The organism is Chloroflexota bacterium, assembly GCA_016219275.1.
In the GTDB taxonomy this organism is placed as follows: domain Bacteria; phylum Chloroflexota; class Anaerolineae; order UBA4142; family UBA4142; genus JACRBM01.
In genome coordinates, this window is sequence record JACRBM010000056.1 from 1 (window position 1) to 57289 (window position 57289).

Annotated in this window: 55 protein-coding genes, 2 tRNA genes and 1 pseudogene (1 of these 58 cut by a window edge); 29 read left to right on the plus strand and 29 right to left on the minus strand. The window is 57.6% G+C overall.

Going from position 1 to position 57289, the window contains the following annotated elements:
• Positions 1-492: 492 nt before the first annotated feature.
• A pseudogene (locus HY868_14710) lies at positions 493-728 on the minus strand (toxin-antitoxin system HicB family antitoxin).
• Positions 729-1261: 533 nt separating this feature from the next.
• Here HY868_14710 and HY868_14715 point away from each other — a divergent pair.
• Both HY868_14715 and HY868_14720 read left to right on the plus strand, forming a co-directional pair.
• Positions 1262-1507: a DUF493 domain-containing protein gene (locus tag HY868_14715; protein ID MBI5303384.1), complete on the plus strand. Its 246-nt coding sequence runs from the start codon at positions 1262-1264 to the stop codon at positions 1505-1507.
• 73 nt (positions 1508-1580) lie between these two features.
• On the plus strand, positions 1581-2210 hold the full coding sequence (locus HY868_14720) for a tetratricopeptide repeat protein (protein ID MBI5303385.1): 630 nt from the start codon (positions 1581-1583) through the stop codon (positions 2208-2210).
• Positions 2211-2339: 129 nt separating this feature from the next.
• Here HY868_14720 and HY868_14725 read toward each other — a convergent pair whose 3' ends face one another.
• Positions 2340-3239, minus strand: coding sequence for an amino acid ABC transporter substrate-binding protein (locus HY868_14725; protein MBI5303386.1), 900 nt, complete (start codon positions 3237-3239; stop codon positions 2340-2342).
• A complete protein-coding gene (locus HY868_14730; GenBank protein ID MBI5303387.1) occupies positions 3223-4335 on the minus strand; it encodes a beta-galactosidase in 1113 nt (370 codons plus the stop codon). Before HY868_14730 ends, HY868_14725 begins: the two co-directional genes overlap by 17 nt.
• Positions 4336-4455: 120 nt before the next feature.
• Between HY868_14730 and HY868_14735 the strand changes: the two genes are divergently transcribed.
• The gene (locus HY868_14735; GenBank protein MBI5303388.1) at positions 4456-5307 is read left to right on the plus strand and encodes an NYN domain-containing protein; all 852 of its coding nucleotides are present in this window, start codon (positions 4456-4458) and stop codon (positions 5305-5307) included.
• Positions 5308-5413: 106 nt separating this feature from the next.
• Here HY868_14735 and HY868_14740 read toward each other — a convergent pair whose 3' ends face one another.
• The 4 genes from HY868_14740 to HY868_14755 all read right to left on the minus strand — a co-directional run bounded on the left by HY868_14740 (position 5414) and on the right by HY868_14755 (position 8081).
• Positions 5414-5659 (minus strand): UPF0175 family protein, encoded by a 246-nt coding sequence (locus HY868_14740; protein ID MBI5303389.1) that lies wholly within the window; start codon positions 5657-5659, stop codon positions 5414-5416.
• A gap of 9 nt (positions 5660-5668) precedes the next feature.
• A complete protein-coding gene (locus tag HY868_14745; GenBank protein MBI5303390.1) occupies positions 5669-5986 on the minus strand; it encodes a hypothetical protein in 318 nt (105 codons plus the stop codon).
• Positions 5983-6285, minus strand: a complete 303-nt coding sequence (locus tag HY868_14750) for a hypothetical protein (protein MBI5303391.1) — start codon at positions 6283-6285, stop codon at positions 5983-5985. The genes HY868_14745 and HY868_14750 overlap by 4 nt, the downstream gene beginning before the upstream one ends.
• A gap of 110 nt (positions 6286-6395) precedes the next feature.
• Positions 6396-8081 carry a HEAT repeat domain-containing protein gene (locus HY868_14755; protein ID MBI5303392.1) on the minus strand — a complete coding sequence of 562 codons (1686 nt, stop codon included), beginning with the start codon at positions 8079-8081 and terminating at the stop codon, positions 6396-6398.
• Positions 8082-8167: 86 nt separating this feature from the next.
• Here HY868_14755 and HY868_14760 point away from each other — a divergent pair, with 86 nt between their 5' ends.
• Complete coding sequence (locus tag HY868_14760; GenBank protein MBI5303393.1) at positions 8168-8938, plus strand: ParA family protein; 771 nt, start codon at positions 8168-8170, stop codon at positions 8936-8938.
• Positions 8919-9992, plus strand: a complete 1074-nt coding sequence (locus HY868_14765) for a hypothetical protein (protein MBI5303394.1) — start codon at positions 8919-8921, stop codon at positions 9990-9992. The genes HY868_14760 and HY868_14765 overlap by 20 nt, the downstream gene beginning before the upstream one ends.
• Before the next feature lie 93 nt (positions 9993-10085).
• On the opposite strand, the gene HY868_14770 is transcribed toward HY868_14765, so the two are convergent.
• From HY868_14770 to HY868_14810, 9 genes are all read right to left on the minus strand, one after another.
• On the minus strand, positions 10086-12212 hold the full coding sequence (locus HY868_14770) for an NAD(P)/FAD-dependent oxidoreductase (GenBank protein ID MBI5303395.1): 2127 nt from the start codon (positions 12210-12212) through the stop codon (positions 10086-10088).
• A gap of 174 nt (positions 12213-12386) precedes the next feature.
• Entirely contained in the window at positions 12387-13055 is a 669-nt protein-coding gene (locus HY868_14775) for a response regulator transcription factor (protein MBI5303396.1), read from the minus strand.
• A 79-nt stretch (positions 13056-13134) separates the two neighbouring features.
• Positions 13135-14340 carry a sensor histidine kinase gene (locus HY868_14780; GenBank protein MBI5303397.1) on the minus strand — a complete coding sequence of 402 codons (1206 nt, stop codon included), beginning with the start codon at positions 14338-14340 and terminating at the stop codon, positions 13135-13137.
• A 131-nt stretch (positions 14341-14471) separates the two neighbouring features.
• On the minus strand, positions 14472-15167 hold the full coding sequence (locus tag HY868_14785) for an MBL fold metallo-hydrolase (protein ID MBI5303398.1): 696 nt from the start codon (positions 15165-15167) through the stop codon (positions 14472-14474).
• Positions 15168-15224: 57 nt separating this feature from the next.
• Positions 15225-15833 (minus strand): hypothetical protein, encoded by a 609-nt coding sequence (locus tag HY868_14790; protein ID MBI5303399.1) that lies wholly within the window; start codon positions 15831-15833, stop codon positions 15225-15227.
• A gap of 68 nt (positions 15834-15901) precedes the next feature.
• Positions 15902-17140, minus strand: coding sequence for an ABC transporter permease (locus tag HY868_14795; protein MBI5303400.1), 1239 nt, complete (start codon positions 17138-17140; stop codon positions 15902-15904).
• Between the two features lie 8 nt (positions 17141-17148).
• Entirely contained in the window at positions 17149-17730 is a 582-nt protein-coding gene (locus HY868_14800) for a class I SAM-dependent methyltransferase (GenBank protein MBI5303401.1), read from the minus strand.
• Positions 17727-19112 carry an efflux RND transporter periplasmic adaptor subunit gene (locus tag HY868_14805; protein MBI5303402.1) on the minus strand — a complete coding sequence of 462 codons (1386 nt, stop codon included), beginning with the start codon at positions 19110-19112 and terminating at the stop codon, positions 17727-17729. The genes HY868_14800 and HY868_14805 overlap by 4 nt, the downstream gene beginning before the upstream one ends.
• Before the next feature lie 41 nt (positions 19113-19153).
• Positions 19154-19927 (minus strand): alpha/beta hydrolase, encoded by a 774-nt coding sequence (locus HY868_14810; GenBank protein MBI5303403.1) that lies wholly within the window; start codon positions 19925-19927, stop codon positions 19154-19156.
• Between the two features lie 236 nt (positions 19928-20163).
• On the opposite strand from HY868_14810, the gene HY868_14815 reads away from it, so the two are divergent.
• From HY868_14815 to HY868_14840, 6 genes are all read left to right on the plus strand, one after another.
• On the plus strand, positions 20164-22239 hold the full coding sequence (locus HY868_14815) for an APC family permease (GenBank protein MBI5303404.1): 2076 nt from the start codon (positions 20164-20166) through the stop codon (positions 22237-22239).
• Positions 22240-22380: 141 nt separating this feature from the next.
• A complete protein-coding gene (locus HY868_14820; protein ID MBI5303405.1) occupies positions 22381-23310 on the plus strand; it encodes a proline dehydrogenase family protein in 930 nt (309 codons plus the stop codon).
• Between the two features lie 42 nt (positions 23311-23352).
• Positions 23353-24537 carry a CinA family nicotinamide mononucleotide deamidase-related protein gene (locus HY868_14825; protein ID MBI5303406.1) on the plus strand — a complete coding sequence of 395 codons (1185 nt, stop codon included), beginning with the start codon at positions 23353-23355 and terminating at the stop codon, positions 24535-24537.
• 256 nt (positions 24538-24793) lie between these two features.
• Positions 24794-25711, plus strand: coding sequence for a branched-chain amino acid transaminase (locus tag HY868_14830; GenBank protein ID MBI5303407.1), 918 nt, complete (start codon positions 24794-24796; stop codon positions 25709-25711).
• A 146-nt stretch (positions 25712-25857) separates the two neighbouring features.
• Complete coding sequence (locus tag HY868_14835; protein MBI5303408.1) at positions 25858-27093, plus strand: LysM peptidoglycan-binding domain-containing M23 family metallopeptidase; 1236 nt, start codon at positions 25858-25860, stop codon at positions 27091-27093.
• A 54-nt stretch (positions 27094-27147) separates the two neighbouring features.
• Complete coding sequence (locus HY868_14840) at positions 27148-27633, plus strand: adenosine-specific kinase (protein ID MBI5303409.1); 486 nt, start codon at positions 27148-27150, stop codon at positions 27631-27633.
• A 60-nt stretch (positions 27634-27693) separates the two neighbouring features.
• On the opposite strand, the gene ssb is transcribed toward HY868_14840, so the two are convergent.
• From ssb to HY868_14855, 3 genes are all read right to left on the minus strand, one after another.
• Entirely contained in the window at positions 27694-28119 is a 426-nt protein-coding gene (gene ssb, locus HY868_14845; protein MBI5303410.1) for a single-stranded DNA-binding protein, read from the minus strand.
• A 106-nt stretch (positions 28120-28225) separates the two neighbouring features.
• Positions 28226-29377, minus strand: a complete 1152-nt coding sequence (locus HY868_14850) for a M20 family metallopeptidase (protein ID MBI5303411.1) — start codon at positions 29375-29377, stop codon at positions 28226-28228.
• 38 nt (positions 29378-29415) lie between these two features.
• Complete coding sequence (locus HY868_14855; GenBank protein ID MBI5303412.1) at positions 29416-29655, minus strand: helix-turn-helix transcriptional regulator; 240 nt, start codon at positions 29653-29655, stop codon at positions 29416-29418.
• Between the two features lie 70 nt (positions 29656-29725).
• Between HY868_14855 and HY868_14860 the strand changes: the two genes are divergently transcribed.
• Positions 29726-30202, plus strand: a complete 477-nt coding sequence (locus HY868_14860) for an HNH endonuclease (protein ID MBI5303413.1) — start codon at positions 29726-29728, stop codon at positions 30200-30202.
• Between the two features lie 392 nt (positions 30203-30594).
• Here the strand turns inward: HY868_14860 and HY868_14865 are convergent.
• Positions 30595-30666, minus strand: a tRNA-Gly gene (locus tag HY868_14865).
• A gap of 8 nt (positions 30667-30674) precedes the next feature.
• Positions 30675-30747 (minus strand) — tRNA-Pro (locus HY868_14870).
• A gap of 362 nt (positions 30748-31109) precedes the next feature.
• Here HY868_14870 and HY868_14875 point away from each other — a divergent pair.
• The 12 genes from HY868_14875 (at position 31110) to HY868_14930 (ending at position 43917) form a co-directional block, all read left to right on the plus strand.
• Positions 31110-31457 carry a TraR/DksA C4-type zinc finger protein gene (locus tag HY868_14875; protein ID MBI5303414.1) on the plus strand — a complete coding sequence of 116 codons (348 nt, stop codon included), beginning with the start codon at positions 31110-31112 and terminating at the stop codon, positions 31455-31457.
• Positions 31458-31604: 147 nt separating this feature from the next.
• Entirely contained in the window at positions 31605-32696 is a 1092-nt protein-coding gene (locus HY868_14880; GenBank protein MBI5303415.1) for an ATP-binding protein, read from the plus strand.
• 239 nt (positions 32697-32935) lie between these two features.
• A complete protein-coding gene (locus HY868_14885) occupies positions 32936-33646 on the plus strand; it encodes a VWA domain-containing protein (GenBank protein MBI5303416.1) in 711 nt (236 codons plus the stop codon).
• Between the two features lie 9 nt (positions 33647-33655).
• Positions 33656-33898 carry a carboxymuconolactone decarboxylase family protein gene (locus HY868_14890; GenBank protein ID MBI5303417.1) on the plus strand — a complete coding sequence of 81 codons (243 nt, stop codon included), beginning with the start codon at positions 33656-33658 and terminating at the stop codon, positions 33896-33898.
• A 3-nt stretch (positions 33899-33901) separates the two neighbouring features.
• A complete protein-coding gene (locus HY868_14895) occupies positions 33902-34231 on the plus strand; it encodes a peroxidase-related enzyme (protein MBI5303418.1) in 330 nt (109 codons plus the stop codon).
• Complete coding sequence (locus tag HY868_14900) at positions 34209-35036, plus strand: DUF3473 domain-containing protein (GenBank protein ID MBI5303419.1); 828 nt, start codon at positions 34209-34211, stop codon at positions 35034-35036. Before HY868_14895 ends, HY868_14900 begins: the two co-directional genes overlap by 23 nt.
• 60 nt (positions 35037-35096) lie before the next feature.
• On the plus strand, positions 35097-35759 hold the full coding sequence (locus HY868_14905; GenBank protein MBI5303420.1) for a class I SAM-dependent methyltransferase: 663 nt from the start codon (positions 35097-35099) through the stop codon (positions 35757-35759).
• A 93-nt stretch (positions 35760-35852) separates the two neighbouring features.
• Entirely contained in the window at positions 35853-37517 is a 1665-nt protein-coding gene (locus HY868_14910; protein MBI5303421.1) for a tetratricopeptide repeat protein, read from the plus strand.
• Positions 37514-38404, plus strand: coding sequence for a methyltransferase domain-containing protein (locus HY868_14915; protein MBI5303422.1), 891 nt, complete (start codon positions 37514-37516; stop codon positions 38402-38404). Before HY868_14910 ends, HY868_14915 begins: the two co-directional genes overlap by 4 nt.
• A gap of 130 nt (positions 38405-38534) precedes the next feature.
• Positions 38535-40967: a DNA translocase FtsK 4TM domain-containing protein gene (locus HY868_14920; protein ID MBI5303423.1), complete on the plus strand. Its 2433-nt coding sequence runs from the start codon at positions 38535-38537 to the stop codon at positions 40965-40967.
• A gap of 182 nt (positions 40968-41149) precedes the next feature.
• The gene (locus tag HY868_14925; protein MBI5303424.1) at positions 41150-42721 is read left to right on the plus strand and encodes a PD40 domain-containing protein; all 1572 of its coding nucleotides are present in this window, start codon (positions 41150-41152) and stop codon (positions 42719-42721) included.
• Positions 42722-42795: 74 nt separating this feature from the next.
• The gene (locus tag HY868_14930; protein MBI5303425.1) at positions 42796-43917 is read left to right on the plus strand and encodes a PD40 domain-containing protein; all 1122 of its coding nucleotides are present in this window, start codon (positions 42796-42798) and stop codon (positions 43915-43917) included.
• A 57-nt stretch (positions 43918-43974) separates the two neighbouring features.
• Here HY868_14930 and HY868_14935 read toward each other — a convergent pair whose 3' ends face one another.
• A complete protein-coding gene (locus HY868_14935) occupies positions 43975-46986 on the minus strand; it encodes a tetratricopeptide repeat protein (GenBank protein MBI5303426.1) in 3012 nt (1003 codons plus the stop codon).
• A 161-nt stretch (positions 46987-47147) separates the two neighbouring features.
• Between HY868_14935 and HY868_14940 the strand changes: the two genes are divergently transcribed.
• From HY868_14940 to HY868_14960, 5 genes are all read left to right on the plus strand, one after another.
• Positions 47148-47357, plus strand: coding sequence for a hypothetical protein (locus tag HY868_14940; protein MBI5303427.1), 210 nt, complete (start codon positions 47148-47150; stop codon positions 47355-47357).
• A gap of 30 nt (positions 47358-47387) precedes the next feature.
• On the plus strand, positions 47388-47807 hold the full coding sequence (gene bphX / locus HY868_14945; protein ID MBI5303428.1) for a BphX family protein: 420 nt from the start codon (positions 47388-47390) through the stop codon (positions 47805-47807).
• Positions 47808-47843: 36 nt separating this feature from the next.
• A complete protein-coding gene (locus HY868_14950; GenBank protein MBI5303429.1) occupies positions 47844-48275 on the plus strand; it encodes an SRPBCC family protein in 432 nt (143 codons plus the stop codon).
• 64 nt (positions 48276-48339) lie between these two features.
• On the plus strand, positions 48340-49290 hold the full coding sequence (locus HY868_14955) for a c-type cytochrome (GenBank protein MBI5303430.1): 951 nt from the start codon (positions 48340-48342) through the stop codon (positions 49288-49290).
• A 1-nt stretch (position 49291) separates the two neighbouring features.
• Positions 49292-49879 carry a class I SAM-dependent methyltransferase gene (locus HY868_14960; GenBank protein MBI5303431.1) on the plus strand — a complete coding sequence of 196 codons (588 nt, stop codon included), beginning with the start codon at positions 49292-49294 and terminating at the stop codon, positions 49877-49879.
• Between the two features lies 1 nt (position 49880).
• On the opposite strand, the gene HY868_14965 is transcribed toward HY868_14960, so the two are convergent.
• The 7 genes from HY868_14965 to HY868_14995 form a co-directional block, all read right to left on the minus strand.
• Positions 49881-50759 (minus strand): DMT family transporter, encoded by an 879-nt coding sequence (locus tag HY868_14965; protein MBI5303432.1) that lies wholly within the window; start codon positions 50757-50759, stop codon positions 49881-49883.
• A 74-nt stretch (positions 50760-50833) separates the two neighbouring features.
• Positions 50834-51844, minus strand: a complete 1011-nt coding sequence (locus HY868_14970) for a GHMP kinase (protein ID MBI5303433.1) — start codon at positions 51842-51844, stop codon at positions 50834-50836.
• Between the two features lie 63 nt (positions 51845-51907).
• Positions 51908-52780 carry a UTP--glucose-1-phosphate uridylyltransferase gene (locus HY868_14975; protein ID MBI5303434.1) on the minus strand — a complete coding sequence of 291 codons (873 nt, stop codon included), beginning with the start codon at positions 52778-52780 and terminating at the stop codon, positions 51908-51910.
• Between the two features lie 31 nt (positions 52781-52811).
• Positions 52812-54161 (minus strand): M20/M25/M40 family metallo-hydrolase, encoded by a 1350-nt coding sequence (locus HY868_14980; GenBank protein ID MBI5303435.1) that lies wholly within the window; start codon positions 54159-54161, stop codon positions 52812-52814.
• A gap of 161 nt (positions 54162-54322) precedes the next feature.
• Complete coding sequence (locus HY868_14985) at positions 54323-55885, minus strand: 4Fe-4S dicluster domain-containing protein (GenBank protein MBI5303436.1); 1563 nt, start codon at positions 55883-55885, stop codon at positions 54323-54325.
• A gap of 54 nt (positions 55886-55939) precedes the next feature.
• A complete protein-coding gene (locus HY868_14990) occupies positions 55940-56983 on the minus strand; it encodes a DUF362 domain-containing protein (protein ID MBI5303437.1) in 1044 nt (347 codons plus the stop codon).
• 132 nt (positions 56984-57115) lie between these two features.
• On the minus strand, positions 57116-57289 hold the final stretch of the coding sequence (locus HY868_14995) for a divergent PAP2 family protein (protein MBI5303438.1). 366 nt of this gene lie beyond the right edge of the window; 174 of the gene's 540 nt are visible here — the last part of the coding sequence; the start codon falls outside the window, past its right edge — the gene reads right to left on this strand; it ends in the stop codon at positions 57116-57118.

The window sequence follows — 57289 nt, forward strand, 5'->3', positions numbered from 1 at the left end:
CACAACCGCATACCTGGGTATCGCCGGCGGAAAAGCGCAGTTTCGGTTCGGTTAGTTTGATGCGCCCTTCAAACGACATGCGCTTTCAAAACTCGTCTCAAATTGGTTCATTTGCCTCTTGACTTTTTACCGCAAGTCTTACAGACAAAGACAAAGTGTGTTGAATAGTTGCGGCTATAGATGTTAAGATAATGATTTAGAATCTCCAACTGCTGGAATGGCTTGTTTTAGGCATTTTCGCGGCGGGGGATTCTAAAAGCAAATGTTAACCTCTATAACTCGTGCTTATACGGAAAGATTCCGTATAATACCCCGTACAGGGATGTTATACCGAGAATTTCTGTATAATCACCTATGTGCGGATTATACAACAACTCGCAGGAAAGGTAAATTTCAGGATAAGAGTATCCCAGCATTATTTCCGCAGCGGTCGGCGGTTGCCATTCGGGAGTATTCCGTTGACCGCGTGGATGCCAGGTTTGGCAAGCCGCGTTACAATTTATCAAACTCTTCTGGCTCTACATCGGGGACGCGGCGTAGAAGTTCCAGGAATTTTTTTCGACTCCCGCGTTGGGCGCGTTTTTTTAGATATTCAATCGTGGAAATGGCGGCAACTTTTTCGGCAACGGCAAGCATGACAAACTGATTGACCGAAATGCCTTCTTCGTGTGCCAGTTCCCGCAGTTGTCGTGGAAAGATTTGGGTAATCGCAAACTTAGCGCGCTCATTCTTTCGCCTCGTGAATAACAAGTGGCGATATTGTATACGATGTCTTATATCAACACCTTCGCCAAAATCATAAATTCATCCGCGAATAACGCGAATAACGCGAATGAATTTAAAAATTAGCGGAGATTCGCGTTATTCGCGGATAAAAAAACAGGTGAAAACGATTTGGCGAAGATATTAGACTTTATCGGAAACAACTTTTGCCTCTCGCCAAGACGCAACGCACGCAAAGAATCATCTTGAAAAAACTTGGCGTTCTTGGCGGCTTGGCGAGAGATGTCTTATTCCCGATAATGTCTATTGTTATACGTTTGATGTGAAATGAATCGACCACACGCTCGGAACAGCCGTGCGATTGACACCGATTGGCTCAAATCAGACGAGAAAAACCGCCTAAAATCAATTCCACATCAAACGTGTTATATAATATCAATCAGAAAAAATTGTGGCATCTTTTCCGCGACGGTCGGCGGTCGTTTGTCGGCGGTCGTCTTTCAGGAGCAATTCGTTGAACCGATTTGATGAATCCGTGATGCAATTTCCAATGCACTTTCCAATCAAAGCCATCGGCAAACATACCGGCACGTTTGAGTTGATCGTCACCGAAATTGTGCGCCGGCACGCGCCGGATTTGCTCGATGCCGATGTCGTCAGCCGACCGAGCGCGAACGGGTCGTACCTCGCGGTCACCGCGACGTTTACCGCGCGCAGTCGCGAGCAACTCGACGCACTTTATCGCGAATTGACCGCGCACAAAAACGTGTTGTACGTGCTCTAGACATTTTACGGGCGCGTGCGTCTGGTGTAGAATAGGGAGGCAAGACCAGAGTGGGTCTTGAGGGAGGAACAACATGCTACGGTACTGGCTCTTGTGTTCCGTGGTTGTTCTGACCGCGTGCAGCATTTTCGAACCCAGCACGGCAGAAGGATACCTCGCGCGCGGACGCGCCGCGTTTGAACAAGGCGATACGACGCGTGCGATTGCCGATTATTCCCAGGCGCTCAAACTCAACCCAGGTTTGGCAGAGGCGTACTATCAGCGCGGTTTGGCGTATCGGCGCGCCGGGTCGCGCGGACGCGCCATCGCGGATTTCAGCGATGCGATCACACGCAAACCCGACTATGCCGAAGCGTACAATCAGCGCGGGGTACTGCTGGACGAGCAGGGCAAATACGAGGCGGCGCTAGACGACCTGGATCGCGCGCTCCAACTCAAGCCCAATTTGGCGGAGGCGTACTATAATCGCGGCATTCTCTACGGCGAGATGGGGAACCTCCTGCAAGCGATTGACGAGTATTCGCAGGCGCTCGAACTCGAGCCGACGATGGCGGCGGCGTGGCTTGCGCGTGGGAGCGCGCGCGCGGTGCGCCGCGATCGCGATAATGCGATTGCCGATCTAAGGCGCGTGCTCGAATTGAGCCAAGACCCAGGTTTGCGCCAACAAGCCGAAATACAATTACGCGAGCTGGGCGCGCGGTAATGGCGAACGTGTGCCCGTAACGTTATCTGAGACGAAATTTGTCATCCACGAAGGACACCAAGGTCACAAAGAAAAAATTTCGTGTCCTTCGTGTTCTTCGTGGATAAAAATGGGTCTTGCGGATAACGTCTATTTCACCAACCACTCGTTCTGCAAGCGTTCCAAACGCCCGTCCTGTTTCATCGCGATCAACACTGCGTTGATCTGCGCGAACAGGTCGGGCGTGTCTTTACGCACTGCCATCACCGTCAATTCGTTGACGAGCGGATCGCCGACGATTTTTACCTCGTTCGACGCGCGCGCGAAATCGGTGAACGCGATAATGTCCGTGAACACCGCGTCCACCTGACCTAGAGTCAGCGCGCGCAACGCGTCGTTCGGTGTATTGAACATGCTTACGTTGTACTTGAGTCGTCGTTGCCAACGCCGCGCGAAACTATCCCCGCTCGAACCTAGTTCCACGCCAATCCGTTTGCCTTCGAGGTCGGCGTACGTTTTTGTTGTCGCATCGCTCGCGCGCACGATGAGACGCGGACCCCCGTCAAAGTACGCCAGCGTGTATCGCACATCCTGGGTTTTTTTGGGATCGTACGGCAACGCGGAAATAATCACGTCGTACTGTCCGGCAAGCAGTGCATCGTACAATCCATCGAAACCGTTATAAACAAAGTGGACTTTAACCTCTGTGTTGTTTTGTTCCGACCAGACACGTGCCATTTCTTCCGCCAGCGCGATGTCGAGTCCGCGCAAATTCCCCATACCGTCCTCCGATTCGAACGGCGGAAACGAGGGATCAATACCCACACGGAATTCGCCTTCGTCGAGAATGCGCATCCAGGTCGCGTCCGGTTTCGCCGGCGGCTTGGGGAACCAGGCAAGGTACGCGAACGCGTTGAACGCGACAAGCGCGATGATGGTGAGCGGGAGAGTTCCGACGCGCCAAAACCTGAAACGCGAAACGTGATGCGTATTGAGTGACTGTTGACTGTTCGCGAAGCGTGTTGACTGTTGGCTATTTCGCCGTAGCATATTTCTGCACTTCGTAGTAAATCGGCTTGGGGTCAAAATCCGGCGTGACGAACGAAAAATAATCGAGGTACGTTTGCGTGGGCGCGGGATAACGAAATGCCCACAGCGCGCACGCGTCGAGCCAGTCCCACGCGCGGCATAGTTCGAACGCGCGCAACGTGTACTGAATGCGTTCCGCCGGATGCACGGCTTTGGTCCAACGCGGATGATCGTTCCAGCCGCCTTCGGTGATGAACACCCGTTTCGCCGCGTCGCCGTTTTGCGTCATAATCTCGCGTAACAATTCGGTGCGGCGAAAGTTCACGCGATTCGGCGCGGGGGCTTCGTCCGCCGGACTCGTCCAGCCATACGCGTGCGCGGCGAGCGCGTCAAAGTACTCGCGTGCGCCGGCATCGTACATCTGGCGCAAATAATCCAGGTCGTTCATCGCGTCTATCGAACCGGCCGGCGCGAGATTCGGCGCGAGCGCGCCGGCGAGAATTTGGATCTCGGGATCGGCTTGCTTGGCGAACGGATACACGGCTTGCAACATGCGCGTGTAGCCAGCCGGGTCCACCGGGCGATAACCCCATTCCAGGTTCACGTTTGGCTCGTTCCAAATAATGACGTAGCGAATGCGTCCTTTGAAATGCGCGACAAACTCGCGCGCGAAATTCGCAAAGTGGGGATAGCGCGATTCATCCAGGTAACTCGTGATCGGATTCTTGGGTCGCGCCCAGACCGGCGCAAAACCCAGGCGCGCGATCACAGTCAATCCTTGTCGCCGCGCGTGATCCACGACTTGATCCGCGTGCGACCAATCGTACTCGTTCTCGTTGTATTCGATATAGCCCCACGGAAAATACTCGACGATCCACGGCGCGCCCATCTCGCGCACCAGTTCCACATTCTTTTTGATTTTCCATTCTTCGACTTCATCGGTGAGACGCGTGTGAACGCCGATTTTTGGATTCGCCGTGCGCACGGTTTGCGGCGCGCCGAGCGTGACGAGAATCGGCGGCGGCGCGGACACCGCGTAGAGTATCGCGCTGAGAATCAATAGTTTGATCGCGTTGAATAGAATTGACGCGGCGAGAAATAGGTTCCGTGTCTGCATTACGCCCATTGACAAAACTCGCTCATTCAGATTAAAATGCGAGCCACTCGAACGTTACCAACTGAATCGCTTGCCCGCGTGAATCATCCCTGCCGACTTTGGTTTAGCAAAGGAGGTAGAATGGCAGAAAGTGGAGAAGTAGCGCTGTTCATTGACTTTGAGAACGTTCGCTACGGTTTGAAAAATAATTATGGACGTGAGCCGGACCCGCAACTGCTGATGGCAAAAGCGCGCAAATATGGTCCGGTTGCCCAAGCCGTGGCGTATGCGGATTTTACGGAACATCCGGATTTCTTCCGGCGCAAACTGGAGGTTGCCGGCATTACGCCGCGCGACATTCCGCGCCGCAGTCCGGATGTGGCTCACAAATCGTCGTCGGACATGGCGATGCTGATGGACATCATTGATTGCTTGCTCGACCGTCCGACGGTAAATACTCTGATCTTGATGACCGGTGACAGCGATTTCATCCGCGTGGTCGCGCGTGCGCGCCATCGCTTCAACAAACGCGTCATCATCGCCGGCGTCCCCGGCAGTGTGTCGAACGACCTCATCGCTTCGGCGGACGGCGCCGACCCGGTGGCGGAACCGGATTGGGCGCCCGTGACCCCGGTCGAATATTCGCCGGTGGTCCCATTACTTGAATCGTCTTTGACCCCGGAAAACGTAACTAGCGAGTCTGATGAAATATCCGACATCGAACGTCACTTGATCAAACTGATTGACTATTTGGATCGCACGCGACCGTATCTCACTTTTCTCTTTGTCAAAACCCATGCTCTCTCGCCGACGAGTCAAGTGAATCTTAGCCCGATGCAGGTGGATATGGTCATGACCAAGTTTAAAGAACGCGGCATCTTGCGTGACGAAGTACGTGATCTGGATGGGCGGACCTTGCGACTGTTGTTCTTTAATCGCGAACACCCGGTGGTGCAATTCGTGCTGGGTGTGCCCGCCAGCCCGCCCCAGTAAATATACCGGCAGAGATCGACGCGGCAAGACAGTTGGACAAACAAGGGAGACCTATTGGGGTCTCCCTTGGCTTTTTGGTTGGGACCAGAGGTGTCACTGACGATAATCACAAGCGCCCGATTTCCCGTAACGTTTTCAAATCAGCATCAAAATCAGCGACATCATAGTGTATGGGAATGCGCCGACTAGCGAGTAAGAATTGAAATTGCAATTGTGTCATCTGTGCGAGATGACTGGCTTGTCCCAGGGTGAGGCGCTCTTTTTGATACAGGAGTACCGCGAGTTCCTGTACCAGTTCCGAAGCAGACATGTGCGCGGTGTGTAGCATATCGTCCGAAATCACCACACTCATTTGCGCCTCCTAGCCCTTCTTGTGCTCCTTAACGAATGTTTGAACCTGCCGCGCCAAGGAGATGACGACCGTCGCCAGTTGCGCCAGGTCTTGAATCGAAAAACCTGGGTGTCCGTCTTTCGATGCGCGAGGCGCGGTGTCCGCCTTGGTTTCCGCTGGGTTGCGCGGCGCGACGCGGCTCGCGATGATCGCCGCCATCAACGCGCCGGCAATCCCGCCGGCGATACCCCCCACAATCGCGGGATACGCGTCGCTCTTGCGAAGTTCTTTGGCGACTTGCCCCACGCGCGCGAACACTTCTGCCGGATTCGTTTGGGGTTCTGTCATTCTTCACCTCGCACATAGTCCAGAATGCCGCGCAGCGTCACACGCGCGCGCGCCGCGTTGCTGTGCATTCGAATCGGAACTTCAGCGACCGAGTCGGAGGCGCGTTGCGCGCCGCGTTGAATTCGCAACGCCCAGATCTGTCCGTGCAACAATCCCAGGTGCACGTGCCGATTCAGCCAGCGCATTCCGCGCACGGCGTAAAAAAACGCGGCGCCTGGAATCAGCATAACGATGAACGTCCAGAAGACGAACCACACGATGGAAAGATCGCGCCACGGCGCGAGACCGGAATTGTCCATGATTGATTTTCGATTTCTGATTTTCGATTTTCGATTTCTGATTCTCGATTGCCGGTGATCGCGTCATCGAAGAAATCCAAAATCGAAAATCCAAAATCCAAAATGGGCAGCTAGCTCTTGCCGTTGACGATGGCTAAAATCTCGGACGCGTACCGTCGTGCCTCGGCATCGCCGCTTTGCGCGATGCCGCGCAACGGTTCGAGCATCAGCGGACTGGTGATGCGCTTGAGCGCCTCCGCCGCGACCGCGCGCACTTCCGGTTCGCCGACTTGCAAATCAACGATCAACGCCGGTGCGGCGCGATCCGACCCGATTTCGCCGAGCGCCTTCGCCGCCGCCACGCGCAAGCGCGTGTCAATCTGACCGACGCGCGGATCGCCGCGCAACGCGACGAGCAACGGCTCGATCACGCGATCGGTGCGCGCGCGACCCAACGCTTCCACGACCTTGTCGCGCACATCCGCGTTCACATCACGCAATTGTGGCAACAGATATTCGATACCGCGATCCAACTGCAACAGTCCCAACACTTGTGCGGCGCGCGTGCGAACGGCGGGGTCTTTGTCTTTGAGCTTCGCGGCGTAGCCGTCCACGGCGACCTCGCTGTTCATTTCCGAGAGACTCGCAATCGCGCGTGGGTCGCCCTGCCAGGCAAGGCGCGTCAGTTCGTCCGTCACCGCGTCGCGCAGGTCGGCGCGCGCCGCGCGCGCGTGCGCGAGAATTCTGCCAGTGAAATAAAGATCGCCGCGCGAGCGCACCGCGTCCGCGAGATTGTCCGCATCGCCAAGCCCGGCGTAGAATAACAACGTCTCTTCCCAGGACGGGTCTTGCAAATGCGCAAGGATCGCGGCAAGATCGGGGGTGAGCCGCAACGCGCGCGCGGCAAAGTACGCCTGCCACAACTCATGCACAAATTCGGCGGTGCGATTTTTCGCCGTGCGCAACAACCCGCGCGATTTGCTCAGAAACTCGTTCGATGCCGGTTTGCCACGCTGAATCGCCAGCGCCAACGCTTCGAACATTTTGGCGGTTTCGTCCTGATCGCCGAGAATCACGCGCACGTACTCATCGAAAATCGCCGCGCGCCGCGTGGGCAACGGCTCGCCTTCGCGCCAGATGCGCGTGAGCATCGTGAGAATCATCGGATTCGTCGTGAGCGCGCGCGGCACACCTTTGAGCGCGGCGAGGAACGCATCCGTGCCGAGCGTTTTCTGCGCCAGCGTCGCAATGTCGCCATCGCTAAAACCGGGCAAACGATACTCCGCCCAACCTGGGAGCGGCGCGCGCGCGGTCGCAATCACGCGAACGTTCGTGAAATCCTTCAACCACGCTTGCAATTGTTCGGCGGTAAGCGCGTCCGCGTCGTCAATCAACACGACCGCGCGCCCGGCGTTGAACACGTTCGCGAAGAAAATGCGCGGGCATTTCACAGTGAGCGCATCGCCAAGATTCAACCCGCGCGGTAAATCCGGAATGCGCGGCAGATTGCCCACCAGATCGCGCGCGTTGAAAAAAAGCGGAATCGTCGCCAGCGGATCGCCGTCGAGAATGGCTTGCCCGTTCGCCAGCGCGAGGTACGCCAAGGTGGTCGTTTTGCCCATTCCCGCCACGCCAGTGATGACGAGCCGATCGTTCTGCGCGAGCGCGGCTTGCAGTCCGCGCGGTTCGATCCAATCACGCGTCAAGTCTACGCGCGCAAGGGGCCACAAAATGTACCGATAACGTCGGGCGAGATGATCGGCAAACGCGCGTTCAAAGCGGAGCGCCGGGTCGAAGAAGGATTGCAGAAAATTCATGATGTCCTTTCGGCGCGGGATTGTAGCACGAGCGTCGTGAATAGTCAAAGTGTTTTTTGGTTCGTTCTGTGGTATAATCCGGCGCGATGGGACGCGTTATCGCGATCACGAACCAAAAGGGCGGCGTCGGCAAAACGACCACGACGATCAATCTTGGCGCGGCGCTCGCGGAAAAAGGGCATTACACCCTGTTGCTCGATATGGACCCGCAAGGCGCGCTTTCGATCGGTCTCGGTTTGCCGGCGTATGACCTCGAATTTACACTCTATTCGATCCTCACTGATTCGCGTATTCCCGTTGCCGCCGTCACGCATCACATTCGCCCACACCTCGACCTCGTGCCATCGAACATTGACCTTGCCGGCGCGGAATTGCAACTGGTCGCGATGATGGGCCGCGAATTTATCTTACGCGATGCGCTCGCAACCGTGCGTGACCGGTACGACTTTATCCTGATTGATTGTCCGCCGAGTCTGGGTTTGTTGACGGTCAACGCGTTGACCGCCGCCGACGAAATCGTCGTGCCGCTGCAGTGTGAATTTCTCGCGATGCGCGGTCTCGACACGTTGATTGACGTGGTCGCGCGCGTGCAACGCCGTCTCAATCCTAAACTGCGTCTCATTGGCATCGTGCCGACGATGTACAACGCGCGGCGCGTTCATTCGCGCGAGGTGTTGGATAAAGTGCGAACGACGTACCCGAACAAAGTGCTCCCCGTCGCCGTGAAAGAGAGCACGCGTTTTGCCGAAGCGCCGGCGGCGCATCGCACTATCTTGGAGCTGGATCGCAGCGGCGAGGCGGCAGAATCGTATCGCGCGCTCGCGGAGGTGATTATCAATGCCCGACCGGAAGAATGATGTGCCCGTGCGTCCCGTGGACGCGTTATTTGGCGACAGCGGCGCGACCCACTCACCGAGCTATGTGGTCGAACCGCCGCAACCGGTGGCGGACGTTACGCCGCCGGTCGTTGATAATTTTCCAGAACCGGTGCCACATGCCCCGGTGCTGGGAGAACATGTGACGCCGCGCGAACCTGAAACGGAGTGGATGCCGCCCTTGCCGACCGCGCGCGCGGACGAACCCGCGCCGCTGTTTGAACCGGCGACGCGCGCGATGGAACTGCCGCAACTCGCGCCGCGCGAAGAAGCGACGCCGGCGGAATCCGAGTTCGAGATGCCCGCGCCAACGTACACGCCGCGCTCCGACGAACGTTTCGCCGCCGATTTGTCGTTCCGCATCGAGCGCTTGTACGACGACGTGAAAATGGATTTGCCGGACAGCCCGGTCGTCGCGCGCGAGTGTATGCTCGTGTTGCGCGATGCGCGCGACGCGTTTCTCAAGCGCGATTACGCAACCGCCGAATATCTGGCGCAAATGGTGGACGCGCGATTAAAGCGGAGTATCAAGAGCATTCGCACCGCCAAAAGCCCGGCGGTCCTGGGTCTGTGGGCGTGGCAAGTGGTCGCGTTGTTGCTCTTTGGAGGTTTGCTCGCGGTTACGTTCATTCAAAATTTGACGTTGTTCGGCTTGCCCGTCGCGGGCGAACTGATCGCGTTTTTGCGCGTGCTCGCGTGGGGCGCGATTGGCGGTGTGCTTGGTGGAACGTACAATTTACTGTGGTACCTCCAGCATCGCGATTACGACCCGGCGTTCAATGTGAGTTATTTCGTGCGCCCCTTCCTCGGCGCGTTGGTCGGCGCGATTTTGTTTCTCGGCGCGCAGGCATTCTTGTTCACCGGCATCGTCGCGTCGTCGTCCGCCAAACCGGGCGATGTCGCGGCAGGGTCGGCGGTATTGTATCTCGTCACCGTTTTTGCTGGGTTCAAGCTGGATGATGTCATCGAGTACGTGGACGGGTTGAGCAAGGCGCTCATGCGCGGTTCGAAATCCTCGCGTCCCCCAAGCGCGTAACTGAATTTCTACGACGAACAAATACGAAAACAGCCGGCGGCAAAATCCGCCGGCTGTTCGATTTTCATGCGACAGGCAATTTAGAAAATTGCCCTACACAATTCGCACTTGGCGAATATTCCGCGGGGCAATCGCGTCGGCGGCGAGTGCGCCGGAAATCACGACGGCTTCGACGCCGCCACCAAATGTGTTTGCGCCGGCGAGGTACAACCGTTCGAGCGGTGATTTCATCTGCGGGTGCCATTGCCCATGCGCCGGTCCGTAGATCGCGCCATCCGTCGCCCAGTCATAGCGCGCCATTGTCGCCGGCGTGCCCTCTTCGCGAAAGACGATGTGCTCGCTCAAGCCGGGTATCGCGCGTTCGGCGAGCGCGATCAACTCGTCGCCCTTGGCGCGTTTGCGTGCGCGATAATCCGGCGCGCGCCGATCCCAGGATTGCGCTTCGCACTGCGGGATCAATGTGATCAACACGATGCTCGAATGTCCGAGCGGCGCGAGAGTTGGGTCCACGTGCGATGGGATACAGATGCCGACTCCCTTACCATCCTCGGTTCGCGCCATCGCGATCGGCGCGATGTCTGGCACATAGTCCACGCCGAGAAACACTTCGAAAGCGGACGAAGACGCTTTCGATTTTTCGACCTGGGTTACGAAATCCACCGGCAAATGTTCGCGACCGATCAATTCCAAGAACGTGCGGTGCATGTCCGCATTCGAGATGATCGCTTCGGCGCAGTGTTGCTCGCCGTTCACAAGTTCCACGCCGGTGGCGCGTTGCTGTTCGACTAAGATGCGGCGCACCGGCGTCCGCAAGTACACCTTGCCGCGATTTTCTTCAATCACACTCACGAGCGCGTTCGCGATTTCTTGCGAGCCGCCCGCCGGATAAAATCCGCCGTCGAAATAATAGCCAAAGATCGGCGCCAGGTTGCCGACGGTCAGTGTGTTGGCGTTGTCGCTGAGATAACCGGTGAGCGCGGACAGAAATTCCTTCAAGCGCGCGTCCTGGAAATATTGATCCAGCATCTGCTTGAACGGAATTTGCATCCACCGAAACGCGTGCGGGTGTGCGCGCGGGTACGCCAGCAAATCGTCCACATTGTCCGGCGCGCGCGGCACGCCGCCGGTTTTCTCAACGTCCGCGTACATTTCGCGATTGACCGCGCGCATCTCGGTAAAGAACGCGCGCAGGTTCGCGCGTTCCGCCGGAAATTTTTCGCCGAGCGCGTCCGCAAACACGTCCGCGTCTTCGGGAATTTTCATTCGCAGATCGGGCAGGATGTACTCGTGGTTCATCCGCCGCCAATCGAGCCGGTCCTCGATGTCGAGCCGGCGCAAGACGTTGCGCACGCTCCCGCGCTCGCCCAAGCCGCTCACATCGTGGACGCCGGCATCGAAGACATAACGCAAGCGCGTGTTGCCGCGCCGCACACCGCGTTCCCAGGACGTGCAATAGCCGCCGGGGATGAAATGTTGCTCGAACACCGCGACCTTGAGTCCGCGTTTTGCGAGCAATGCGCCCGCGGTCAATCCACCGATGCCTGAACCGACGACAATGACATCGTGTTCCGTCGGCGCGGTCGGCGGCTGCGCGGTGAAGGTGGGCGCGTCCCAGTGGTACGTTTCTTGTCGCGCGAGATAGCGCGCCATCGCCCAACGCGGAAACCAACGCGGAAACAGAATCGAAAACGCGATGCCGATGCCGACCATCGAGTTCGCCAAGATCGCGGACAAGAAAATTTTCGCGTCCGGCATCGTGACGCTCAGCGCGCCGAGTCCGATGTCGAGCGTAAAGATGACGCCCCACACTGCCGTGATGATATTGTTCGTCACACGAAACAATTCATTGTTCCAGTATTCGCGCGGATAATCGTCGCGCGCGTACTGAAACGTGAACGGCGAACGCGCGAGCAACGTACCCCACGCCATTGCGGCGAGCGTCGTGTTTACGAGAATCGCGTCGTACATTTTGAAAAGCGACGAACCCAGGATGACGGTCACGAGGAAATGCGCGATAAAAAATCCGAGCGTGACAAGTTCCATCGCCTTCGCCTGGCGTCGCGTCCAACGATACGCGTTCAACACGAGCGACGCGAGCAAGCCGCTGGCAATTCCCGCCGTCAACGATCCCGCTCCCGCAAGCGCCCAGTACGAAATCCACGGAACGAACGAAATGAAAACCCAAGCCATGCCGGGAATCCGGCGCGAAGATTGAGACATTGTTTTCTCCTCAGAAAAATTCTTGTTGATTTCTGCGAACATTCTACGCGTGAATCCACTCGCGCACATCATTCCTGGGTCACATTCGCCGGCATAAATAAAGCCGCGCATTTGCGCGGCTCGGTATGACTAAAGTAATGCCCTTGACGATAGGACTGTCCGATTACCTGACGACTAGACCCACCCCAACTCTTTTGCTTTCAACACGGCTTGCGTTCGGTCGCGCACGCCCATCTTCGCGAGAATGTTCGACACGTGATTCTTGACGGTGCCTTCGGTGATAACGAACTGTTCCGCGATTTCGCGATTCGACAAGCCGCGCGCGAGCGCGCACAAAATTTCCATCTCGCGTTCGCTCAACGCGTCGGGCAACGCCGGACGCGCTTCGCTCGCTTCGGCGCGCGATTCTTTTGCGCCGAGGCGCGTAAATTCCGCGACGACTTTGCGCGCGATGCTCGGTTCGATCAATGCCTCGCCGCGCGCAACGCGACGCAGCGCGTCCGCGAGAATTTCGACGGAGGTGTCTTTGAGCAAATAGCCCATCGCGCCGGCGCGCAACCCTTCGAACACGTACTCGTCGTCGTCGAACGTCGTGAGGATGATGACCTGGGTGTTCGGCAGGCGCGCGCGAATTTGCCGCGTCGCTTGTACGCCGTCCATGTGCGGCATCCGCACGTCCATCAACACGACATCCGGCTTGAGCGCGTCCGCCTGCGCGAGCGCATCAATGCCGTCGCCGGCTTGCCCGACGACGCGAATGCCCGGTTGCATTTCGAGCAGAGTTTGCAAACCCTGGCGCATCAAAGTTTGATCGTCCACGATCAGAACGCGAAGGTCTTCCATTGGGATTTTTGATTTTCGATTGCAGATCGGATGATTCGACTACGTGACTAAACGACTATTTGACCACGCGACCACGCGACTATTCGACAACCTGACTCACCGGTAAATCAACCAATAACTCAAAACCGCCCTCCGCGCGATTCTGCGCGGTCAACGCGCCGTCGAGCAATTCGACGCGCTCGCGCAGACCCAGCAAGCCAAACCCGGTTGTCAGCGCAGACAAATCGCGACCGACGCCATTATCCGCGACGCGCAGCGAAATGCGCGCGTGGGCAAACTTGACCGTGATGTCCACCTGCGTCGCGCGCGCGTGCTTGTGCGCGTTCGTCAATCCTTCTTGCGCGGCGCGATAGAGCGTGAGCGCCTGCGCCGGCGGCAGCGCATCGAGCACGGACGCGGATTCGATAACAAGGTTGACCGCGATGCCAGTCGTCGTGCAAAATTCCTGGGTCAATCGTGCGAGCGACTCGCTCACGCGTAATTCTTGAAACGAGGTTGCGCGCAAGGTGCTCACCGATTGTCGCACCGCTTGCAATGCCTCTGCCGCGACCGCGCGCGCTTTTTCGATCTCGCTCGCCGCGCGGTCGGGTTCGCGTGCGATGAGTTTCGACGCGGCTTGCAGTTGCACGCTGAGCAACGTCAAGTGATGCCCGAGCGAATCGTGAATCTCGCGCGCGATGCGACTGCGTTCCTCGGCGACCGAGAGTTCTTGGACGCGCGCGGCGTAGTCGCGCAGTTGCGCGTGCGCGGTTTCCAACTCTTGCAAGAGACGTTCGCTTTTCGCGCGCGCAGCTTGCTCCAGCCGAAACGACGTCGTCACCGCGCCGAAAAAAATAAATCCGCCGCCGAACACCAATGCCATCACAATCGCGGTTGTCACGGTGGTAAAGACGAGGTAGGGCACAAGCAGCAAGAGCGTGCAAACAATCGTCCACGCCAGCGCTTCGCGCAATTCGAGATACAGAAACACCTGGGTGATGGGCAAGAAAAGGAGAATCGGCGCGGCGTTGTCGGTCCAGACCCAAAGGAGCGCCAAGGCAGTCGCGATCGCGCTCGCGAGCAGTCCGCGTACACGCGGGATGCGCGTCGGTGTTCCGCTCACCAACGGAATTTGAATCACTGTAAAAAGCGCCAACAGTCCGGCGATGATCGCGAGGCGTATGCCCGGTGGCGTGCTCCATTCGGTGGCGAATGCGACGACGGCAACGCCGGCAATTGTCACGAACGCGGCGGCGCGCAGAAAACGATTCGTCGTCGGTGAAGTGGTGGATGTTTCGGTGGTCACGTTAAATTTTCGATTTCTGATTTTTGGTTGAAATTGGAGATTAGAAGTTGGAGGTTAGAAGTTGGAAGTTGGAAGTTGGAAGTTGGAAGTTGGAAGTTGGATTCCACCCGCCAATTTCAGACTTCCGACCTCTAATTTCTAACTTCCAATTTCCAATTTCCACAATGAGCGCCGACAAATTCGTCGAGCGCGCGCGCGTCGAACGGGCGTCCGTGTCCGCTGTAGAGGATGCGCGGTTGCGCGGCTTGGATTCGGCACGCGCTGTCGAGCGCGGCGCGCGGGTCATCCCAGTACAGCGGAAACGAGACGCGCAGCAAATTCAAAATTGCGTCGCCGACGAACGCGGCGCCATCGTCGCATAGAATCGTCACTGACCCAGCTGTGTGTCCTGGCGTGTGCATGACGCGCGCGTCGAGTCCAAACTCGTGGAGCGATGCACCGTCTTCGAGCACGACATCGGGTGCGAACGTTTCAATCGGCGCGAGCCAACCCAGGTTGTCCATCAGCCATTTCGTGGAATTGATAAACCGATTGCGTCCCGGCGGAATTTTCAAACTGGGCGTAGCGACCAAAGGCACATCGTCGCGGTGCAACGCGATGGGCGCGCCGGTCAAACGTTTGAGCGCGACCGCGCTGCCGGCGTGGTCAATGTGCCCATGCGTGATCAGAATCAAGCGCACGTCTTTTTCGGAAAGACCGAGCGCGCGAATTTTGTCGAGGATGCGCCGCGCTTGATGCGGCATCCCAGCATCAACGACAATCACGCCGCGCGAATTCTCGATGATGTGCGTGTTGGCGACGCCGGTGAAGAGGGTATGGATGTTCATAGTTCGATAGTTCGATAGTTCAATAGTGCGATGGTGCGATAGTTGCATACATCGCAACTAACGTGCGTTTTGGCAGACGCCTGTTTCTGAATCATGTATTGTTGTATCTATCAAGTCCTGGACAAGCACAGAATCAAAGAACATTCTATCGGCATATTTCTCTTTGGGATATTTTATTATTCTCGATCGGATAAATTTCCTTGTATGCGCCAAGGATATGTGGAAGAATTTCTCGTTACTTTCTATCTCCTTGGCATCATTTGAGAAGAGAATTTTGGCAATTTGAAAGCTCTGCGGTACGATTGTCAATGCTTGCCCAGATACAGCACTGACCGCCTGACTGTGATTCGGCGTAAAGCCAAATCGCCCCATCGAGTACTCAATAACATCATCTCTAAAGATTCGAGCCACGTCTAATCTTCCTGTTTTCACTTCGCAAATGACACCAAGCGGTAGAGTCATATCGAAAAGTGGCAGGAAATCGAAATCCCAATCTTCTGGTTTGCCACCGATCTCTTCGTAGACATATGGTAGCCTAATGCCAAGTATGTCCACATCTGCACTGTATGCCAGCAATTTTGATCTGTGTGCTACAAAATTGCTGATAGGGAAAAAACCGTTGAGTCTGAGATACCAATATGCCCACTCTTCTCCATAATTTGGCATTCAAGAACCTCCTCGGGTAAACATTTTCAGACAATCGCACCATCGCACTATCGCACTATCGCACTAACCTACTCGTACCGCAACGCATCAATCGGGTGCAAACTCGCGGCGCGCGCGGCGGGATACAAGCCAAAGAACAAGCCAACCGCGACGGAGAATCCAACCGCGAGTGTGACGGACGCCGGCGAGATGACGGTTGTAATCAAGCCGGTCAAGTTCACCAGCGCGCCGATGCCCACGCCGAACAAAATGCCAATGCTTCCACCGGTCACGCTCATCACGACCGCTTCGATTAAAAATTGCAACAGAATATCGCGGCGTTTCGCGCCGACCGCTTTGCGAATCCCAATCTCGCGCGTGCGTTCCGTCACCGAGACGAGCATGATGTTCATAATCCCGATCCCGCCGACGAGCAGAGAGATCGCCGCGATGGACGCGAGGAAAATCGTGAGAATGTCGGTGATCTGCGCGAGCGCGCCGAGGATGTCTTTTTGCGACAACACCGTGAAATCGTCCTGCTGATAGACGATCTTGTGGCGTCGCCGCAAAACCTGGGTGATCTCCGCCATCGCCGCGTTCAACTGCTTGTCGCTCGCGGCTTGGATCGCAACCGCGCTCACACGCGGCGCGCCTTGCGCGGTCTGCGCCGAACTGCCGAACAAGCGTTGTTGCGCGGTCGTGATGGGCACGAAAATCACATCGTCCTGGTTGCCGCCGAAGAACGACGTGCCACCTTTCTCTTCCATCACGCCGATCACTTTGAACGGCACGCGATTGATTTTGATCGGCTGACCAATGGGGTCGGAATTCGGAAACAGATTTTTCGCGGTTGCAACGCCGATCACCGCGACACGCGCGATCGCGTCGAGATCGCGTTCGTCAATAAAGCGACCGCGCGCGGTCCGAAAATTTCGCACGCGCTCGAACGCGGGCGTGACGCCGGAAACCTGGGTGTTCGTGTTGTTGCTACCCGCGTTTGCCTGCGCCGTCCGGTTGTACACCGGCGCAACGCCGGCGATGTCGGGACAGCACACCGTGTCGTCGAGCGCGTTCGCATCGGCGAGCGTCAGATTCGCCGCGCCGGTGGGCACGCCACCCTGCCGTACCTGACCCGGAAAAACGAAAATCAAATTCGAGCCGATGCCTTGCACCTGTTGCGTGATCGCCGCGCCCGCGCCTTGTCCGACCGCGAGCAACGCGATGACCGCGCCGACGCCGATGATGATGCCAAGCATCGTCAGAATCGAACGCAACTTGTTCGCGCCAAGCGCGCGAAACGATACGCGGATACTTTCAAAAAGATTCATCGTTCAATTCATCTCGCCAACGCAATCGCGTTGATCCACTTTTTCGAGAAATCGTTCGTCGTCCACGTTTCGATCACATCAAATCCGGCGGAGCCAAGTATCTGGATCAACTCGTCGGGTTGATAGTACGTAAAGAAACGCGCGCCCTCGTCCTCAATCCATTTTTCGCCTTCGCCCATCTGCACGCCGATATAGAGCGGACGGTTCGTGGTCATCACGCGCCGCATCTCGGCGAGCGCGCCGGGCGCATCCTCACGCGGCAAATGCAGCAGCGACGCGCACAGCCATACCCCATCCACACTTGCGTTGGGGAGCGCGATCTGCCGCATATCACCGCACATCAACGCACCACCGACGCGCTGCCGCGCTTGTCCCAGCATCCCCATCGAAAGGTCTGCGCCGATAACGCAGAATCCGCGTTGGCGCAACCGCGCGACATCGCGTCCGGGTCCGCATCCCAAATCGAGCACACGCGCATTCGCGTTCAGCCGATGCGCGAACGCGTCCAACGCGCGGTCGAGGCGAATATCCCAGGTGCGTTCGGCAAATTGCGACGCGATGTGATCGTACGTGCGAATCGTTGGATTCATCGCGTCCCGCCGAAGGGACCGCCGCCGAATGGATTTTGTTGCGTGAATGACACGACGACCGTTTGTCCTTCGTTCAATCCGCCGATAACCTCGGTTTCGAGATCGTTCGCCATCCCCAGTTTCACTTCGACTTCCTGGGTCGTCCCGTCCGGTTTTTGAATCGTCACGAAACGTTTTGAACTCGACGCGCGTACCGCGCGGTTGGGCACGAGCAACACCTTTTCTTTGCGCGCGACGACGACGTTCGCATTCGCGGTCATGCCGATCTTCACTGGCACGTTCCCAGGATTGATCGAAACCGTGACGACGTAATTCACGACGCCCTGCACCGTTGTCGCCGTCGCCGCGACATCGCTCACGCGCGCGTTGAGCGTCACGTCCGGATACGCGTCCAAGCCAATCGTCACGTCTTGCCCGGTTTGCACGCGCGCGATATCGGTCTCGTCAATGTTGAGTTTCACTTGCAGCATGGAAATATCCGCGACGACGATGATCGCGCGACCGGCTGGCACGAACGAACCCAGGTCGAGGTCTACGCGCGTCGCCAAGCCGTCGAACGGCGCGCGAATGATCGCGTCTTCGATGCGCGCTTGCGCGAGATCGCGCGCCGCGCGCGCTTGGTCCACCACGGCTTGCGCGCCCTTGAGATCGTTCGCGCTCGGATTCGTCAGCCGCGCGAGATTCGCGCGCGCCTGTTCGAGCGATGCCTGCGCTTGCTTGAGTTGGCTTTCGGTTGGATTGATTTTCGAATTGTAGAGCGCAGCCGCTTTTTGATAATCGAGCGTCGCTTGTTGGAGCGCGAGCGATTGCGGTGTGAGCGCGATGAACGGATTGCTCGCGCCGCCAATGCGGTCGTAATCGGCTTGCGCGCGTGCGACTGCCGCGCCGGCTTTGTCCAAGTCCGCTTTCGCGGCGAGAATGTCGTTCGGCAATGGATTCTGCAACTGCGCGAGCGCGGCTTGAGCAGACGTGACCGCCGATTGTGCCGCCGCGACATCGGCAGTCGCGGGAGTTTTCAACTGATCGAATTTCGCTTGCGCCGCGACCAGGTTCGCCTCGGCTTGCGCGAGTTGCAATTCGAGCGCGCGAGAATCGAGTTGCGCGAGAATCTGCCCGGCTTTCACCAGATCGCCCTGCCTGACGGCGAGTTTCGCAAGTGGTCCCGTCGCGCTAAACGCGAGTTGTGCCTCGCGCAGAGGACTGATCGCGCCGGTCGCGTTGACCGTCGCGACGAGTGTGGCGCGGCGCACGACCGCCGTATCGAACGCGTTGGCGTTTGCCGCGCGCGATGCGTTCGCTTGCATCACCAGCACAATCAAAACGACCAAGGCGACAATCGCCGCGCCGGCAATGAGAATCGCGGCGCGTTTGGAGAGTTTCATGCGGTTCCTTTTTTTGTAGAGCAAGTTTCCAACTTGCCTCGTTATTTTGGCAAATTGGAAACTTGCCCTACGAACTCGACGAGCGCGCGGCTTACCGCGTCTGGTTGTTCGATCATTACGGAATGCCCGGCGCGTTCGACGAGCACGCGACGCGCGCCCGGAATCTTCGCGACGAAATAGTCCGAGTACTCGGGCGGCGTCATCTTATCCTCGGTGCCGCAAATCGCGAGCGTGGGCGCGCGAATTTCGGCGATTCGCGCGAGCACGTCGAATCCATTGCACGCGGTATAATCGCCGTGCGTTACCGTCGCGGGGCATGCGCGAAATTCAGTTTCGGAGCGTTCGAGTAAAACCGGGTCGGGAGTCGCGCCAAAACAATTCGCGGTGACGAACCGCGCGGTGTGGTCGAAATCGTTGAGGATGCCATCGAGAATCGCGGGGAGCACGCGCAAGCGCGCGCCAGTGCCAACGAGCGCGATGCCGGCAACGCGGTCGGGATGCGAAAGTGCGAGCGTTTGCGTGATCGCGCCGCCCATCGAATGACCGACCATCACCACGCGCTCAATGCCGAGCGCGTCGAGCACACCCAGGATTACGTCGCGATACGCGGCGACTGTGTTGCGTCCCGCGCCGGTCGAACGTCCGTGTCCCGGCAAATCGAGCGCGCACGCGCGTGCGCTCAAACCGACCGCGCGCAATTGGTTGCCCCAAATCAAGTGATTGCTTCCCGCGCCGTGTACAAAAAGAACCGGCACGCCTTGCGCGCCGCTCTGCGCGTAAAATAAATTGTCGTCGTGCACTGTTACGAATGGCATAGTCGCTCCGTCCATCGCCAGACAAATTTGACGCGAGTATAACACTGGCAAGCGCACGGGTCAAACTCTTGCGAACAATAAAATCGTAAAGATGAGCAATTGACAAAGAAATCCAAACCGTATAGAATTTCATCAGGTCAGCGAAGACCACATAAAGGCGTTAGCAATGCCCTGATTGGGATTTCCCGATCGGGGTCTTTTCTTTGACGCCGATACAGCAAATAGGAAGGTTCGGAATGGGAGAGCAACCCAAGTCGCAGAACGAAGAAAAGGAACCGGCGAAACTCAATCCCGACCTGAGTGTGACGCAGATCAAACACGGCAAACGACCGGGCGATGTGTATGTGCACAAAGTCCGGACGCACGACCGCGTGTTTCGGCGCGTGGGACCGGGACATTTTGTGGCGACGGCGGAATCGGACGTGCCGACGAGCGGATTTGAAAAAGGATATCGCGCGTTCAAGCGCGTGTTGGTCGGTGCGCGCCTCGAATCCTCCGAAGAAGCGCATCAACGTCTGAACAAATTAAAGGCGCTCGCCGTATTCGGTTCGGACGCGATTTCGTCGTCCGCGTATGCGACCGAGGCGTCATTGATCGTCCTGGTCGCCGCGGGGAACGCGGCGCTCGGCATTTCGTTTTACACAGCGTTCGCGATTGCGGTCATTCTTTCGATTGTCGCGTTCTCGTACCGGCAAACCGTGTACGCGTATCCGCACGGCGGCGGTTCGTACAACGTTAGCCGCGAAAACCTGGGTCAGTTGCCGGGCTTGATTGCGGCGGCGTCGTTGATGATTGATTACGTGCTGACGGTCGCGGTCTCGATCGTGGCGGGTTCGGCGGCGGTGTTGTCCGCGCTGATTGCCTCTGGATACGGCGACCAAATCGAATTGATCGAAGCGCTCTTGCCGCCGTTCTTCAATCTAAACGTATTGATGAGTTTGTTCTTTATCGGCTTGATTACGCTGGGCAATCTGCGCGGCATTCGCGAATCGGGCAGTATCTTTGCCGTGCCGACCTATTTGTTCATCATCAGTTTGAGTATGCTGTTGGTCATCGGCATCGTCAAGGCGCTCACCGGTAATTTAGCGCCAACGGAAGCTCCGCCGATCCTCGCCGTGAAAGAACCGGTCACATTGTGGTTGATCCTGCGCGCGTTTTCTGCCGGCGCGGTGGCGATGAGCGGCACGGAAGCGATTTCGAATGGCGTGCCGGCATTCGAAAAACCGGAATCGAAAAACGCGGCGACGACGCTGACGGTGATGGCGACAGTGCTAGGAATTTTCTTTCTCGGCGTGTCGTACCTCGCGACGCACATGGGTTTGGTGCCGGGCGAAGAAACGATCATTTCGCAGATCGCGCGCGCGGTGTTTGGCACGAACGTTTTCTACTATATCTTTCAAGTTGCGACGATGGGCATTCTCGTGATCGCGGCGAACACTGCGTTCGCCGATTTTCCGCGCCTCGCGTCCGTGCTCGCGCGCGATAATTTTATGCCGCATCAATTCTTGTTTCGCGGAGATCGCCTCGCGTTCTCGACCGGCATTTTCGCATTGGGGACAATTGCCGCGTTCCTGGTTGTCGTTTTCAAGGGCACTGTGGATAGTTTGATTCACTTGTACGCCGTCGGCGTGTTCTTGTCGTTTGCCTTGTCGAACTCGGGCATGGTCGTGCATTGGTGGCGCACGCGCGGCGCAAACTGGCAAACGAGTCTCGCGATCAACAGCGTGGGCGCGGTATTGACACTGATCATTTTGGTGATCGTCGCAATCACCAAGTTCGCTGAAGGCGCGTGGATCGTCATCCTGTTGATTCCACTCGTCGTCGCCGGACTAGAGATGATTCATCGCCACTATGTGCGCGTCGCGGATCAATTGCGGATCGAGCCGAGCCAATTGCCGCCGGCGACGATCAATCAATTGGTACTCGTGCCGATTGACGATTTGAATTACGCGTCGTTGCGCGCGATCGCGTTCGCGCGCACGATCTCGCGCCAGCCGGTCATCGTCCACGTTTCGACGAACGAAGAACGCGCCGAAAAAGTCAAGCATAAAATCGCCAAGTATGCGCCCGACGCCAAGCTGATCATTCTCGACTCGCCGTATCGCGCGTTCGTGCGCCCATTACTCAAGTACATTGACGCGATTCACAGTCAAAGCGAAGATGCGTTCGTGACGATTGTCTTGCCCGAGTTTATCACCGCGCGGTGGTGGGAAGGATTTTTGCACAATCGGACCGCCTCGCGGTTGCGCGACTCGTTCGAGCGCCATCCAAATGTGGCGGTGGTGCTGGTACCGTACTTGCTGGAAAAATAATGCGCGAGACGCTTGGGGTTCTCAAAACCTCAAGCGTCTTTTTTGGGCGCGGCGAGTTGACACGCGCGACGATTGGTATATTATCAGATTGAAGTTTGGCGCGAACAACGTCGTTCGCGCGGTATTGTTTCGGAGGATTGGATGTCTCTGTTTCGTGATCTCTTTCTCGCCTTGTCCACGAATGCGCTGATCCACAAATGGGTGGTCGGCTTTCCCTTGTCGCGCCGCGTCTCGCGGCGATTCGTCGCCGGGGAAACCTTGGACGAAGCGCTTGCCGTCGTCCGAAAACTGGGCGCGCAAAACATGCTCGTCACGTTCGATCAACTGGGCGAGAGTGTGACCCAGAAAAGCGAAGCGCGCGCGGCAAAGGATGGTTATCTGCGCGCGCTCGATGCGCTTGCCGCGAACCAGTTGTCGTCGCACGTCTCGGTCAAGTTGACGCAGATGGGTCTCGACCTCAGCCCCGATTTGTGTCTCGACCACATGCGCCAGATTATTCGCCGCGCGCAAGAAATCGGCACGCTCGTCACGATTGACATGGAGGATGGTAAGCACACCCAGGTCACGCTCAACGTGTTCAAAACCTTGCGCGAAGAGTTCGCCAACGTCGGCATCGTGATTCAAAGTTACTTGTATCGCAGCGAAGCCGATATGCGCGCGTTGTTTGAAATGGGCGCGCACGTGCGCTTGTGCAAAGGCGCGTACAAAGAGCCGGCAGACATCGCGTATCCGCAGAAAAAGGATGTGGACGCGAATTATCGCAAACTCGCGGAACTATTTTTGCGGGCGAACGGCAATTCGCATGGCGCGTATCTCGCGCTCGCGACGCACGACGAAAAGATCATCACCTGGGCAAAGGAGTTTGTCGCCGCGCATCACGTCCCGCGCGACCACTTTGAATTCCAGATGCTGTACGGCATTCGCTCCGATTTACAACGCCAACTCGCGCGCGAGGGGTACACGATGCGCGTGTACGTGCCGTACGGCTCGCACTGGTACCCGTACTTGATGCGCCGTCTCGCCGAACGACCGGCGAACGCGATTTTCTTGTTGAGCAATCTGTTTCGCTAATCGGTAGGGACGTTCAATTGAACGTCCCTACGAGGTGAATCAATGAAAGCAGAAACTATTTCTATCGGCACGGAATTATTGCTGGGTGAAATCACTGATACGAACGCGGTGTGGATCGCGGAGCGTCTCGCCGAAGTCGGCGTAGACATCTATTTTCGCACGACGGTCGGCGATAACGTCGGGCGCATCGTGGACGCGCTCAAGCACGCGCTCACGCGCGCGGATGTCGTCATCACGACCGGCGGTCTCGGTCCGACGGTGGACGACATGACGCGCGAAGCGGTCGCGCGCGCGACTGAACGCGAATTGTATCTCGACGAAAATTTGCTCGCGCAAATTCGCGAGCGCTTCGGCAAGTGGGGTTCGACGATGAGTGAGAACAATGTGCGCCAAGCGTACATCCCGCGCGGCGCGACCCCCGTCGAAAATCCGGTCGGCACCGCGCCGTGCTTCATTGTCGAGATCAATGGACGATTCGTGATTTCGCTTCCCGGCGTGCCGCGCGAAATGAAGTATCTGATGGAAACGCGCGTGCTGCCGTGGCTGCGCGAAAAAACCGGCGGCGAGCAAACCATCGTCAGCCGCGTGCTCAAGACGTGCGCGATGGGCGAGAGTCTGGTGGATTCCAAGATCGCGGATCTCGAAACCATGTCGAATCCGACGGTCGGTCTGCGCGCGCATCCCGGTCAAACCGACATCGTCATCACCGCCAAAGCGCCGACGCGCGCCGAAGCGGAAAAGATGATCAAGGAAATGGAAACCCAGGTGCGCGAACGCGTCGGCGACGCGATCTATGGCATTGGCGAAGAAACGGTCGAGGAAGTGGTCGCCCGTTTGCTCGCGGCGAAAAATTGGCGCGTCTCGATTGCCGAAACGAACACGGCTGGGAAAATCGCGGAACGATTGCGCGCGCGTCCCGAAGGCGCGCGCATTTTGAAATCAGCCATGCTGCTCGACAACGTGACCGAACTGACCGAGCAGAACGCGGCGACGATTGCGGAGCAATTTCGCAACGTGACCGGCGCGGATGTCGCGATTGCCGTGCTCGGCACGACCGGCTCGGCGGAAAATATGTACGGTCCCGAAACCGGCAAAACGGCGATGGCGGTGGCGACCGCACGCGAGACGACCCGACGCGAGTTCACCGTCGGCGGCATCAGCGATCAGGCGCAAGCGTGGATCATCATCCGCGCGCTCGATCTCGTGCGCCGCGCGGTGTTGAAATAACAGCGGTTGCACTAAACAACACCTTCGCCAAAATAATAAATTGATCCGCGAATCACGCGAATCACGCGAATAAAAAACAAAATTAGCGAAGATTCGCGAGATTCGCGGATGAAGGAATAAATTGGCGAAGGTATTGACTAACAGGAAAGATTTCTTTGGACGCGGATGAACGCGGATTTTTTCTATCCGCGAAAATCCGCGTTCATCCGCGTCCAAAATGACTTTGGATTTTAGACTGTCCGGGTGAGGAGGCAACGTGGCAGACAATCCCAGGTTTGTGTGGGTAGATGGCAAACTCGTACCGTGGAATGACGCCACGGTGCACATTACGCAAATGGGCATCGCGACGGTGTCGCTCATCTACGAAGGAATTCGCGGGTACTGGAACGAGGCGGAGCACAAGACGTACGTCTTTCAACTCGATGCGCACACGCGACGCTTGATGCAATCGGCGCGCTTGGTGCGGATGAAGCCCGCGCTCGCGGCGAGCGAGGTGAGCCGCGGTGTCCTGGATTTACTCCGCGCGAATCAAATCGCGGGCGACATTTATATTCGCCCGTTCGCGTTCACCGAAGGACTGACGTTCAGCGTTGCCGCATCCGACGTGCCCCGCATCGTCGTTACGAATCAAGCCTGGGCAACGCGACTCAAGAGCGGCAAGGTGTCGCACGCGTGCGTCAGTTCATGGGCGCGCATCACGGACAATGTGATGCCACCGCGCATCAAAGCATCATCGAACTATCTCAATTCGCGATACGCATCGGAAGAAGCCAAGCGCAATGGTTACGATGTCGCCTTGTTTCTGAATCCGAACGGCAAAGTCGCCGAAGCGCCGGGCGCGTGTTTGATGATCGTGCGCGACGGAAAACTCATCACGCCAACGGTGACGAGCGGCATTCTCGAAAGTATCACGCGCGCGACCTTGATTCAACTGTGTCACGACGTGTTGAACATCGAGGTGATCGAGCGCGAATTGGATCGCACCGAATTGTACATCGCGGACGAAGCGTTCTTGTGCGGCACCGGCATGGAGATCACGCCGATCGCCTCGGTGGATCGTTTCATGCTTGGCGATGGCGGTATCGGTTCGATTACACAGCGCGTCGAATCGTTGTACCACGATCTCGTGCGCGGGATTGATAAACGCTACGACGAGTGGCGCACAGTTGTGTGAACCGATTCAAGCGGGAATAGAACCACTGATTTCACTGATTACATAGATTTTATTTCATTCCACGAAAGACACCCAGGTGTTCTTCGTGGATTTTTGTTTTACGCCGCGCTCAAACGATGCTATAATGTTGACGAAAGGAAAGTTGAATGCGTTTGAATGTACGGCTGTTTGCGCTCCTCGTGTTGAGCGCGTTCGTTTTTCTTGGCATACCCGCACAGGTTGATGCCGCGCCGCCGTCTGCCGGACCAGAAACCTACGTGGTACAAAGTGGCGACACGCTCTTTGCGATCGCGCTCAAATTCAAAACCTCGATTGCCGAAATCAAGAAACTCAATGGACTCGGCAACAATGATATCATCGTCGTTGGACAAAAATTGCTCATCCCCGCGAGCGATAGCCCCGCGTCCGCGGTGATTGCCGCGACGAACACGATTTCGTACACGGTTCAGCCCGGCGACACACTCGCGCGCATTGCGTCGCGCTACGGCACCGGGCTACGCGCGCTCGCCGAACTGAACGGCATTCCGAATCCGAATCTACTTGCTGAAGGACAAGGCATCGCGATTCCCAGCGACCCTGCGCTCGTCAAGCCAGGGCTGATGATGGACCCGCTCCACGCGCGGCAAGGCGGCACGATTGTGATTCAAGTCGAGCGTCCCGACCTGACCGTCGCGACCGGGCTGTTGAACAGCAAGCCGCTCAAATTTACGCGCGCGGGCGGATATTATTACGCATTGCTCGGCATTTCGCGTTGCGCGAAACTTGGCGAGGCGCCGCTAACGATTGTCACGACCGATGCGAACAACAAGCCGACGACCGACAATCTCAAACTCAATGTCGCGGCGACCGCGTTTCCGGTGAACGCGATTACGTTGCCGCCGACTGGCGTGAGCATTTTGCAAAACACCACGCTCGTCAATCGCGAAGCGGCGGATCTCGCGACGATCATCAATCAGCACACGCCGACGCGTTTGTGGCGCGGCGCGTTTCGCCAACCGGTGTACACCGCGATCACCGAAAACTTTGGCACACGCCGTTCGTACAACGGCGGACCCGTGAGTGCGTGCGGACACGAAGGCACGGATTTCCGGATGTCGCTCGGCGATCCGATTTATTCGGATGCGCGCGGCAAGGTTGTGTTCGCCGCACTGACCCAGGTGCGCGGCAACATGGTCGTCGTAGATCATGGTCTCGGCGTGTTCAGCGCGTACTATCACATGTCCGAAATCGCGGTCAAGGTGGGACAACTCGTCAATGCTGGCGCGCTGATTGGCAAAGCCGGCAGCACCGGACTTTCGACGGGTCCGCATTTGCATTGGAGTATGTGGGTCAACGGCGAGTACGTTGACCCGATGGAATGGACGCGGCGCGTGATTCCGTAATTGCCGACCTTGCGAAAGTTTTGTAACCTTCGCAAGGTTATCCGGGAGGAGCGAATGGAACTCAAGAGCGTACGAATTGAAAATCCGAGCGAGTTGAATTTCATTCTCGGACAAACGCACTTTATCAAGACCGTCGAGGACATGCACGAGGCGCTGGTGACGGCGGTGCCGGGCATCAAGTTCGGTCTGGCGTTTTGCGAGGCATCCGGTCACGCGCTCGTGCGCGCGAGCGGCAACGATCCTGCGCTCGTCGAGCTTGCCAAGCAGAACGCGTTCGCGTTGAGCGCGGGACATTCGTTCATCGTGTTTCTCGGCGCGGGTTTTTTCCCGATCAACGTTTTGCACGCGATCAAAAACGTGCCGGAGGTCGTCAACATTTTTTGCGCGACGGCGAATCCCGTCGAGGTCATTCTCGCGGAGACGGAACTGGGACGCGGCATTCTCGGTGTGATTGATGGCGTGAAATCAAAAGGCATCGAAGACGCGTCGGGCATCGAGTGGCGCAAGAGCTTGTTGCGAAAATTCGGCTACAAGTTGTAACGCGAAAAAAAACGAGTCGCTTGGTTTTTCAAGCGACTCGTGATTATCTTTGTGGTCGGGTTAGAACGGCAAGTCTTCGCCAGCGGCAGGTTCGGGAGCGACGACTTCGGTGCTACCGGTGCTGGCGGGTGCGCCACCCTCGCGTTTACTACCAAGGAAGCGGACGGTCTCCGCGAACACTTCAAACGAAGCGCGCGGTTTACCGTCTTGTCCGGTCCACAATCGCGGACCGCCATTTTCGTCGGCAGTCAGGTGCCCTTCGACCAAAACTTGACGACCCTTGCTCAAGTACTGGTTACAGGCTTCGGCTTGCTTGCCGAACACCGAGACGCGAAACCACGCGGTTTCTTCTTTTTGCTGTCCATCCGCCGTGTTGTACTTGCGACTCGTTGCGACGGACAATCGGGTAACGGGAGTGCCCTGGGGCGTATAGCGCATTTCCGGGTCATTCCCCAAATTCCCGACCAGAACAATCTTCTGATACATTTTTCCTCCTTAGGATGCAAAACACTGACCGGGGTAAAGTTAAATCGTTGGCGAGAGTATACCACACATTTGTTCTAATTGCAAACGCGTTGTGGATTTGGCTAATTTATTTTTCACTCGCAATCGCGACGATCAATTTCGCGAGCATTGCCGCGCGCGGCACGATAGAATCCACACGCAAGTACTCCTCCATCGCGTTGTGCCCATTGCCGCCTTGCGGTCCCAGCCCGTCGAGTGTCGGCGTTCCGAATGACGCGGTAAAGTTTCCGTCCGATCCGCCGCCGGTCATCACGTCTTCGATTTGGAATCCCAGGTCGTGCGCCGCGTTTTTGGCGAGCGCGACCAAGTGTGCGGTCGCGTCCGTTTTCTCCATCGGCGGATTGGCGAGTCCGCCGCTCAATTCGGTCGTCGTCCCAGGGACGATTTCGCGCGCGGTGATTTCTCGTACCGCTTGTTCGAACGGCGCGACGTCGGAGGTGCGTGGAAAGCGCACGTCAATCTCCGCCTCCGCCGTTTCCGCGACGACGTTCGGTCGCGTGCCGCCGCGAATCACGCCGACGTTCACGGTCAGGTCTGGGAGCAAGCCATTGAGTTTTTTCAGCGCGCCGATGTGCTCGGCGAGTGTGTAAATCGCATTCGCGCCTTTTTGCGGTTCGACGCCGGCGTGCGCGGGTTTGCCACGCACTTTGACCCAGTACGTACCAACACCTTTACGCGCGCTGACAATCGCGCCGCTCTCGCGTGCGCCTTCGAGAACGAGCGCGGCAGTTGCGCCGCGCACGATTGGCGCGTACAACTCTTTCGACACTGGCGAGCCGACTTCTTCTTCGCTGTTGAAGAAAAATCCGATCTCGCCAAAGTTCTCGAATCCCGATTGCGCGATAGCGTGCGCGGCATAGATGCCGTTGAGCAAGCCAGACTTCATGTCAATCACGCCGCAACCCAGGGCTTTGCCGGCGACGCGGCGAAATGGAAACTCGTTGGTCTTGCCATCCGAGTACACCGTGTCCATGTGTCCGATCATTACGATCCGCGCGTTGCCCTTGCCGCGCCAGCGCGCGTAGAGACAATCGCCGTACTGCGGTTGCGGAAATTCGACGACCTCTGCGCCAAACTCGCGCACGCGTTCGTGTACGACGCGCGCAATCGCGTCCACGCCGGCTTTGTTGTGCGTGCCGCAATCGGTGTTGACGAGCGTTTCGAGATCGCGCAGATAATTCGGCAGAGCAGTAGTGAGTTGACCAAGAAAATCTGTCATGTTTCAGCTCCAAAAGGAATAATCCCTTCCGGGATTGTTTATTTCTTAATTTTGCGAAGTTTTGGTTCTAGGTTATCTTTTAGAAGCTCGTCGGTGGATACTTGAAATAATTCTGCAATGTCAAGCACAAGATTGACAGTGGGCTGTTTCTTGCCAACCTCTATCTCGGAAAGATAACTGTGAGTCGTGTAACCCAGTGCAGCAGCCAGTTCTTGCAATGTCATTTTGCGTTGTGTACGCAAAATACGTAATTTTCCACCGAATCTTTTTGTCTTCATTCAAGTAAACGATTGACATTTCTTCGAGATGTGTTATCATTGTCTCTATTAGAGACAATAAGGAAACACGATGATTTGCCTCAATTGTGGTGTTGAAACAGCGAACCCGAAATTTTGTAGCCGATCTTGTGCTGCTCAGTACAACAACAAACAGTTTCCTAAACGCGATCGGAAACAATTCCGGTGTGAAAAATGCGGTGGTGTGGCAGAGTACCGGCGCAAGTTTTGTGAGGATTGCAGTCCCAAGAATGGAGTAGATTGGAGTAAACGAACATTCGGATTTGTGCGATCTTCCTTGGACTTCCATGCCCGGATTCGTCAACTTGCGCGTAAAGCATATTACACGTCGGATCGCCCAAGCCAGTGCGTCGTTTGTGGATACTCAAAACATATCGAAATCTGTCACATCAAATCTATCCAGGAATTTTCGGAACATACACCGATTTCTGTGATCAACTCACTGGACAATCTGGTCGCGTTGTGTCCCAACTGTCATTGGGAGTTTGATCATGGCTTGTTGAAATCAGAACAGTTGAAACTACGATAAGAAAACGGGAGCGCTACGAACGCGGCTCCCTTTTTCTTGTCACGATGGGCCCGGCTGGATTCGAACCAGCAACCAACTCCTTCTGGTTTGTGTCGGTTTCCCGGCTCCCTGGACTATACCTTCGCCATGACGCTTGCGCGTTTTAGGTGGTGACCGTCTAGTCTCTACACCTTCCGACTTGTGGTCGGCTTGGCTCGGGATGACCATGAGTCTTCACTTTTAGGTTTCCCCGAATTTGGCCACTAACATTCGCAAGATTTCTCAAGCGACGCACACTTTGTATGAGGGAGCTGCTCTGCCCTTGAGCTACGGGCCCCCAAGCAAGACGGAAGACGAACGACGGAGGACGGAAGCGATCCGTCATTCGTCATCCGTCCTCCGTCGTTTGAAAGAGCGGGAGACGAGGTTCGAACTCGCAACGTCCACCTTGGAAGGGTGGCATTCTGCCATTGAATTACTCCCGCATGGTCTGTCGGGGCGATTGGACTTGAACCAACGGCCTCATCGTCCCAAACGATGCGCGCTACCAACTGCGCCACGCCCCGTCATCGCGCGCAAGTATATGCGAATTCTGGGGAATCGTCAAACGGTACAGATTTGAGTTCTTTATGCCTGATAGGAAAAGTCTGGGCAAAGTTTTTAGTGTCTGCTCGTAACCTTACATGAACCACAGATAAACACAGGTGAACACAGATTATTTCTATCCGCGTTTATCCGTGTTCATCTGTGGTTGATCGTCCGATCTTTGTTTGGGTTATCCGTACGCGAAAAATACACGCGCCGGGATGCAGTCTCGCCGCGTGTGTTTTTGCTTTTGACGCGCGTCGCAAGTTGTGTTATAAAATGCGCCAATTTCCGTATCCCACCTTTATTGTGAGGGGCAACCGACATGGTCAAGCGAAACCACATGAACGATATCGAACGCAAAAAGCTAGAGAAGGAGCGCGCACTGGTTCGTGAGGAATTAAATCGTCTCCGCGAGTATCTCAAAACTGAACCCGAGTCAACGGGCGATGAAGTGGACCTCGCGGTGTACGAACGCGAAAAGAATCTCGCGCTCGTGAAACATCTTGAACAGAAAATCGAAGAGATTGATCGCGTGTTGCAGAACGCGAAAAAGGGCAAGTACGGTATCTGCGAACGCTGCGGCAACGCGATTGATCCGGCGCGTCTCGCCGCGATGCCGGAGACAACACTGTGCATCAAGTGCAAGAGCGAGGTTGAACGCGCGGCGCGGCGTGCGGCGATGCGGTAAGAAATCAAAAGAACAAATGTTCTTGTTGAATTACGTAGGGGCGAGGTGACCTCGCCCCTACGCGTTTTATAAAACGCGTTTGCGCGATGATACGATTGGCATATAATACACGCGACGCAACGATGCGATCTTATTGCGAGATATAAAATGGCTCAACCGATTTTTCCTTTCACTGCCATCGTCAACCAAGATAAAATGAAACGCGCACTCGTGCTCAACGCGATCAATCCGTTGATCGGCGGCGTGCTCGTGCGCGGCGAACGCGGCACCGCGAAATCCACCGCGGTGCGCGCCCTCGCCGCGTTGCTCCCACAAATCAGCGTCGTCGCGGATTGTCCGTTCAGTTGCAATCCGTACGAACACGATCGCTTGTGCGATAATTGTCGCGAACGCGTCGCGCGCGGCGAAGAGCTGCCCATCGCGAAACGACGCGTGCGTCTCGTGGACTTGCCGGTTAGCGCGACCGAAGACCGCGTCGTCGGTACGCTCGACATCGAGACCGCGATCAAAAAAGGCGAAAAGAAATTCGAGCCAGGTGTGCTCGCCAACGCGAATCGCGGAATTTTGTACGTGGACGAAGTGAACTTGCTCGACGATCACGTCGTTGACCTGTTGCTCGACAGCGCGGCGATGGGCGTGAACGTCGTCGAGCGCGAAGGTATTTCGTTTCAACATCCCGCGCAATTCGTTCTCGTCGGTACGATGAATCCGGAAGAAGGCGAACTGCGTCCGCAGTTGCTCGACCGCTTTGGCTTGTCCGTCGAAATCAAAGGCATCAGCGACGCGGACGCGCGCGTCGAAATTATCGAGCGCCGCCTCGCGTTCGAAACCGACCCCGTTGGCTTTTGCAACGAGTGGTGCGTCGCCGAAGAAAAACTCTCGAAGGAAATTGACACGGCGCGGCACACACTTCCTTCGGTCAAACATTCGCAACCCGATTTGTACGCGATTGCCGAACTCTCCGCCGGCTTGGAAGTGGACGGGCACCGCGCCGACCTCGTGATTCTAAAATCCGCGCGCGCACACGCCGCGTTCATTGGACGCGATCAAATCAACGAAGAAGATATTTTGCTCGCGGCGGAACTCGCGTTGCCGCATCGCATGAAACGGCGCGCGTTCCAAGAAGTCGAGTTGCGAATGGAGCAACTCGAAAAACGGCTCGATCAATCCAAGCAAGGTCTGGCGAATCAAGCGCAAAAGAGCGACCAAGCGCGTGATGTAAAAAAAAAGCCAGCGTAGCCGGTGAGCAATCGGCGGACTCGCCGCCGCCCGAGCCGAGCGAACAATCGGTGCAAGGACAGGGGCACGAGCCGGGCAAACCGACGCCGCGCCCCGCCGATCATCACACCGACATCGGCAAAGCGTTTCGCCCCAAGAAACTCCAAACTCCCCTCGACAAACTCCCGCGCAAGGTCGCGGGTAAACGCTCGCGCACGCGCACCGAGCGCAAGCGCGGGCGTTACATTTCCGCGCGACCGATGACCGGCACGAAAACAGACCTCGCGTTCGACGCGACGTTTCGCCAAGCCGCACCGTTTCAAATTCGCCGCGTGAAAAAGAACACCGCGATCGCGATTGAATCCCAGGACTTGATGCGCAAAGTGCGCGTGCGCCGCGCCGCGAATTTGATCTTGTTCGTCGTGGACGCGTCCTGGTCTATGGCGGCGGCGGAGCGCATGATCGCGACTAAGGGTGCGATCATGTCCTTGCTGATTGACGCGTACCAAAAACGCGATCGCGTTGGCTTGGTCGTGTTTCAGAAAGAAGATGCGCGACTCGTCCTGCCGCCCACCTCGTCGGTTGATCTCGCCGAGAAAGCATTGAAAGATATTCCGGTCGGCGGCAAGACGCCGTTGAGCGCGGGCTTGTTGCTCGCGCACCAAGTCCTCGTGCGGGAGCGCGCGAAAGATCGCGAAGTGATGCCGTTGATGATTATCGTGACCGATGGCGCGGGCAATGTTTCGATGACGGATCTGCCGCCGCAAGAGGAAGCGCATCGCGTCGCGACGATGCTCAAGAAAGCAGACTTACGTTCGGTCGTCATCAACACCGAGCACGAAGCGTTTGATCGTGGGCTTGCCGCGACGCTCGCCGACGACCTCGGCGGACCGTGTTACACGCTCAAGCAGTTGCGCGCGGAAGAGTTGTACGCGCGTGTGCGCGAGGAGATGAAGGTTATTTCCAAGTGAGGTTTTGTGATGGCGTGGATTCAGATGATTGACGAGGCGGATGCGCGCGGCGAACTCGCCGAGATGTACAAACGGGAAACATCAGGTTGGGGTATTGATCACATCCTCAAGGTTCACTCCCTGAATCCAGCGTCGCTCAACGCGCATCTCGTGGTTTATCGGACATTGATGTACGGCAAGTCGGGACTGTCGCGCATTCAGCGCGAAATGATCGGCACGGTCGTTTCCGCGCTCAATCATTGCGAGTACTGAACCGTGCATCACGGCGAAGGTCTTCGCCGCCTCACGCACAAACCCAAACTCGTCGCACAACTCAAAGACGATTATCGCACTGCGCCTTTATCGCCGCGCGACCGCGCGATGCTTGATTATTCGACAAAACTTACACGCGAACCCTGGGCAATGGTTGAGAATGATGTCCAAGCCCTGCGCGACGTGGGATTTACCGACACGGATATCCTCGACATCGCACAGATCGTGGGTTATTTTGCGTATGTGAATCGCATCGCCGACGGGCTGGGTGTGCGTGTCGAGCCGGAAAAATGGAAGGAAATTCGCGCGAATGAAGAACGCGATCAGCATTGACCTCGAAGATTGGTTTTGCGCGTACAACCTGAATATCAAGATCGAAGATTGGGACAAACAAGAATTGCGCGTTGTCGCGAATACGCGGCGCGTACTCGACGTGCTCGCCAAGCACAACACGCGCGCGACGTTCTTTGTGCTCGGCTGGGTCGCCGCGCGCGTGCCCGACCTCCTGCGCGAAATCGAATCGGCGGAACACGAAATCGCGACGCACGGGTACTCGCACACGCTGCTGACCGAGATGACGCCGGACGCGTTCGAGCAGGACTTGGCGAACGCATTGCGCGTGACGCGCGCGTGCGTTTCGCAAAAAATCATCGGTTATCGCGCGCCGTCGTTCACGATCACGCGCAAAACGCTGTGGGCACTCGACATTCTTGCCAAGCTCGGCATCGCGTACGACTCGTCCATCTTTCCGATCAGCGGTCATCCCGATTACGGCATCGGCGACGCGCCGCTCGTGATTCACCAACGCGGTGCGCTGACCGAGGTCCCGATGAGCGTCGCGGAGATCGCGGGCAAGCGCGTGCCGTGCAGTGGCGGCGGCTATTTTCGCGTGTTCCCGTACGCGCTGACGACGTACTTGATGCGCCAGGTCAATCGCGCTGGACGCCCGGTAATTTTCTACCTGCACCCCTGGGAGTTCGACCCCGACCAGCCGCGCCGAAACCTGTCACGCTCGAAAGCGTTCCGCCACTATTTCAACCTCGATCAGACTGCACGGCGGCTCGACCGATTGCTGTCCGAGTTCGAGTTCGCGCCGATTAAGGAAATTTTGAATGGGACGCGGACTAACGCGGACTAACGCGGATTTTATTTTTTATCCGCGCTCGTCCGCGCTCGTCCGCGTCCCATAAAGGATTCTATGAGCCAGGAACTGGAGACGCAAAAAAAATACTGGGACCGCACGGTCACGGATTTCGATTCGATCTACTCGCATCGCAAGAGCAAATTCGATAATTGGGTGGACGCGACGTTTCGCTGGGATATGTACGCGCGGTTCGATTACACGATGGCGCACAGCGAGCCGATTGCCGGGCGCGCGTTTCTCGAAGTGGGTTGCGGCACTGGACGCTACGCGCTCGAATATGCAAGGCGCGGTGCGGTGCGCGTCGTCGGGATTGACATCGCGGCGAACATGCTCGATGTGTGCCGCGAACGCGCGCAAACCCTGGGTGTCAGTGATCGGTGCGAATGGGCGCACAGCGATCTCCTCGCGTACGCGCCGCGCGAAAAATTCGACGTGGTGATTGGCATCGGCTTGTTCGATTACATTCGCGATGCGTTGCCGGTACTCGCCAAGATGCGCCAGGTTGCGACCGACCGCGCGATTGTGACTTTGCCGATGTTGGAGACGTGGCGCGCGCCGGTTCGCAAAGTGCGGCTCGCGCTCAAGCGGGTGCCGGTGTACTTTTACAGCCGCGCACGCGTGGATGAGTTGATGAAGGGTGCCGGATTTGGGCGGTATGAGATGGAACGTATCGGGCAATTGTGGTGCGTCACCGGTTATGTTTCACGTGACACATAAGAATGTACTTGTGTCCACAACCGCACGGGAAAACAAGCCCGATTGTGGTATACGTTGCACGTGAAACATTTACATAAATATAAAGGCGGTTCTATGGCAGAACAACAGCCAGTCCGTTTTTTCATCACCCATTCGTGGCACGATAACGAATTTACGCTCAAACTCACGCGCGATTTACGCGCGCATGGCTTCGATGGTTTCCTCGACGTGTACTCGGTCAAGCCCGGCGACAACATCCCCGCCCAGATCAATCGCGGCTTGGAAACGTGCGACGTGTACATCCCCATTCTCTCGTCCGCGTCACTCAAATCGAAATGGTGCGAGCGCGAAATTAACGCCGCGCTCATGCTCAGCGGCGAAGCCGGGCGCGGCGGACGACCGTTGCTCATTCCAGTTCTCGCCGAAGATTGCGCCAAGAATTTGCCTCCGCTCCTCAAACCGCTCCTCTACATTTCCTTTTTCAATCGTTACCCCGACGCGTTCAAGGACTTGCTCGCCGGTCTCAATGTCTTGCGCGGGACCGAAGCGGCTTCGATTGTCGAGCCAGCCCCGAAGGCAAAACCCCGGACTGCAAAGAAACCGGTCGAGCGCAAACCGACGCGCAAAGTCAAACCGCCAATCGCCAAGAAGACCACGCGAAGCGAGCCGGTCGCACGACTGGATGAGGTTCGCGCGAAATTGCGCGCCGATCTGGAAACGGCGGAGAAGAACCAGGAATGGAACTATGTGGTTTCGCTGGGAGAAAAATTTCTCGCGTACGACGACGACCCGAAACTCAAAACCAGGATCGCGCTGGCGTATCACGAACGCGCGATCAAAAACACCAACGGTAAGAACCCCGATTACGACGCGGCGCTGAACGATTTCAATCGCGCAATTGAACTCGATCCCAGCAACGCGTTGTACTACAACAATCGCGGCGTGTGCCAAAACAATCAACGCTTTTCCAGTGGCACGGGCGATTACGCACGCGCGATTGCCGATCACACTCGCGCGATTGAACTCGATCCAACGCATTCTGAATTTTATCAGGCGCGCGGCAAGGCGTATCGCAACGCCGGGGATTGGAAAAAGGCGTTGGCAGATGGTTGGGAAGCCGGGCACTTGGGTACGATGAACGTAGCCGAGTTCCAGGCGACGGGCTGGGATTATTACAATCAAGGCAAGTACGATTTGGCGATTGCGTACTTTACGCGCGGCTTGCAGATGGAATCGAACGCCGACATGCTCGCGGGACGTGGCATGAGTTATTACGCGAAAAACGAGTACGACCACGCCCTCGCCGATTTTGATCGCGCGATCAAGATGGATCCCAAACACGCGTCGTATTATCTTTCGCGTTCGTTTTGCTACGAGGACCAGAAAAATTTCGACCGCGCGTTGGCGGATTTGGATCAAGGTATTCAGCTCAAGCCGAAGAATCTGGCGACGTACTTTCAGTGCCGCGGGCGCGTTCACTATCGCAAGACAGATTACCCGCGCGCTATCGCGGACTGTTCGCGCGCGCTTGAACTCGACGCCAAGTATGCTGCCGCATATTTTGTGCGCGGTCTCGTTTACCGCGATCAAGGCGACGCGACACGTGCGCGCGATGATTTTAGTCACGCGATTCAATTCGATCCCCAGGTCGCCGCGTACCATCGCGAGCGCGGAAAAAGCTACAAGGTAAAAGGCGACTTGGTTGCGGCGCGGCGCGATCTGCAAAAGGCAAGCGAACTGGGTGATGCGGAAGCGAAAGGATTGTTGACGACGCTGTGACGACTCCGATTTGTTCCTACGAAAACTCTCCCTGGCGCACCGAGTTCTGGCGCGGGCGCGATTACGAAGACCTCGCCGAACGCATCGCTCTACGCGCGCTGTTGCCGCCGCGCGGCACGCGGCTCTGCGAAATTGGCGCGGGGTTCGGTCGGCTCGCCGATTATTATCTCGGGTACGATCAAATCATCCTGATGGATTACGCGCGCACGATGTTGCAGCAAGCGCGCGAACGATTGACCCAGGATTCACGATTTACGCATCACGCATCGCGCTTTATTTTCGTCGCCGCCGATCTCTACAACTTGCCGTTCGCAGATAACGCGCTCGACACCGCGCTGACGATTCGCGTGTTGCATCACGTCGTGGATGTGCCGCGCGCGTTCAGTGAAATCGCGCGTGCAGTGCGACCGAATGGAACGTATGTTCTAGAACACGCGAACAAACGCCATCTGAAGACGCTACTACGTTACGCGCTCACACGTCGCGCGCCGAATCCATTCGCGCTTGAGCCATACGAGTTCGTCAAACTCAACTTTGATTTTCATCCGCGCTACATCGTCGAGCATTTACGCGCGGTGAATTTTATCGCGCGCGACCAACGCGCGGTTTCCATGTTGCGTGTCCCTGCGCTCAAACGGCTCGTCCCCGCGCGCCTCCTGGCTTGGCTCGATGGCGCGCTCCAAGTCCCCCTCGCACGGCTCCAACTTGCGCCCAGTATTTTTCTCCGCGCGGAATCGCGCAAACCTGGGTCGCCCGCACTCAATCCTGGGTTGTGGCGTTGCGTCGCGTGTCACGCGACCAACCTTGCAGAAACACGCGACGCGCTCACCTGCCGCGCGTGCGGACGCGCCTATCCCATCGTGGATGGCATTGCAGATTTCAAATGATTCACCACGGAGATCACAGAGCACACAGAGAAAATAAAAACTCGGTGTCCTCTGTGATCTCTGTGGTAAGATTTTCCGCGTACTCTCTACCTCTTTTCCGAATTTTGTTGTATAATACAAATGTTCCATCATGGCTGAGAAAAAATCTGCACGCGCAAAAACAAAAGAAGAACCGAAACCACCCAAGCCCGTCTTTCGTCTCGACGCCGATCGTTGGGAAGAGATTGGCGCGATTGGCGTGTTCATCCTCGCGTTGCTCACGTTCGCCGGCGCGCTGAACTTGAGCGGTGGATTCCTGGTCGAGTTGTGGGTTGGCACCTTGCGGACTCTGCTCGGCTGGGGCGTGTACTTTACGCCGTTCATTTTGATCGCGTTAAGCATCTGGATGTTTCTCGACGCGATTGATCATACCTGGAATATCGGCTGGGAACGTCCGCTGGGCGTGGGCGTGCTTTACGTGTTCGTGCTCGCGGTATTGCATTGGGCGGTCGCGTTCGACAATCCGATGAAAGAGCCGCGCGCGTTTGCCGGCGGCGGAATGCTTGGCTGGACGATTGCGTCGCTCCTCATCTCCGCGCTCGGCGCGATTGGCGCGGCGTTGGCAATGACCGCGTCTATCGGCGTGGCGCTGATTCTCCTTTTTAACATTTCGCTCCCCGAACTGGGTCGCCGCATTTTGTACGTCGCGCGCATCATTCCCCATTTGCCGCAAGAGTTGAGTCGCAGACCGGCGGAACCGCGAGCGACGCAACCGCCGCTCCCGACGATCAGTCCGCGCCCGCGTCCCTCCGCGCCGTTTGTCACGCCGCGCGACCTGGAACCGCGACGCGAATCACCCGCGCCGGTCGAGCCGCCCGCGCCGCCGCGCGGTCCCGTCGCCGCGCGCATCATTGGCGGCAACGCGCCTGCCGAACCGGTTCCACCCGCGATTGCCGCGTCCGACGCGCCCACGCCGATCATTCAACGCGAGTGGCGTTTGCCGGAGTGGAGCGGGATGCTCGAAGAGAGCATCGAGTCCGACATGAACCAGCACGAGATTCGCGAACGCGTGCATCGCATCGAAGAGACCTTGCAACATTTCGGCGTGCCCGCCAAAGTGATTGAAGTGAACCAGGGTCCGACGATCACACAGTTCGGCGTCGAGCCAGGATTCGTCGAGCAAAAAGGTGTGGACGGCAAAGTGCATCGCGTCAAGGTCAAGGTCAGTCGCATCAGCGCGTTGCAACACGATCTCGAACTCGCACTTGCCGCCGCGCCGATTCGCATCGAAGCGCCGGTGCCAGGTCGCAGCGTCGTCGGCATCGAAGTGCCGAACTCGCAGATTGCGCGCGTCAGTTTGCGCGGCGTGATGGAATCGGACGTGTTCAAGAATCTCGAAAAGAAAACCAAGTTGCGGATCGCGCTGGGTCAAGATGTGGCGGGACAACCAGTGTGCGCGAATCTCGAATCCATGCCACACTTGCTCATCGCCGGCGCGACCGGTTCCGGTAAATCCGTTTGTGTAAACGCGGTCATCGCCGGGTTGCTGTGCACGACCACGCCTGCCGATGTGCGCTTTGTGATGGTAGACCCCAAGCGCGTCGAGTTGGTGAACTTTAACGGCATTCCGCATCTGCTCTTGCCGGTCGTCGTCGAGATGGATCAAGCGGTTGCCGCGCTCGAAAACACCGTCAAGGAAATGGATCGTCGCTTCAAGTTGTTCCAGAGCAGAGGCGCGCGCAACATCGAAATTTATAATCAGATTGTCGAAGGCAAACCAGACGAAGAAAAACTGCCGTTCCTCATCGTCATCGTGGACGAGCTCGCGGACTTGATGATGGTCGCTCCCGATCAAGTCGAGCACACGATCACGCGGCTCGCGCAGATGGCGCGCGCGACGGGCATTCACTTGATTCTCGCGACGCAACGTCCATCGGTGGACGTGGTGACCGGGTTGATCAAGGCGAACTTTCCCTCGCGTATTTCGTTCGCGGTGACGAGCCAGATTGATTCGCGCGTCGTGCTCGACACGCCCGGCGCGGAAAAATTACTGGGTCGCGGCGATATGTTGTACATGGCGAGCGACTCGTCCAAGTTGGTGCGCTTGCAAGGATGCTTTGTCTCCGACCGCGAACTCGAAAAATTAGTTTCCTTTTGGAAGGATTTCACGCCGCCGCCGTTGCCGACATCGCCAACGACTACTCCCAGTGAAGGGTACGAGCAGGTCACGTTGTGGGGCGAGGTCGCGCCCAAACCAAAGACGCCCTCCGGCGATGACGATTTGTTGCCGCAGGCGATGGACGTGTTACAACAAAATAATCGCGCGTCCATTTCGTTATTGCAGCGCAAACTACGTATCGGCTATTCGCGCGCCGCGCGCTTGATGGAACTGCTCGAAGAAAAAGGATTTGTGGGACCGGACGAAGGTCCGACGAAAGGTCGTTCGGTGCGCGCGCCCGACACGAATGAATCGCTGCCACGCGCGCAAAAAACCACGCCCGCCTCGCGTCGCACGTTTGAAGAGGAAAACGATCCGTTCGCCGATTTCACGGAGGAAGACTGGGAGGAGTTGGACAAGGGCTGACCCGGCGCCTCGACTAATTTTTGTGCTATTTCAAAAATTGTGTTATAGTTTTTGCCGCGCTCCAATTCAGCGCGCTGCTCAGCCCGCAGAGAAGCGGAACGCCGAAGCCATCGCACGTGTCGGTGTCCCGAGATCACTCTGCGGTTCGATTTTATTGGAATTAAAATTCAAGGAGCTAATTGATGAAAACCCGCGTCTTGGTTTTACTTGCGCTCGCATCGCTCGCGCTCATCGCCGTGGCGTGTGGATCGCCAACCCCGACGCCAAAGCCACTTGCTTCGCCAACCGCGTTGCCCACCTTCGCTCCGACGGCAACGCCGCTACCGCCGACCATCACCCCGACGGCGACGCCCACACCAGTGCCATTGTCGTTGAACGTCCTCAAAAATGCCGAGTACCCAAGCGAGTATCCCGCGAACAAAAAAGCAAAATTAGTTGATGGCGCGTACGAAGAAAAGCAAGCCAAGACCAACGCCAAAACGACGATGAAGATGCTCGACGTATTTGCGACGGGCGACTTGAATGGCGATGGAGTGCCGGACGCGGCAGTCGTAATCGCAACGAACACCGGCGGCACTGGCGTCTTTCACGATTTGTACGCGGTCGTCAATGAGCGCGGCACGCCCAAGCCGGTCGCATCGTTCGCGTTGGGTGATCGCGTTCAGCTCAAAGCCGCGGCGATTCAAGGCAGCGAGGTCGCGCTCGATCTGATCGTGCATGGTCCCAAAGACCCGCTGTGTTGCCCGACGCTTGCGGCGACGCGCAGTTATCGTTTGCAAGGCGACCAAATTATTTCGACAACACCGGTAACACCTACTCCAGTCGCCGCCGCAGCGCCATCACGTGCCGCCACCACACCCATCGCGCGCGCGACCGCAACCGCAACGCGTCCGCCTGCGCCCAAAGGGTTCATCCTGTTTCAGTTCAACGATAACGGAGTGGATCGCGTTTCGACTGTAGATGTGCAAACGAAAACCGTCCGACCATTTTACGACGTCGGTCCGGTGTTGGATATTGTCAACACCAACGCCGCGATGATGGCATGGTCGCCGGACAATAGCAAGATTGCGTACATCGCGACGCGCGGTCTCGGCGAGACGAATGCGTTGCGCGTCTACGACCCGCGGCTCGACACGCATACGGGATTGTATTCCGCACCCGCCGGCGGCGGTCTGTCCAGTCCAACGTGGTCGCCCGACGGCAAGCAAATCGCGTTCGTCCGACTCGCGGCAGACAAAAGAGGATGGAACGTGCTGATCGTGAACGCGGACGGTACGCCGTGTTCGTCCGACAAGCAACAATGGTGTGATGTCAAAAGCAATTCCCAGGGCGAGCAATTCCGCGGTGGTTTGAGCTGGTCGTCGAAAGGGCAACTCGCGCTCGGCTTGGTCACGACCGGGGAAAATGATATCTACGTGCTCAACCCCGATGGCGGCGGCTTCCGCAACATCACGAACAACCCCGCCGACGATTCGACCCCGGCGTTTAGCCCCGACGGCAAATTGATCGCGTTCACTTCTAAACGCGATGGTCGAGCGCAAATCTATGTGATGAACGCGGATGGTTCCGGCGTTCGGCGCGTGAGCCAGAGTACCGTGCCAGACTTTTCACCGTCCTGGTCGCCCGATGGCAACTGGCTTGCATTCGCGTCCACGCGCAACAACTCGACGAATATCTTTATGATGGATTTGCGCGGCGGGAATGTAACCCAGTTAACGTCAAGCCCCGGACAACATCCGGTATGGTCGCGTTAGCAGTCGAGACGATTTTGTGATTTCGACAAATTTGGTATAATGCGGTTCGCATCTGTGAATGGAAAGGATGGACGATGAAAACACGTTTCGTTTTGACGACCCTCGCTCTCGTGGCAGTGGTTTGGTTAGCGACCGCCTGCGGCGCGCCGCCCACGCCGACGCCGATTCCTTCGCCTACGCTCGCGCCATTGCCAACCGCGTTACCGCCGACCGCGACACGCGTCGTGCCGACGAGTACGCCCACGCGCGCGGCAACCGCGACGACCGCGCCGCCAACGGCGACGTCACTCCCGCCCACACGCACGCCAGTCCCGGTCGGATCGGTGCCGACCGTACCGCCCCAACCCACCGCGCGCCCGGTGTCGCCGCCGACCGGCACGATCGTGTATCATGCGATCACAGATGCTCAGAGCCGACTGTTCCATGTTGACCCGAACTCTGGCGCGGTGACGCCCTACCTCTCCGCCGGTTCCGGGATGGACTTGACGTTGGATAATTTTGGCACGAACGCGCGCCTCGGCGAATTCTCGACCGGGAACGCCAAATTCGCGTACGTGTTCGCCGCCCAACCCGGCGCGGTGAATGTGTTGCGTCTGCGCGACACCGCCGGCAATACGCGCGACATTACATCGGACATCGGTCTCTCCAGTCCATCGTGGTCGCCCGATTTCAAACGCCTCGCGATGATTCGTCAAGCGACGAATGGTTGGTTTATCAGTATGATTGACGAAGACGGCAAAAATCGCGAGGATGTGCCGATGCCGGCTGAACTTGCCGGCGCGCAATTCCGCGGCGGCATGTCCTGGTCGAAAACTAACTTGATGGTCTTTGCTGCGAACACGAGCGGGGCGAGCGACATTTTCACCAACTATCCGGACGGCAAGCAATTGCGCCGGCTGACCGATCATCCGGCGGACGACACGACGCCCGTGTTCAGCCCGGACGGTAAACTGATCGCGTTCACCTCGACGCGCGATGGTCGCGGCCAAATCTACGTGATGAACGCCGATGGCAGTGGCTTGCGTCGTGTGCGACCCAGCACCAGCAACGATTTCTCGCCGACCTGGTCGCCGGATGGCAACTGGATCGCGTTCGCCTCGAACAACAATTCGGGGACGAGCATTTTCATTATGGACATCAACGGCGCGCATGTGCGCCAACTGGCTGGGGGCGATCACCCAGTTTGGACACGCTAGAAATCCCAGGGGCAGGTCAGCAAGACCTGCCCCTGAGTTTTTTCCCGGCATCCATCTTCATCCGCGCAAAATTTCCGCGCTGACCTCTTCAAGTTGGCGCGCGCGCCCGCGTGCTTGCGCGGCAGTGAAGGCGGTGCTTTTCAGACGCGGCGCAATCGCGCCCAGCAAACTCTGTGCGCGATCACGCGCTTCCTGTTCGCTGCTTGCATGCGCGGCGACCAAGGCAATGATTTCGACGGCTCCTGCGCTGTTTCCTTCGGCGTGCCACAACGCGCCGAACTCGGCGCACACGAGTAACGCGAGCGGAACGGCGTTGATCGCGACGGCGGTGTCCAGCGCATCGCGCAAATGTTGCCGCGCCTCCGCATAATCGCCGAGCGCGCACGCCACCGCGCCGAGACGCAGGAGAGTGAAACCGGCGATGATCCCGCGGTGTGAATCCGCGCTGCCCATGCTCAAACTTTGCCGCAAGAATTGCCGCGCCTCCGCGCAATGTCCTTCACGAAAAGCCAGCGCGCCCAGGTTATTCAACGCGGTCTGCGCGCCGCGTTGGTCGTCGAGCGATTGGTAAATCGCCAGACTTTCCTGATGAAATTCTCGCGCAAGCGCGAAATCCTTTTGCTCCCGCGCGATAATTCCCAGGTTGTCGAGCGTATTGGCGATACTTCTCTGGTCGCCCAATTGCCGCTTGATCGTCAAACATTCCTCGAACACTTGACGCGCCTCCGCGTATTCGCCGCGCGCCAGCGTGACCGCGCCGAGATTGTTCAACGCCACCGACAACATACGCAGATTGCCGCCCGCGCGCGTCAATGCCACGCTCTCTTGCATAAACTGTTTGGCTTCGCCGAGATTCCCCAACCGATAGGTGATGTGACCCAGGTTATTGACCGCGCGCGCGAATTCGGTCTGCGCGTCCGTATCGCGCAAAATAGTCAAGCACGTATATCCGACCGCGCGCGCCTCCGCGTAGCGATCGAGGCGAATCAGAAAACTCATTTGGGGAATGAGCAATTTGGCATAGAGTTTCTGCTGGGCAGGTTCGCTTGCGCCGGCAAACGCCGCGGCGGCTTGCTGAAAGGCGGCAAGCCCTTCTTGGAACCGACTTTTGATTTCGTAGAAATATCCGAGACTCACGAAACTGGACTCGACCCAGTCCGCGCGTCGCCGCGCGATCATCCACTGCCACGCGGCATTCACGTTATCCATTTCGCCGCCGACCTGGTTCAGCGCGTCTTTTTGGTTCGCGCCTTGGATCGGCGCGGCGAGTTGCGCCAAGAACGTCGCCAAGTACTCGCCATGCCGATCACGCACCGCTGCTTCCGCGTCAACCGACGCACCCAGCTTCTCCGCCGCGTATTCTCGCACAACTTGGTGCAGCCCGTATCGCCCCGCGCTGCTTCGCACGAGTGACTGGTCTACGAGCGCGGTCAGGGTCGTCAGCGACGCGCCCGCCACCCACTCCGCCGCCTCGCGCGTGAATCCACCCCGAAACACGGACAGACGCGCCATCACCGCGCGTTCGTGCTCGGACAACAAACGCCACGAGTAATCGAACACCGCCCGCAAACTGCGTTGTCGTTCGGGTACATCGCGTGCAGTCGTCGCGAGAAACGCATACCCGCGCGCGATCGCGTGCGCGATGTCATCGCAGGTGTGCGTTTGCGTCCACGCCGCCGCCAGTTCGATCCCCAGCGGCAACCCCTCGACCAGTTGGCACACGCGCGCGACGCTCGTCCACAGCGCGTCGCTCGTTTCCAAATCCCCGCGCACCTGGCGCGCGCGTTCGACGAACAATTCCACCGCCGCCCATTTTCGATTTTGGATTTCTATTGGCGCGGTTGTGTCCGACCGAAAATCCGGATAGTCAAGCCCTTCAATCGCGATCAGCCACTCGGCGCGCACATTCAATCGCTCGCGCGACGTAATGAGTAGTTTCACGTGCGGCGCGTCACTTTGCAACTGGGCTAGCCAGGTCGCCGCGTCGAGCAAATGCTCGAAATTGTCGAGAACGAAGAGCGTCTCTTTTTCGCGCAGGAAATTGGCGAGTTGCGTTTTGGGGTCTTGCTTGCCGGTGAAAGTAAAACCACACGTGTCTGCCATCGCGGCGACCAACCGGTCGGGCGAATTCACTCCCGCGAGTGGAACGAAAAACACGCCATAGAGAAACGCGCCGATTTTCAACGCGCGTTCCGCCGCTTCAAGCGCGAGTCGTGTTTTGCCAACACCGCCCGTGCCGAGGAGCGTGAGCAACCGGCAATCGCGCTGGAGCAAACGCGTCTCGATGTTGGCAAGTTCTTTTGTGCGACCGATGAATGAGGTGGGTTGCGCGGGCAAGTTATGACGCGTGGCATCCCCCGCCGCGCGAATGCGTTCGTACAGCGCGGTCGTTTCCGCCGATGGCTCGACATCCATCTGTTCGCGCAGTTCGCGTTTGCACACTTCGTACTGTTGGAGCGCGACACTGCGTTGACCGGTGCGCGCGAGCATCAGCATCAAATCGCGATGCGTTTCTTCGCGCCAGGGATCGAGCGCGATCAAACGCGTCGCGTACTCGATGCCGCGCGCGTTATCGCCGCGCGCGGCATGTTGCGTCACGAGCGCGCTCATCGTTTGAAGCGCGAGGTCGCGCAGGCGCGCGCGTTGCGCGAGCATCCATTCTTCGAACTCGGGCGCATCGCGCACGAACACGCCGTCGAGAAAATCGCCGGTGTAGAGTTCGACTGCCGCGCTCAAATCTTGGGCGCGGAGTTTTTGTTCGAACAGCTCGATGTCGAGCGCGTACGGCGCGTCGAAATTGAATTCGACGGTATCGCGCGTGATGAGGAGGTGCGGTTCGAGGAGTTTGCGGAGATTCGTGAGGCACTGGCGCAGATTCGTCTTGGCGTCGGCGTCGCTCATCTCGCCCCACAAAAGCGCGGCGAGGGAATCGCGTGTCGGCGCGCGGCGCGTGATGGCGAGGTACGCGAGGAGCGCGGGCGCTTTGTTCGAGTAAAAGCCAGTGATCGGCTTGCCGTCGAACGTGACGCGCAATCCACCAAAAAGCCGAATCTGCAAAGTTGCTAGCATTTGGAAATTGGAAGTTGGAGGGTGGAGGGTGGAAGGTGGAGCCATGTCTAACCTCTAACTTCCAATCTCCAACTTCCAATTACCCGACTCACGATGTACTCACGATGGTTTGTTAAACTAGGGTCAGAATAACACGAGAGAAAGCGCACGTCAAGAGACTTATGTCCATTCAGTCCAAACCGCGAACGTATCGCTCGTTTCTGCTTCGTTTGTGGGCGGAAGGCGAGCCGCCCGTCTGGCGATTCAGTCTCGAAGACCCGCACACTGGCGAGCGGATTGGAATGGCGAATCTGGACGCGCTGATCGCGTTCCTAAAGGAGGCGATGGAGCAAGTCAATCAAAATGAAACGATCAATCATTCGTCTGCATGAAATCATGATCAAATGGAAGGAGGTATGTTCGTGAAAAAGTTACAATGGTGGTTTCGCATCGTCGGCGCGTTCTATCTGCTTCTGACGCTGATGAATCTGGGAGTTACGATTTTCGATACCCAACTTCAGATGTACAAAGATTTGTTGCCGCCACCGCTGACTGGCAACACGCTCGCCGCCCGAGGATTTGCGGACGCGTGGTTCGTTTTCGTGATGGACGTGTTGGGAACCGCGATTTTCTTGTTGTGGGCATCGCGCAATCCATTGAAGCACATCAGCGTCGTCTGGTTCGCGGTCTTGCTCGAATTCCTTCATGGTGTTGTAGGGGATGCGTACTGGATCACGCGAGGATACGACGTGATGAGCTATCTCGTTTTCATCGTCATCCATTTCATCATCATCGTTACCGGCGCGATGTTCGCGCGAGAAGCGTCGGCACAAACTGCGTAAGGCAAATTTCTAATTTGCCCATCAGGAGGAGTTCAAATGAAACATATCGAAACAAGCATCACCATCAATCGCCCGATTGATCAGGTCTTTACCTTTGTGACGGATTTTAGCAAAGCCGTCGAGTGGCAAGCCGGGATCGTCGAAGCGCGCATCACGTCGAATGCTCCACGCGGCGTTGGCACCACGTACGTCTGGGTGCAACAGATTGTCGGTCAAAAGATGGATACGAGCGGCGAGATTACCGCGTGGGATCCGCCACGGCGATACGAATGGAAATCGGTCAATGGTCCCTTCCCGGTTTCGGGTGGAATTACTTTTCGCGCCGAGGGCAACGGCACAGCTGTGACGCAATATGCCGATGCAGAGCCGGGCGGATTTTTCAAACTCGCCGAGGGCTTGCTCGTCAAGCAAATCGAGGGACAGTTCGCGCAATCGCTCAAGACGTTGAAAGAGTTACTCGAACAGTAAACAACAATTCAAAGACCTTCGAGGTCTGCGAGACCTCGAAGGTCTCACAAAGAAGGAGGGACATATGATTCTCAACCTGATCTACCTTTTAATTCTCGTCGCGTTCGTCGTCTTGTTCGCGTGGCTTACGATTCGCGCCGCGCGCGCAAAACGCTGGCTCGTGAAAATTCCCGGCGTGTTGTTCGCGGGATTGCTCACGCTCGTTCTCGCGCTGATCGTCTTCGTCGCCGGCAAAGGCGTGGCGATGAAGTACGTGCCGACGTCCGAACCCGCGCCGAATCTCAGAGTCGAAGGGACGCCGGAACAAATCGCGCGCGGCAAGTACATCGCGTACATCGGTTGCGCCGGTTGTCATGGGAACAAGGAAGAGTTTCCGCTCACCGGCGGTGTTGACATTGCCTCGGAAATTCCGATGCCAATCGGCTCAGTGGTCGCTTCGAATATCACGCCAGGCGGTGTGTTGAAAGATCGCACCGACGGCGAATTGTTCCGCGCGCTTCGACACGGCTATGGCAAAGATGGCACGCTGTTGATTATGATGTCGTTGATGCCGTACCGCCAATTGAGCGACGACGACACCAAAGCACTCATCGCGTTTCTGCGGTCTCAGCCGGCGGCGGAAGGCACACCACAAGGTGGCGACGACGTCAATCTGCTTGGCGCGATTCTCTTTGGCGCGGGAATGTTTCCGAATCCCGATCCGATCAACAAAAACGCGATCAGCGCGCCGGCAAAAGGCGTCAACGCCGAGTACGGCAAGTACGTCGCGACGTTCGGCGAGTGTCGCGGGTGTCACGGTCCCGACATGACCGGCAGTCCGCCGAATCCGGCGCAACCGGAGGGTGTGCCCAATGCGCGTCCCTACTCCGCGGCATTGACACGCGAGCAATTCGTTCAAATGATGCGGACTGGCAAACGTCCCAACGGCAACGACTTGAAAATGCCGTGGAAGAACGCGTCGCGCATGGATGACCAGGATTTAAGCGCGTTGTACGAGTACGTCAAAGTAAAATAGAATGAAATGGTTCTACGAAATTTTGTACGGACGCTTGCGCGCGCCGTGGGACATTGGCGCGCGCAAAGAACTCGTCGAGTTGGTCGAGCGCGGGCGGATCGAGCCGTGCCGCGCGATTGATCTCGGCAGCGGCACGGCGAGCAATTGCATCTATCTCGCGCAACACGGCTTTGACGTAACGGGCGTGGATTTTGCAGAATCGGCAATCGAACTGGGACGCAAACGCGCGCGCGCCGCAAACGTGAATGTAAATTTTATCGTGGACGATCTCACCAACCTGAGGCGCGTGCGCGGCACATTCGATCTGCTCGTGGATTACGGCACCCTCGACGATTTATCGCCCGCGCAACGCGACCGGTACATGCAAAATGTGTTGCCACTCATGCGCGCGGGAACGCGATTTTTGTTGTACGTGTTTGAGTGGAAGCCGGTTTGGTGGGAGCAACCGTTCTACTCGCGGATGGCGCTCGAGCTGGGCGAGGCGGAGCGGCGGTTTAGTCCGTACTTTGTGATCGAGCGGTACGCCGGCGCAAGTGGACTCGCCGGATTTCCGCGCGGCTGGGCGGTGTATTGGATGACGCGGAAATGATTTACAAAATCATCCACACGCCAACCACCGAAAGCACCGTGCCGACCGCGACGAGCGGGGTCACGCGCTCGCGCAAAAAGATGACCGAGAGCGGCACGCCGATCAGCGGCGCGGCGGTGTTGAACAACGCGGCACGCGCCGCGCCGGCGTAACTCACACTGAGCGTCCACACGATCATCCCAATGCCGGTGCTGTACATCGCGAGCGCGCCCAGCTTGGGCAGACTTGCGCGCGTAAAACCGCGCCAGGGATCGCCGCGCGTTTGATAAAGCGCAACGAACGCGGTGGCAAGCGCGGCAACCGGCAAACGCACCGCGTTGACCACGAGTACGCTCGGCGATTCTTGTAGACCCAGCTTCAGCAGCATTGTCGCAATTGCCCACAATGCCGCCGCCGTGATGGCGGCGAATGTGCCGAGCCGTTCGCTCCGCGCGTCGGTCTGAACGCGTGAGCCATTTTTTGGCGCGAGCAAGTAAATGCCGATGACGACGAGCGCGGTGCCAAGCATCGCCGTGGGTGTGGGCTGTTCACCGAGAAACGGGATGGCGAGCGCCCACGTAAAAAGTGGATACGAGCCGGAAAGCGGCAACGCGCGCGACGCGCCGATTTGCGTCAGACTCCAAAAATACAACACGTCGCCAATCGCGATGCCGATGATGGAGGAAACGGCGAGCACGAGGACCGTGCCGGTTTGAACCTGGGCGATGGCATGCCAACCATCGAAGAACGGCAGAATTGCAAACGTAAAAATCGTCGCGACGATCATTCTAAACGCGTTGAACGAGGTCGGGTGAATTTCATCCGCTTGCGCTTTGATCGCAAGACTCGTCGTCGCCCAAATGAACGCGCTGAGTAAACCGAAGATAATTCCTATTGTCATGGCTCTCTCAAATGACGTGTGACGAGTGGTGTGTGGCGAATTTGCGTCACTCGTCACACGTCACTCGTCACACCTCAAGGATTGATTTGCGGCTTGATCGTGCGACAACCAATCACCGCCATTTTCGCGCGAATGTTCTCGAACATCGCGTCGTCGCGATACGTGCCGATGATCGCGCCGCCGGAGCCGGCGAATTTCGCGCTCGCACCGCACGCGCGCGCCACTTCGACCATCTCGACTTGCCATTCCGCTAACTGGAAAATTTTGCGCCGCGTGTTGAAATTCTCATCCATCAACGCGGCGAGTCGTGCGGTATCGCGTTGTAAAATCGCCGCACGCGCTTGCGCGGCGAGATCGGCAAAGTGGTTCATCGCATTGACCACTTGTTCTTCGCCGCGATCATAGCGCCCGCGAATATCGTTGTGAAACACTTCGGTCGGTTCGCTCAACGTGTTGTTGTACGACACGTACACCGGCGGCAAGAGCGCGGGATCGAGTTGCTCGTACGCGTAACACTTGAATCCTTCGACCACGCATTCGCGCGCTTTGTCAAAATCCATATACACGACGCCTTCGTACACCTGGATCACGCGATCCTGCAAGCCCGCCGCGATACCCAGTTCCTCGCGTTCAATCGAGAGCACGAAGCTGGGTTGCACTTGGCGCGGAATCGTGACGCCGTAAAAATCCATCAAGGCGCGCAACGTTGCGACGATGATCGCGCTCGACCCGGCAAGCCCAACCTGGCGCGGAATGTTCGTATCGTACCGCACCGAAAAATTCCGGTCGTGCAATAGGATGTTGCGCGCGTCGCAGTACTCGACAAAGCGTTTGATCGTCGCTTTGATGAGCCGAATGCCGCCGTAATAACCGTGTAGTTGCACATCCTTGGCGAGATCGCGCACCGAGCGAAAACGCGCACGGTCGTTCTCGGCAAGGACGATGTCCACCGAGTCCCACTCGTACAGCACGACCTCCGCCCAAAAGTTGCGCACGGTGATCGAAATCGTTTTGCCGTTGTAGCCGTCCGACGGATTGCCGATGAGTCCGGCGCGCGCATACGCGCGTTGGCGAATGAGGTGCATCTTGTTCTCCGGATGTTGGCAAATTGGAAATTTCCCCCACGCAGCGCAAATTTCCAATTTGCGTTAAACGATTTGCTTCAAATGCTCGCGCAACGACGCGCCGTACTTTTCGTCGGCGAGCGCAAATTCGACGAACGCGCGAAAGTACGCGTCATAGTTGCCGATGTCGTACCGGCGTTCGTCGCGCAGCGTCAGCCCGAACACCCTGCCGCCCTCTTGCAGCACCAAGCGAATCGCGTCGGTCAGTTGGATCTCGCCGCCCTTGCCTGGCTTGGTGCGCGCGAGCGCGTCGAAAATGTTGGGCGCAAAAACGTAACGCGCCGCAATCGCGAAATTGCTCGGCGCTTCTTCCGGACTCGGTTTCTCGATCACGTCCGCGATTTCGAATACGTCGCCGTCGTTTTTCGGTTTCGCGATACCATAACGATGCACTTCACTGCTCGGCACTTGCTCGAACGCGACGACCGCGTCGGCGTGGTTGTCGCTGAAAACCTGGGTCATGCGCCGCACAATGTCGCTCTGCGCGTGCAAGCCAATGATCGAATCGCCGAGCGCGACGACGAACGGTTCGTTACCGACAAATTCGCGCGCACACAAGACCGCGTGACCCAGCCCCAACAGTTGGCGTTGGCGCGTGTAAAAATACTGAATCGGCGCGCGTTCGAATTCAAGTTCTTCGAGCAAATCCTCTTTGCCGTTTTCGCGCAACGTTTGAATCAACTCGTCGTCCACGTCGAAATGATTTTCGATAGACGCCTTGCCGGGACCGGTGATGAACAGCATCTGCCGCATTCCCGCGCGCGTCAATTCTTCGACGACGTACTGAACGACGGGCTTGCGTCCGACCGGCAACATTTCCTTCGGCTGCGATTTGGTCGCGGGCAAAAGTCGCGTGCCCAGTCCGGCAACGGGCACGACCGCAATGTTGATCTCCATGGTCTCACCTCTTTATCAGGTTTTACGTGTTTTACAAATCGGCGAACCCGTTGAAAATGCGCGCGATGTGACGCGCCGCGTTCAGAAAATCTACGAGGCGCACGTGTTCGTCCGGCGCGTGCGTGCGATTGTTCGCGTATCCCACGCCGCACGTGACGATAGGAATGTCGAGCGGTTTCGCAAACGCGTACATCGGACTACTGCCGCCGCCCATCGGATTGAGCACGGTCGGCACGCCGTAAATTTCTTCGCCAGTGCGCGCGGTGAGATGGACGAACGGATCGTCGGGCGACACTTTGCAGGGCCACATCGCGCCGAGCCATTCCGCGCGCACATCGTCGAAACCTTGCTTGTCGAGATGCTCGCGCAGTTTGGCGAAAACATCATCGGGGCTTTGATCGGGCACGAGTCGAAAATCAATCTTCGCCGACGCGCGCGCGGGAATGACGGTCTTGTTGCCTGCGCCTTGATACCCGGCGGTGATGCCTTGAATGTTGCACGTCGGCTCGAACACGGCGCGATTGAGCGCCTTGCCGCGCGCGCCGCGCACGAATTCCTTGACGCCAAATGATTTGCGCGCCCACTCTTCGTGTTGCGGCAGCACGTCGAGTAATTTCAGATCGGTCGCGCTCGGTGGTTGCACGTGATCGTAAAAGCCGGGAATGCGAATGCGCTCATCGCGATGTTTGAGCGACGCGAGCGCCCACGTCAAACGCCACGCCGCATTCGGCAAAATGTGCGCGCTACCCGAGTGCGCGTCGCGTGTCATGGATTCGACCGACAGCTCGACCGACAAGACGCCGCGCCGACCCAGTCCAATTTCCGGTCGTCCCTCCGGATCCATGCCGCCCTCTTCCCAAATCGCGCCGTGCGATTGCAAAAGCTCGGTATGGTCGCGCACAAATTCCGCGATGTGCGGACTGCCGATTTCCTCTTCGCCTTCGACGACGAACGTGACGCCGCAGGGCAATTTGCCATCGCGCGCCGCGCGCACCGCGTCCACCGCCATCAATCGCGCGACGAACTCGCCCTTGTCGTCTTTCGCGCCGCGCGCGTATAACGCGCCATCGCGAATCGTCGGCTCGAAGGGCGGCGTCGTCCACAGTTCGAGCGGCTCTGGCGGTTGCACGTCATAGTGATTGTAGAACAATAACGTGCGGCGCAACGCGCCATCCGCGTGACCGACGATGATCGGATTGCCGGGCGTCGCGAATTTCTGCACACGATAACCATGCTTTTCCAATGTCGCGACAATCAGATTCGCGCATTCGTGCGTGCCTTCGCCCTTCGCCGAAATGCTGGGTTGCGCGCACAGGCGCGCCGTTTCCGCGATGTACTCATCCAAGTGCGTCTTCAAAAACGAATCAAGTTTTTCTGACATGACTACTCCTCAAAATTTTCACGCGACGATTATAGTGCGTAAAGGCGAGGAGCGCAAACCAAATTAAATCGCCAGTCGCAAGGGACTGGCGAAGATTCGTAGGGAACGCTCGCCGGAGCGTTCCTCAATGGAACGGAACAGCGTCCGTTCCCTGCCCAGGTTCACGCGCGCGAGGGGAACACGGTCGGCGCGTACACCCGAATCGCCGCGGGACCGACGAGCGGGCATTGGTACTCGCAGATGCCGCACCCGATACACAAGGTGTGAATCACGCGCGGGCGTTGCAGATGCACGCGCGCGCCGTCCGGCGCGATAACATCAACCTCGTCGAGCCGAATCGCTTTTTCCGGCACGGGACACATTTCTTCGCAGACGACACAGCGATTGTAACTCGCCCAGGGAATGCAGCGATTCTCGTCAATGTACGCGTGCCCGATGACCGTCGCGCGTTTCGCGTCGAGCGCGAGCGGCGGAATCGCGCCGGTTGGACAAATCTGTCCGCACGCGTTGCACGAGAAATCGCAATAACCCAGGCGCGAGACGAGAAGCGGCGTCCAGAATCCTTCGATCCCGGCTTCGAACAAACTGGGTTGCAGTCCGCCGGTCGGGCACACCTTGACGCACTCGGCGCAGCGAATACATTTTTCGAGGAAATGATTTTCGCGCGCGCCAGGCGGTCGCACGAGAAACGCGTCATCACGTTGCGCGCTCGGCGCGGCGCGGAACAATGCGACCGAGGTCACCGCGGTTGCCGCGCTCGCGATGAATTGGCGACGCGAGAGTGCTCGACCGCCGACGGCTGACGGCTGACCGCCGCTAATTTGCGGTCGGCGGTCGGCGGTCGGCGGTCGGAAACCAATCACCGATTCAGGACACGCTGAAACGCAATCCATACACGCGACACACTCCGCCGAATCAACCGTGAAACCTTGCTTCGTGACCGTGATCGCGCCGGTCGGACACGCCTTCATACACGCGGCACAGTGACTGCATTCTTTCACCGCGCGTGGACGCAGCCAGGAAATTTTCGCTTGCAATGCGTACACCGCGCCGAGCGGACACAAGTAGCGACACCAAAAGCGCGACGCGACCCAGTTTAGCGCGACGATGCCGACGAACACGAGCGCGAACAAAATGCCTAGCCCGTACGTCGTTTGTTGCGCGGGCAACACCGTGCCGCGAAAATTCTGCTCGATAAAATCCACGATGGGCGCGAGCGGCGCAATCGGCGTCAAGAGTGTTTCGATACCCAGGATCAATGCGTTGAGCGCAGGCAACGCCGCGCCGCTAAACGTGCGATTGAGAATCGTGATCGGGTCGAGAATGAGGAAGGTGAGATTGCCCATCAGCGCGGCAAAGAAAATGACGAGGAGTAAAATGAATTTGATGTTGGGAGAAACCTGGAAGGCGCGAAGCGTGGAAACCTTCCAGGTTTTTGGTGTTGTCCAATCGAGGAGCGCGCCGAGCGGGCAGAGCCAACCACACCACGCGCGCCCGACGACAAAGCCGAGCGCAAGCGCGACCATCGCGAGCGCCATCGTCGCGATGAACGCGCGCGTCGCCATCATCGCCGCGAACGCGACGAGCGGATTGACGCGCAAGTACAGATCAAGTGGAACCAGCGACTCTGCGCCGCGATACGTGAGAAACGCGAGCAGAAAAAACAGAATGACGCTTGCGATTTGTGTGATTTGTCGTGCGCGTTGCCAGCGAGTTGCGGTCACACTTGCCTCATTCGAGATCGTCAAACGCGATGCGTAACACGTGAATTTCACGCATCACGCCGTCACTTCCTTCACGCGCAGTTTCGCAAAATCGTAACTACCCAGCCCCATCTCCGCCGCGTACTTGATGTAACCGATGGATTCCGGTTTTTTCTTAAAGAATAACTGGGTCGCGTACCCATCCGCCGCAACCGGGTCAACGCTCGCGATGATCGTGTTGTCCTGTCGAACGTAATCGAGCCGCCCGCCGGTCGGTCCGTGCGAGGTGAGCACGCGAATGCCGTCAACGATATTCAACGTCGGCTTGATGAGCGTACTCAAATCGGCGATGCGTTGATCGAGCGAGAGGTGAATGCCGTTGCGATCCTGGATCACGCCCATCAATCCTTTCATCGCCAGCGTGACTTGCGCCGAGCCGTGATGTTTTGCAATCGGCACGTTGATGACGACATCGGCTTTCAAAATATCTTGATACACGCCCCAGGTTTTGATGTCGCGCGCATTGGGCAACGCGACATTCGCGTATTTGGACGCGCTCATAATTTCCATTTGTCCGCCGGCTTTTTCGACCGCCTCGCGAATGCCGCTGCGTTTATAGCCCTCTACTGCCGAGCCGGAAAATCCATTGTCCATCACGCGCACGCGTTTCGCGCCGGCTTCGAGACACAGCTTGACAAGTTCCGCGATGACGTCGGGATTCGTCGTCGTCGCGTACTCGGGTCCGTACGACGAGTTGCAAATGTTTGGCTTGATGATGACGTCGTTCCCGGTCTTGACGAATTTTTTCATCCCGCCAAGCGCATCCACTGCCGCGCGTGCAATCGTCGCGGCGACCGCGCCGCGTGCGACGACGAGGTGCGGCTCGACCGCGCTGGGCGGCACCGGTGTCGCAGTCATCGTTACGACCGGCGCAGAAGTTGGCGCGGGCGCGTTCGTCGCTGGCGCACGCGTGGCAGTTGGCGCGGGAGGGTTGATCGGAGCTGGCACGGAAGTTGAGGCAGGCGCGGGCGCGGGCGTCGGCGTCGGCGCGCACGACGCGAGCGCGGCGCCCATCGTCACGAGAATCGAACGGCGTAGAAAATCGCGGCGAGTTAGCATGGTTCCTCCTCGGGGGGACACGTATACAAGTAAACAGGAGACAGGTAGACAAGTTTGCTTGTCTACTTGTCTACCTGTCTACTTGTATACTCACATCATCACAATTCGCGTCCAAAATCAGTCAGAAACCGGTTACGCGCGCGTCAGCCACCACCACGCACCGGCGATTCCGAGCGCCGCACCGGCGACGACTTCGATGGGTGTGTGTCCCAACAATTCGCGCAAGTGCGTTTCGCTGATGGGGTGTCCTTGAAATAGCTCGTCAATGATTTGATTGAGGATGCGCGCTTGAATACTCGCGGCGCG

What these genes read in the sequence shown, in the direction of transcription:
- HY868_14715 (MBI5303384.1), top strand. Translation starts at nt 1,262, where the DNA reads ATGCAATTTCCAATGCACTTTCCAATCAAAGCCATCGGCAAACATACC.
- HY868_14720 (MBI5303385.1), top strand. Translation starts at nt 1,581, where the DNA reads ATGCTACGGTACTGGCTCTTGTGTTCCGTGGTTGTTCTGACCGCGTGC.
- HY868_14725 (MBI5303386.1), bottom strand. Translation starts at nt 3,239, where the DNA reads ATGCTACGGCGAAATAGCCAACAGTCAACACGCTTCGCGAACAGTCAA.
- HY868_14730 (MBI5303387.1), bottom strand. Translation starts at nt 4,335, where the DNA reads ATGCAGACACGGAACCTATTTCTCGCCGCGTCAATTCTATTCAACGCG.
- HY868_14735 (MBI5303388.1), top strand. Translation starts at nt 4,456, where the DNA reads ATGGCAGAAAGTGGAGAAGTAGCGCTGTTCATTGACTTTGAGAACGTT.
- HY868_14740 (MBI5303389.1), bottom strand. Translation starts at nt 5,659, where the DNA reads ATGAGTGTGGTGATTTCGGACGATATGCTACACACCGCGCACATGTCT.
- HY868_14745 (MBI5303390.1), bottom strand. Translation starts at nt 5,986, where the DNA reads ATGACAGAACCCCAAACGAATCCGGCAGAAGTGTTCGCGCGCGTGGGG.
- HY868_14750 (MBI5303391.1), bottom strand. Translation starts at nt 6,285, where the DNA reads ATGGACAATTCCGGTCTCGCGCCGTGGCGCGATCTTTCCATCGTGTGG.
- HY868_14755 (MBI5303392.1), bottom strand. Translation starts at nt 8,081, where the DNA reads ATGAATTTTCTGCAATCCTTCTTCGACCCGGCGCTCCGCTTTGAACGC.
- HY868_14760 (MBI5303393.1), top strand. Translation starts at nt 8,168, where the DNA reads ATGGGACGCGTTATCGCGATCACGAACCAAAAGGGCGGCGTCGGCAAA.
- HY868_14765 (MBI5303394.1), top strand. Translation starts at nt 8,919, where the DNA reads ATGCCCGACCGGAAGAATGATGTGCCCGTGCGTCCCGTGGACGCGTTA.
- HY868_14770 (MBI5303395.1), bottom strand. Translation starts at nt 12,212, where the DNA reads ATGTCTCAATCTTCGCGCCGGATTCCCGGCATGGCTTGGGTTTTCATT.
- HY868_14775 (MBI5303396.1), bottom strand. Translation starts at nt 13,055, where the DNA reads ATGGAAGACCTTCGCGTTCTGATCGTGGACGATCAAACTTTGATGCGC.
- HY868_14785 (MBI5303398.1), bottom strand. Translation starts at nt 15,167, where the DNA reads ATGAACATCCATACCCTCTTCACCGGCGTCGCCAACACGCACATCATC.
- HY868_14790 (MBI5303399.1), bottom strand. Translation starts at nt 15,833, where the DNA reads ATGCCAAATTATGGAGAAGAGTGGGCATATTGGTATCTCAGACTCAAC.
- HY868_14795 (MBI5303400.1), bottom strand. Translation starts at nt 17,140, where the DNA reads ATGAATCTTTTTGAAAGTATCCGCGTATCGTTTCGCGCGCTTGGCGCG.
- HY868_14800 (MBI5303401.1), bottom strand. Translation starts at nt 17,730, where the DNA reads ATGAATCCAACGATTCGCACGTACGATCACATCGCGTCGCAATTTGCC.
- HY868_14805 (MBI5303402.1), bottom strand. Translation starts at nt 19,112, where the DNA reads ATGAAACTCTCCAAACGCGCCGCGATTCTCATTGCCGGCGCGGCGATT.
- HY868_14810 (MBI5303403.1), bottom strand. Translation starts at nt 19,927, where the DNA reads ATGCCATTCGTAACAGTGCACGACGACAATTTATTTTACGCGCAGAGC.
- HY868_14815 (MBI5303404.1), top strand. Translation starts at nt 20,164, where the DNA reads ATGGGAGAGCAACCCAAGTCGCAGAACGAAGAAAAGGAACCGGCGAAA.
- HY868_14820 (MBI5303405.1), top strand. Translation starts at nt 22,381, where the DNA reads ATGTCTCTGTTTCGTGATCTCTTTCTCGCCTTGTCCACGAATGCGCTG.
- HY868_14825 (MBI5303406.1), top strand. Translation starts at nt 23,353, where the DNA reads ATGAAAGCAGAAACTATTTCTATCGGCACGGAATTATTGCTGGGTGAA.
- HY868_14835 (MBI5303408.1), top strand. Translation starts at nt 25,858, where the DNA reads ATGCGTTTGAATGTACGGCTGTTTGCGCTCCTCGTGTTGAGCGCGTTC.
- HY868_14840 (MBI5303409.1), top strand. Translation starts at nt 27,148, where the DNA reads ATGGAACTCAAGAGCGTACGAATTGAAAATCCGAGCGAGTTGAATTTC.
- ssb (MBI5303410.1), bottom strand. Translation starts at nt 28,119, where the DNA reads ATGTATCAGAAGATTGTTCTGGTCGGGAATTTGGGGAATGACCCGGAA.
- HY868_14850 (MBI5303411.1), bottom strand. Translation starts at nt 29,377, where the DNA reads ATGACAGATTTTCTTGGTCAACTCACTACTGCTCTGCCGAATTATCTG.
- HY868_14855 (MBI5303412.1), bottom strand. Translation starts at nt 29,655, where the DNA reads ATGAAGACAAAAAGATTCGGTGGAAAATTACGTATTTTGCGTACACAA.
- HY868_14860 (MBI5303413.1), top strand. Translation starts at nt 29,726, where the DNA reads ATGATTTGCCTCAATTGTGGTGTTGAAACAGCGAACCCGAAATTTTGT.
- HY868_14875 (MBI5303414.1), top strand. Translation starts at nt 31,110, where the DNA reads ATGAACGATATCGAACGCAAAAAGCTAGAGAAGGAGCGCGCACTGGTT.
- HY868_14880 (MBI5303415.1), top strand. Translation starts at nt 31,605, where the DNA reads ATGGCTCAACCGATTTTTCCTTTCACTGCCATCGTCAACCAAGATAAA.
- HY868_14885 (MBI5303416.1), top strand. Translation starts at nt 32,936, where the DNA reads ATGACCGGCACGAAAACAGACCTCGCGTTCGACGCGACGTTTCGCCAA.
- HY868_14890 (MBI5303417.1), top strand. Translation starts at nt 33,656, where the DNA reads ATGGCGTGGATTCAGATGATTGACGAGGCGGATGCGCGCGGCGAACTC.
- HY868_14900 (MBI5303419.1), top strand. Translation starts at nt 34,209, where the DNA reads ATGAAGAACGCGATCAGCATTGACCTCGAAGATTGGTTTTGCGCGTAC.
- HY868_14905 (MBI5303420.1), top strand. Translation starts at nt 35,097, where the DNA reads ATGAGCCAGGAACTGGAGACGCAAAAAAAATACTGGGACCGCACGGTC.
- HY868_14910 (MBI5303421.1), top strand. Translation starts at nt 35,853, where the DNA reads ATGGCAGAACAACAGCCAGTCCGTTTTTTCATCACCCATTCGTGGCAC.
- HY868_14920 (MBI5303423.1), top strand. Translation starts at nt 38,535, where the DNA reads ATGGCTGAGAAAAAATCTGCACGCGCAAAAACAAAAGAAGAACCGAAA.
- HY868_14925 (MBI5303424.1), top strand. Translation starts at nt 41,150, where the DNA reads ATGAAAACCCGCGTCTTGGTTTTACTTGCGCTCGCATCGCTCGCGCTC.
- HY868_14930 (MBI5303425.1), top strand. Translation starts at nt 42,796, where the DNA reads ATGAAAACACGTTTCGTTTTGACGACCCTCGCTCTCGTGGCAGTGGTT.
- HY868_14935 (MBI5303426.1), bottom strand. Translation starts at nt 46,986, where the DNA reads ATGCTAGCAACTTTGCAGATTCGGCTTTTTGGTGGATTGCGCGTCACG.
- HY868_14940 (MBI5303427.1), top strand. Translation starts at nt 47,148, where the DNA reads ATGTCCATTCAGTCCAAACCGCGAACGTATCGCTCGTTTCTGCTTCGT.
- HY868_14950 (MBI5303429.1), top strand. Translation starts at nt 47,844, where the DNA reads ATGAAACATATCGAAACAAGCATCACCATCAATCGCCCGATTGATCAG.
- HY868_14955 (MBI5303430.1), top strand. Translation starts at nt 48,340, where the DNA reads ATGATTCTCAACCTGATCTACCTTTTAATTCTCGTCGCGTTCGTCGTC.
- HY868_14960 (MBI5303431.1), top strand. Translation starts at nt 49,292, where the DNA reads ATGAAATGGTTCTACGAAATTTTGTACGGACGCTTGCGCGCGCCGTGG.
- HY868_14965 (MBI5303432.1), bottom strand. Translation starts at nt 50,759, where the DNA reads ATGACAATAGGAATTATCTTCGGTTTACTCAGCGCGTTCATTTGGGCG.
- HY868_14970 (MBI5303433.1), bottom strand. Translation starts at nt 51,844, where the DNA reads ATGCACCTCATTCGCCAACGCGCGTATGCGCGCGCCGGACTCATCGGC.
- HY868_14975 (MBI5303434.1), bottom strand. Translation starts at nt 52,780, where the DNA reads ATGGAGATCAACATTGCGGTCGTGCCCGTTGCCGGACTGGGCACGCGA.
- HY868_14980 (MBI5303435.1), bottom strand. Translation starts at nt 54,161, where the DNA reads ATGTCAGAAAAACTTGATTCGTTTTTGAAGACGCACTTGGATGAGTAC.
- HY868_14990 (MBI5303437.1), bottom strand. Translation starts at nt 56,983, where the DNA reads ATGCTAACTCGCCGCGATTTTCTACGCCGTTCGATTCTCGTGACGATG.